This window comes from Streptomyces sp. NPDC028331 (genome assembly GCF_055565775.1).
The window spans coordinates 55865-112783 of record NZ_JBVHTR010000020.1 but is presented as its reverse complement, the minus strand read 5'-3'; the positions used below and the strand labels follow the sequence as shown (position 1 = coordinate 112783).

53 protein-coding genes and 3 tRNA genes (2 of these 56 only partly in view) are annotated in these 56919 nt (G+C 70.0%); 24 read left to right on the top strand and 32 right to left on the bottom strand.

The annotated features are described in order from the left end of the window. The 6 genes from recF to ACZ4SW_RS26805 form a co-directional block, all read left to right on the top strand. On the top strand, positions 1 to 626 hold the 3' portion of the coding sequence (gene recF, locus ACZ4SW_RS26830; RefSeq protein ID WP_468250727.1) for a DNA replication/repair protein RecF. The gene continues 496 nt to the left of window position 1, outside the view; only the last 626 of its 1122 coding nucleotides appear in the window; its start codon lies off the left edge, out of view; its stop codon occupies positions 624 to 626. Beyond that, the gene (locus tag ACZ4SW_RS26825) at positions 623 to 1156 is read left to right on the top strand and encodes a DciA family protein (RefSeq protein ID WP_468250725.1); all 534 of its coding nucleotides are present in this window, start codon (positions 623 to 625) and stop codon (positions 1154 to 1156) included. Before recF ends, ACZ4SW_RS26825 begins: the two co-directional genes overlap by 4 nt. A gap of 378 nt (positions 1157 to 1534) precedes the next feature. After that, positions 1535 to 3619, top strand: coding sequence for a DNA topoisomerase (ATP-hydrolyzing) subunit B (gene gyrB / locus ACZ4SW_RS26820; RefSeq protein WP_468250723.1), 2085 nt, complete (start codon positions 1535 to 1537; stop codon positions 3617 to 3619). A 42-nt stretch (positions 3620 to 3661) separates the two neighbouring features. Continuing rightward, a complete protein-coding gene (gene gyrA, locus ACZ4SW_RS26815) occupies positions 3662 to 6256 on the top strand; it encodes a DNA gyrase subunit A (protein WP_468250721.1) in 2595 nt (864 codons plus the stop codon). A gap of 18 nt (positions 6257 to 6274) precedes the next feature. Then, positions 6275 to 6970 (top strand): DUF3566 domain-containing protein, encoded by a 696-nt coding sequence (locus ACZ4SW_RS26810; protein ID WP_468250719.1) that lies wholly within the window; start codon positions 6275 to 6277, stop codon positions 6968 to 6970. A gap of 124 nt (positions 6971 to 7094) precedes the next feature. After that, positions 7095 to 7171: transfer RNA gene (locus ACZ4SW_RS26805), tRNA-Ile, on the top strand. Positions 7172 to 7240: 69 nt separating this feature from the next. Here the strand turns inward: ACZ4SW_RS26805 and ACZ4SW_RS26800 are convergent. The 11 genes from ACZ4SW_RS26800 to ACZ4SW_RS26750 form a co-directional block, all read right to left on the bottom strand. Continuing rightward, positions 7241 to 8398: a tyrosine-type recombinase/integrase gene (locus ACZ4SW_RS26800; RefSeq protein WP_468250717.1), complete on the bottom strand. Its 1158-nt coding sequence runs from the start codon at positions 8396 to 8398 to the stop codon at positions 7241 to 7243. Next, positions 8398 to 8586, bottom strand: a complete 189-nt coding sequence (locus ACZ4SW_RS26795) for a helix-turn-helix domain-containing protein (RefSeq protein WP_468250715.1) — start codon at positions 8584 to 8586, stop codon at positions 8398 to 8400. Before ACZ4SW_RS26795 ends, ACZ4SW_RS26800 begins: the two co-directional genes overlap by 1 nt. Next, positions 8583 to 9977 carry a replication initiator protein RepSA gene (gene repSA / locus ACZ4SW_RS26790; protein ID WP_468250713.1) on the bottom strand — a complete coding sequence of 465 codons (1395 nt, stop codon included), beginning with the start codon at positions 9975 to 9977 and terminating at the stop codon, positions 8583 to 8585. The genes ACZ4SW_RS26795 and repSA overlap by 4 nt, the downstream gene beginning before the upstream one ends. A 4-nt stretch (positions 9978 to 9981) precedes the next feature. Next, a complete protein-coding gene (locus ACZ4SW_RS26785) occupies positions 9982 to 10185 on the bottom strand; it encodes a hypothetical protein (protein WP_468250711.1) in 204 nt (67 codons plus the stop codon). Further along, positions 10185 to 10364, bottom strand: a complete 180-nt coding sequence (locus tag ACZ4SW_RS26780; protein WP_468250709.1) for a hypothetical protein — start codon at positions 10362 to 10364, stop codon at positions 10185 to 10187. The genes ACZ4SW_RS26785 and ACZ4SW_RS26780 overlap by 1 nt, the downstream gene beginning before the upstream one ends. A gap of 94 nt (positions 10365 to 10458) precedes the next feature. Beyond that, positions 10459 to 10770 (bottom strand): SpdD protein, encoded by a 312-nt coding sequence (locus ACZ4SW_RS26775; RefSeq protein ID WP_468250707.1) that lies wholly within the window; start codon positions 10768 to 10770, stop codon positions 10459 to 10461. 19 nt (positions 10771 to 10789) lie between these two features. Further along, positions 10790 to 10978 (bottom strand): mobile element transfer protein, encoded by a 189-nt coding sequence (locus tag ACZ4SW_RS26770; RefSeq protein WP_468250705.1) that lies wholly within the window; start codon positions 10976 to 10978, stop codon positions 10790 to 10792. A gap of 19 nt (positions 10979 to 10997) precedes the next feature. After that, positions 10998 to 11639, bottom strand: coding sequence for a DUF2637 domain-containing protein (locus ACZ4SW_RS26765; protein ID WP_468250703.1), 642 nt, complete (start codon positions 11637 to 11639; stop codon positions 10998 to 11000). 98 nt (positions 11640 to 11737) lie between these two features. Then, positions 11738 to 11944: a hypothetical protein gene (locus tag ACZ4SW_RS26760; protein WP_468250701.1), complete on the bottom strand. Its 207-nt coding sequence runs from the start codon at positions 11942 to 11944 to the stop codon at positions 11738 to 11740. Positions 11945 to 12028: 84 nt separating this feature from the next. Further along, positions 12029 to 13375 carry an FtsK/SpoIIIE domain-containing protein gene (locus tag ACZ4SW_RS26755; protein WP_468250699.1) on the bottom strand — a complete coding sequence of 449 codons (1347 nt, stop codon included), beginning with the start codon at positions 13373 to 13375 and terminating at the stop codon, positions 12029 to 12031. A gap of 2 nt (positions 13376 to 13377) precedes the next feature. Beyond that, positions 13378 to 13707: an SCO3933 family regulatory protein gene (locus ACZ4SW_RS26750; protein WP_468250697.1), complete on the bottom strand. Its 330-nt coding sequence runs from the start codon at positions 13705 to 13707 to the stop codon at positions 13378 to 13380. A 169-nt stretch (positions 13708 to 13876) separates the two neighbouring features. On the opposite strand from ACZ4SW_RS26750, the gene ACZ4SW_RS26745 reads away from it, so the two are divergent. Both ACZ4SW_RS26745 and ACZ4SW_RS26740 read left to right on the top strand, forming a co-directional pair. After that, positions 13877 to 14743: a GntR family transcriptional regulator gene (locus tag ACZ4SW_RS26745; RefSeq protein WP_468250695.1), complete on the top strand. Its 867-nt coding sequence runs from the start codon at positions 13877 to 13879 to the stop codon at positions 14741 to 14743. Between the two features lie 4 nt (positions 14744 to 14747). After that, positions 14748 to 15413 carry an HAD family hydrolase gene (locus ACZ4SW_RS26740; protein WP_468250693.1) on the top strand — a complete coding sequence of 222 codons (666 nt, stop codon included), beginning with the start codon at positions 14748 to 14750 and terminating at the stop codon, positions 15411 to 15413. A gap of 13 nt (positions 15414 to 15426) precedes the next feature. Here the strand turns inward: ACZ4SW_RS26740 and ACZ4SW_RS26735 are convergent, their stop codons facing one another. From ACZ4SW_RS26735 to ACZ4SW_RS26725, 3 genes are all read right to left on the bottom strand, one after another. Next, positions 15427 to 16341 carry a nuclease-related domain-containing protein gene (locus ACZ4SW_RS26735; RefSeq protein ID WP_468250689.1) on the bottom strand — a complete coding sequence of 305 codons (915 nt, stop codon included), beginning with the start codon at positions 16339 to 16341 and terminating at the stop codon, positions 15427 to 15429. Between the two features lie 2034 nt (positions 16342 to 18375). After that, entirely contained in the window at positions 18376 to 18948 is a 573-nt protein-coding gene (locus ACZ4SW_RS26730; RefSeq protein ID WP_468250687.1) for a GNAT family N-acetyltransferase, read from the bottom strand. A 242-nt stretch (positions 18949 to 19190) separates the two neighbouring features. Continuing rightward, positions 19191 to 23198 (bottom strand): nSTAND1 domain-containing NTPase, encoded by a 4008-nt coding sequence (locus ACZ4SW_RS26725; RefSeq protein ID WP_468250685.1) that lies wholly within the window; start codon positions 23196 to 23198, stop codon positions 19191 to 19193. 567 nt (positions 23199 to 23765) lie between these two features. Between ACZ4SW_RS26725 and ACZ4SW_RS26720 the strand changes: the two genes are divergently transcribed. Next, positions 23766 to 24176, top strand: a complete 411-nt coding sequence (locus ACZ4SW_RS26720; protein WP_468250683.1) for a hypothetical protein — start codon at positions 23766 to 23768, stop codon at positions 24174 to 24176. Between the two features lie 55 nt (positions 24177 to 24231). On the opposite strand, the gene ACZ4SW_RS26715 is transcribed toward ACZ4SW_RS26720, so the two are convergent. Together ACZ4SW_RS26715 and ACZ4SW_RS26710 are read right to left on the bottom strand one after the other, a co-directional pair. Beyond that, complete coding sequence (locus ACZ4SW_RS26715) at positions 24232 to 24999, bottom strand: glycosyltransferase family 2 protein (protein WP_468250681.1); 768 nt, start codon at positions 24997 to 24999, stop codon at positions 24232 to 24234. A 256-nt stretch (positions 25000 to 25255) separates the two neighbouring features. After that, positions 25256 to 25630 carry a DUF6344 domain-containing protein gene (locus tag ACZ4SW_RS26710; RefSeq protein WP_468250679.1) on the bottom strand — a complete coding sequence of 125 codons (375 nt, stop codon included), beginning with the start codon at positions 25628 to 25630 and terminating at the stop codon, positions 25256 to 25258. A gap of 357 nt (positions 25631 to 25987) precedes the next feature. Here ACZ4SW_RS26710 and ACZ4SW_RS26705 point away from each other — a divergent pair, with 357 nt between their 5' ends. Continuing rightward, positions 25988 to 26116, top strand: coding sequence for a DLW-39 family protein (locus ACZ4SW_RS26705; RefSeq protein ID WP_003999697.1), 129 nt, complete (start codon positions 25988 to 25990; stop codon positions 26114 to 26116). 239 nt (positions 26117 to 26355) lie between these two features. Continuing rightward, on the top strand, positions 26356 to 27765 hold the full coding sequence (locus tag ACZ4SW_RS26700) for a hypothetical protein (protein ID WP_468250677.1): 1410 nt from the start codon (positions 26356 to 26358) through the stop codon (positions 27763 to 27765). Between the two features lie 7 nt (positions 27766 to 27772). Here the strand turns inward: ACZ4SW_RS26700 and ACZ4SW_RS26695 are convergent, their stop codons facing one another. Together ACZ4SW_RS26695 and ACZ4SW_RS26690 are read right to left on the bottom strand one after the other, a co-directional pair. Next, on the bottom strand, positions 27773 to 29485 hold the full coding sequence (locus tag ACZ4SW_RS26695; RefSeq protein ID WP_468250675.1) for a serine/threonine-protein kinase: 1713 nt from the start codon (positions 29483 to 29485) through the stop codon (positions 27773 to 27775). An 87-nt stretch (positions 29486 to 29572) separates the two neighbouring features. After that, entirely contained in the window at positions 29573 to 30121 is a 549-nt protein-coding gene (locus ACZ4SW_RS26690; protein ID WP_468250673.1) for a DNA-binding protein, read from the bottom strand. 180 nt (positions 30122 to 30301) lie between these two features. Between ACZ4SW_RS26690 and ACZ4SW_RS26685 the strand changes: the two genes are divergently transcribed. Next, a tRNA-Ala gene (locus ACZ4SW_RS26685) sits at positions 30302 to 30374 on the top strand. Positions 30375 to 30782: 408 nt separating this feature from the next. On the opposite strand, the gene ACZ4SW_RS26680 is transcribed toward ACZ4SW_RS26685, so the two are convergent. Continuing rightward, positions 30783 to 31484 carry a DUF5324 family protein gene (locus ACZ4SW_RS26680; protein ID WP_468250671.1) on the bottom strand — a complete coding sequence of 234 codons (702 nt, stop codon included), beginning with the start codon at positions 31482 to 31484 and terminating at the stop codon, positions 30783 to 30785. A gap of 450 nt (positions 31485 to 31934) precedes the next feature. Here ACZ4SW_RS26680 and ACZ4SW_RS26675 point away from each other — a divergent pair, with 450 nt between their 5' ends. Continuing rightward, positions 31935 to 32468: a peptidylprolyl isomerase gene (locus ACZ4SW_RS26675; RefSeq protein ID WP_468250669.1), complete on the top strand. Its 534-nt coding sequence runs from the start codon at positions 31935 to 31937 to the stop codon at positions 32466 to 32468. A gap of 98 nt (positions 32469 to 32566) precedes the next feature. Next, on the top strand, positions 32567 to 33478 hold the full coding sequence (locus ACZ4SW_RS26670) for a rhomboid family intramembrane serine protease (RefSeq protein WP_468250667.1): 912 nt from the start codon (positions 32567 to 32569) through the stop codon (positions 33476 to 33478). 304 nt (positions 33479 to 33782) lie between these two features. Here the strand turns inward: ACZ4SW_RS26670 and crgA are convergent, their stop codons facing one another. Continuing rightward, positions 33783 to 34037 (bottom strand): cell division protein CrgA, encoded by a 255-nt coding sequence (gene crgA, locus ACZ4SW_RS26665; RefSeq protein ID WP_468250665.1) that lies wholly within the window; start codon positions 34035 to 34037, stop codon positions 33783 to 33785. Between the two features lie 142 nt (positions 34038 to 34179). On the opposite strand from crgA, the gene ACZ4SW_RS26660 reads away from it, so the two are divergent. The 5 genes from ACZ4SW_RS26660 to ACZ4SW_RS26640 all read left to right on the top strand — a co-directional run bounded on the left by ACZ4SW_RS26660 (position 34180) and on the right by ACZ4SW_RS26640 (position 38554). Next, positions 34180 to 34983, top strand: coding sequence for a DUF881 domain-containing protein (locus ACZ4SW_RS26660; protein ID WP_468250663.1), 804 nt, complete (start codon positions 34180 to 34182; stop codon positions 34981 to 34983). Between the two features lie 31 nt (positions 34984 to 35014). Further along, the gene (locus tag ACZ4SW_RS26655) at positions 35015 to 35701 is read left to right on the top strand and encodes a class E sortase (RefSeq protein ID WP_468250662.1); all 687 of its coding nucleotides are present in this window, start codon (positions 35015 to 35017) and stop codon (positions 35699 to 35701) included. Positions 35702 to 35911: 210 nt separating this feature from the next. Continuing rightward, the gene (locus ACZ4SW_RS26650) at positions 35912 to 36550 is read left to right on the top strand and encodes an aminodeoxychorismate/anthranilate synthase component II (protein WP_468250661.1); all 639 of its coding nucleotides are present in this window, start codon (positions 35912 to 35914) and stop codon (positions 36548 to 36550) included. Continuing rightward, on the top strand, positions 36547 to 37725 hold the full coding sequence (locus tag ACZ4SW_RS26645; protein WP_468250659.1) for a class E sortase: 1179 nt from the start codon (positions 36547 to 36549) through the stop codon (positions 37723 to 37725). Before ACZ4SW_RS26650 ends, ACZ4SW_RS26645 begins: the two co-directional genes overlap by 4 nt. A gap of 64 nt (positions 37726 to 37789) precedes the next feature. Beyond that, a complete protein-coding gene (locus ACZ4SW_RS26640; RefSeq protein ID WP_468250657.1) occupies positions 37790 to 38554 on the top strand; it encodes a class E sortase in 765 nt (254 codons plus the stop codon). An 88-nt stretch (positions 38555 to 38642) separates the two neighbouring features. Here the strand turns inward: ACZ4SW_RS26640 and pknB are convergent, their stop codons facing one another. The 6 genes from pknB to ACZ4SW_RS26610 form a co-directional block, all read right to left on the bottom strand. Beyond that, complete coding sequence (gene pknB / locus ACZ4SW_RS26635; protein ID WP_468250655.1) at positions 38643 to 40631, bottom strand: Stk1 family PASTA domain-containing Ser/Thr kinase; 1989 nt, start codon at positions 40629 to 40631, stop codon at positions 38643 to 38645. A gap of 192 nt (positions 40632 to 40823) precedes the next feature. Further along, a complete protein-coding gene (locus ACZ4SW_RS26630; RefSeq protein WP_468250653.1) occupies positions 40824 to 42311 on the bottom strand; it encodes a peptidoglycan D,D-transpeptidase FtsI family protein in 1488 nt (495 codons plus the stop codon). Next, positions 42308 to 43753, bottom strand: a complete 1446-nt coding sequence (locus tag ACZ4SW_RS26625; RefSeq protein ID WP_468250651.1) for an FtsW/RodA/SpoVE family cell cycle protein — start codon at positions 43751 to 43753, stop codon at positions 42308 to 42310. The genes ACZ4SW_RS26630 and ACZ4SW_RS26625 overlap by 4 nt, the downstream gene beginning before the upstream one ends. Positions 43754 to 43781: 28 nt before the next feature. Next, on the bottom strand, positions 43782 to 45290 hold the full coding sequence (locus tag ACZ4SW_RS26620; protein WP_468250650.1) for a Stp1/IreP family PP2C-type Ser/Thr phosphatase: 1509 nt from the start codon (positions 45288 to 45290) through the stop codon (positions 43782 to 43784). Positions 45291 to 45410: 120 nt separating this feature from the next. Further along, positions 45411 to 45923 (bottom strand): FHA domain-containing protein FhaB/FipA, encoded by a 513-nt coding sequence (locus tag ACZ4SW_RS26615; protein WP_403617157.1) that lies wholly within the window; start codon positions 45921 to 45923, stop codon positions 45411 to 45413. Between the two features lie 10 nt (positions 45924 to 45933). Then, on the bottom strand, positions 45934 to 46779 hold the full coding sequence (locus ACZ4SW_RS26610) for an FhaA domain-containing protein (protein WP_468250648.1): 846 nt from the start codon (positions 46777 to 46779) through the stop codon (positions 45934 to 45936). Positions 46780 to 47576: 797 nt separating this feature from the next. On the opposite strand from ACZ4SW_RS26610, the gene ACZ4SW_RS26605 reads away from it, so the two are divergent. From ACZ4SW_RS26605 to ACZ4SW_RS26590, 4 genes are all read left to right on the top strand, one after another. Next, positions 47577 to 47660 (top strand) — tRNA-Leu (locus ACZ4SW_RS26605). Between the two features lie 321 nt (positions 47661 to 47981). Next, positions 47982 to 49412: a DUF2252 domain-containing protein gene (locus ACZ4SW_RS26600; RefSeq protein ID WP_468250647.1), complete on the top strand. Its 1431-nt coding sequence runs from the start codon at positions 47982 to 47984 to the stop codon at positions 49410 to 49412. Positions 49413 to 49686: 274 nt separating this feature from the next. Beyond that, positions 49687 to 50556: a J domain-containing protein gene (locus ACZ4SW_RS26595; protein ID WP_468250646.1), complete on the top strand. Its 870-nt coding sequence runs from the start codon at positions 49687 to 49689 to the stop codon at positions 50554 to 50556. 74 nt (positions 50557 to 50630) lie between these two features. Then, on the top strand, positions 50631 to 50960 hold the full coding sequence (locus ACZ4SW_RS26590; protein ID WP_468250792.1) for a rhodanese-like domain-containing protein: 330 nt from the start codon (positions 50631 to 50633) through the stop codon (positions 50958 to 50960). 60 nt (positions 50961 to 51020) lie between these two features. Here the strand turns inward: ACZ4SW_RS26590 and ACZ4SW_RS26585 are convergent, their stop codons facing one another. From ACZ4SW_RS26585 to paaA, 6 genes are all read right to left on the bottom strand, one after another. Then, positions 51021 to 52157: an acyl-CoA dehydrogenase family protein gene (locus ACZ4SW_RS26585; protein WP_468250644.1), complete on the bottom strand. Its 1137-nt coding sequence runs from the start codon at positions 52155 to 52157 to the stop codon at positions 51021 to 51023. Between the two features lie 139 nt (positions 52158 to 52296). Next, a complete protein-coding gene (locus tag ACZ4SW_RS26580; protein WP_468250642.1) occupies positions 52297 to 53361 on the bottom strand; it encodes a 2Fe-2S iron-sulfur cluster-binding protein in 1065 nt (354 codons plus the stop codon). Further along, entirely contained in the window at positions 53361 to 53903 is a 543-nt protein-coding gene (gene paaD, locus ACZ4SW_RS26575) for a 1,2-phenylacetyl-CoA epoxidase subunit PaaD (protein ID WP_468250640.1), read from the bottom strand. Before paaD ends, ACZ4SW_RS26580 begins: the two co-directional genes overlap by 1 nt. Then, positions 53897 to 54616, bottom strand: coding sequence for a 1,2-phenylacetyl-CoA epoxidase subunit PaaC (gene paaC / locus ACZ4SW_RS26570; protein ID WP_468250638.1), 720 nt, complete (start codon positions 54614 to 54616; stop codon positions 53897 to 53899). The genes paaD and paaC overlap by 7 nt, the downstream gene beginning before the upstream one ends. Continuing rightward, on the bottom strand, positions 54613 to 54900 hold the full coding sequence (gene paaB / locus ACZ4SW_RS26565; protein WP_189706842.1) for a 1,2-phenylacetyl-CoA epoxidase subunit PaaB: 288 nt from the start codon (positions 54898 to 54900) through the stop codon (positions 54613 to 54615). The genes paaC and paaB overlap by 4 nt, the downstream gene beginning before the upstream one ends. Beyond that, on the bottom strand, positions 54897 to 55892 hold the full coding sequence (gene paaA, locus ACZ4SW_RS26560) for a 1,2-phenylacetyl-CoA epoxidase subunit PaaA (RefSeq protein WP_468250636.1): 996 nt from the start codon (positions 55890 to 55892) through the stop codon (positions 54897 to 54899). The genes paaB and paaA overlap by 4 nt, the downstream gene beginning before the upstream one ends. 297 nt (positions 55893 to 56189) lie before the next feature. Between paaA and ACZ4SW_RS26555 the strand changes: the two genes are divergently transcribed. Then, positions 56190 to 56919, top strand: the 5' portion of a protein-coding gene (locus ACZ4SW_RS26555; protein WP_468250634.1) for a DUF5819 family protein. 110 nt of this gene lie beyond the right edge of the window; 730 of the gene's 840 nt are visible here — the first part of the coding sequence; the start codon lies at positions 56190 to 56192; its stop codon lies off the right edge, out of view.

The following is a 56919-nucleotide window of genomic DNA, read 5'->3' as shown; positions in this document are numbered from 1 at the left end:
AGACGGCCGCGCTGGCCCGCCGTCACGGCGGCCGCTCCGTGGACCTGTCCACCCTGGACGTCTGGGACCAGCACCTCGCGCGCGCGGGCGCCGAGCTCCTGGCCCAGCGCCTCGACCTGGTCGCGGCCATCCAGCCGCTCGCCGACAAGGCGTACGAGCAACTGGCGCCCGGCGGCGGCCCGGTCGCCCTGGAGTACAAGCCGTCCGCGCCCGGCGAGGCCCACACGCGCGAGGCCCTGTACGAGCAGTTGATGGGGGCGCTCGCCGACGCCCGCAAACAGGAGATCGAGCGCGGCGTGACCCTGGTCGGACCGCACCGGGACGATCTGCTGCTCAAGCTCGGTCAACTGCCCGCGAAGGGGTACGCGTCCCACGGCGAGTCCTGGTCGTACGCCCTGTCGCTGCGCCTGGCGTCGTACGACCTGCTGCGCGCGGAGGGCAACGAGCCGGTGCTCGTCCTCGACGACGTCTTCGCCGAGCTGGACAGCCGCCGCCGCGAGCGGCTGGCGGAGCTGGTGGCGCCCGGGGAGCAGGTGCTGGTGACCGCGGCGGTCGACGACGACGTACCGGACGTACTGGCGGGGACGCGGTACTCCGTGTCCGACGGAACTGTGGAGCGCGCATGAGCACCGACGAGCCCGCACCCAAGAAGACGCCCGAGGTGTCGGGCGTGGACCTCGCGCGCGTGGCGCTGAGGGCCGCCAAGGAACAGGCACGCGCGCGGGGGGAGGCGGCGCAGCAGAAGAGGCAGGCGCGGCGCGGCGGTCTGCGCTCCGGCGCGCGCGGCGACCGGCGCGACCCCATGCCGCTCGGTGCGGCGATCAACCGGCTGATCACCGAGCGCGGCTGGGAGACCCCGGCCGCGGTGGGCGGGGTGATGGGCCGCTGGCCGCAGATCGTCGGTGAGGACCTCGCCCGGCACTGCGTTCCGCAGTCGTACGACGAGGACGAGCGGGTCCTGGTCGTACGGTGCGACTCCACGGCCTGGGCGACGCAGCTCAGGCTGCTGGCTCCGCAGCTCGTGGCGCGGCTCAACGAGGACCTGGGGCACGGCACGGTGCGGCTGATCAAGGTCCAGGGCCCCGGCGGTCCCGTCCGCCGCTTCGGCCCGTTGCGGGCCCCGGGGAGCACCGGGCCTGGGGACACCTACGGGTGACAGACATCACACACAGCCGTCGAGAGGGGTGGTCGGCGGCCCTTTCGGGGTGCCCGCACGCGGTCGCGGACACCGCTCCGACTCCCAGGTAGCCAAGGGTTGACAGCCGGAAGCGCTGAGTGCCGCTCAGAGCCCCTTGGAGCCCCGCTCCGTATATGGGGAGTCGGACGAGACCGGTTGAGGGCGGCACATGCGGACTCAGGTACCGGCAAACCCCCATCACTGTCGGCGCTACCGGTAGACTGGAGGACAATCCCGCCCCGAACGTGGGGACCGCCCGGGAAAAGCTGAGCAACGCTGAATCAAGGCTTACCAACGCAACATGCCGCAGCCGCTCCGGCAACCCTCTCCAGAGGGGTACCCCCAGGAGCCCGGCTCGTGCTGTGCCAGAAAGGGCGCTTCGTGGCCGATTCCGGCAACCCCAACGAGAACATCCAGTCCACCGACGCCGGCGTGAACGGCGCGGGGGCCGCCTCCAACGGCGAGGTCACCGCGTCGTACGACGCCAGCGCCATCACCGTCCTCGAGGGTCTGGACGCGGTCCGCAAGCGACCCGGCATGTACATCGGTTCGACCGGTGAGCGAGGACTGCACCACCTCGTGTACGAGGTCGTCGACAACTCGGTCGACGAGGCGCTGGCCGGGTACGCGGACACGATCGACGTCACGATCCTCGCCGACGGCGGCGTGCGCGTCGTCGACAACGGCCGCGGCATCCCGGTGGGCATCGTGCCCTCCGAGGGCAAGCCGGCCGTCGAGGTCGTGCTGACCGTGCTGCACGCGGGCGGCAAGTTCGGCGGTGGCGGTTACGCCGTCTCCGGCGGTCTGCACGGTGTCGGTGTGTCCGTGGTGAACGCCCTGTCGTCCAAGGTCTCCGTCGAGGTGAGGACCGACGGGTACCGCTGGACGCAGGACTACAAGATGGGCGTCCCCACGGCGCCGCTCGCCAAGCACGAGGCGACCGAGGAGACCGGCACGTCGGTCACCTTCTGGGCGGACCCGGACATCTTCGAGACCACCGAGTACTCCTTCGAGACGCTGTCGCGGCGTTTCCAGGAGATGGCGTTCCTCAACAAGGGCTTGACGATCAAGCTCACCGACGAGCGCGAGTCGGCGAAGGCCACCAGCGGTGCGGACGAGGCGGGCGCGGACGAGAAGGCCGAGGTCAAGTCGGTCACGTACCACTACGAGGGCGGCATCGTCGACTTCGTGAAGTACCTCAACTCCCGCAAGGGAGACGCGGTGCACCCCACCGTGATCGACCTCGAGGCCGAGGACAAGGACAAGAGCCTGTCCCTCGAGGTCGCGATGCAGTGGAACAGCGGCTACAGCGAGGGCGTGTACTCCTTCGCGAACATCATCCACACCCACGAGGGCGGTACGCACGAGGAGGGCTTCCGTGCCGCGCTGACCTCGCTGATCAACAAGTACGCGCGCGACAAGAAGCTGCTGCGCGAGAAGGACGACAACCTCACCGGTGACGACATCCGCGAGGGTCTGACCGCGATCATCTCGGTCAAGCTGAGCGAACCGCAGTTCGAGGGCCAGACGAAGACCAAGCTGGGCAACACCGAGGCGAAGACCTTCGTGCAGAAGGCGGTCTACGAGCACCTCAACGACTGGCTGGACCGCAACCCGGTGGAGGCCGCGGACATCATCCGCAAGGGCATCCAGGCGGCCACCGCGCGCGTGGCGGCCCGCAAGGCCCGCGACCTGACCCGCCGCAAGGGCCTGCTGGAGTCGGCGTCCCTGCCGGGCAAGCTCTCCGACTGCCAGTCGAACGACCCGACCAAGTGCGAGATCTTCATCGTCGAGGGTGACTCCGCCGGCGGCTCGGCCAAGTCCGGCCGCAACCCGGAGTACCAGGCGATCCTCCCGATCCGGGGCAAGATCCTCAACGTCGAGAAGGCCAGGATCGACAAGATCCTGCAGAACCAGGAGATCCAGGCGCTGATCTCCGCCTTCGGCACCGGCGTGCACGAGGACTTCGACATCGAGAAGCTCCGCTACCACAAGATCATCCTGATGGCGGACGCCGACGTCGACGGCCAGCACATCAGCACCCTGCTGCTCACCTTCCTGTTCCGCTTCATGCGCCCGCTGGTCGAGGCCGGGCACGTGTACCTCTCGCGCCCCCCGCTGTACAAGATCAAGTGGGGTCGGGACGACATCGAGTACGCCTACTCGGACCGCGAGCGCGACGCGCTGATCGAGATGGGCCGGCAGCGTGGCAAGCGCGTCCGCGAGGACTCGATCCAGCGCTTCAAGGGTCTCGGCGAGATGAACGCCGAGGAACTGCGCGTGACCACGATGGACCAGGAGCACCGCGTCCTCGGCCAGGTCACCCTCGACGACGCCGCCCAGGCCGACGACCTGTTCTCGGTCCTGATGGGCGAGGACGTGGAGGCCCGCCGCCAGTTCATCCAGCGCAACGCCAAGGACGTCCGCTTCCTCGACATCTGAGTCGGTCTCAGCTGACCGCACCAGGAAGGATCTTCACCAGCAATGGCCGACGAGAACACTCCCGTCACCCCCGAAGAGGGCGGCGAAGTCGCTATGCGCGTCGAGCCCGTCGGGCTCGAGACGGAGATGCAGCGCTCGTACCTGGACTACGCGATGTCCGTCATCGTGTCCCGTGCGCTGCCCGACGTCCGCGACGGTCTCAAGCCCGTCCACCGCCGCGTCCTGTACGCCATGTACGACGGCGGCTACCGCCCCGAGCGCGGCTTCTACAAGTGCGCCCGCGTCGTCGGCGACGTCATGGGCAACTACCACCCGCACGGCGACTCCTCGATCTACGACGCGCTGGTCCGCCTCGCGCAGCCGTGGTCGATGCGGATGCCGCTGGTGGACTCCAACGGCAACTTCGGCTCCCCGGGCAACGACCCCGCGGCCGCCATGCGCTACACCGAGTGCAAGATGGCGCCGCTGTCGATGGAGATGGTCCGTGACATCGACGAGGAGACCGTCGACTTCACGGACAACTACGACGGCCGCTCCCAGGAGCCGACGGTCCTTCCGGCCCGCTTCCCGAACCTGCTGATCAACGGTTCGGCGGGTATCGCGGTCGGCATGGCGACCAACATCCCGCCGCACAACCTGCGCGAGGTCGCGGCCGGCGCCCAGTGGTACCTGGACAACCCCGAGGCGTCGCACGAGGAGCTGCTGGACGCCCTCATCGAGCGCATCAAGGGCCCCGATTTCCCGACCGGCGCGCTCGTCGTGGGCCGCAAGGGCATCGAGGAGGCCTACCGCACCGGCCGCGGCTCGATCACCATGCGCGCGGTCGTGGAGGTCGAGGAGATCCAGAACCGCCAGTGCCTGGTGGTCACCGAGCTTCCGTACCAGGTCAACCCGGACAACCTGGCGCAGAAGATCGCCGACCTGGTGAAGGACGGCAAGATCGGCGGTATCGCGGACGTCCGTGACGAGACGTCGTCGCGCACCGGCCAGCGCCTGGTCATCGTGCTGAAGCGGGACGCGGTCGCCAAGGTCGTCCTGAACAACCTGTACAAGCACACCGACCTGCAGACGAACTTCGGCGCCAACATGCTGGCGCTCGTCGACGGCGTGCCGCGCACCCTGTCCCTGGACGCGTTCATCCGCCACTGGGTGACGCACCAGATCGAGGTCATCGTCCGCCGGACCCGCTTCCGGCTGCGCAAGGCCGAGGAGCGCGCGCACATCCTGCGCGGCCTGCTCAAGGCCCTGGACGCCATCGACGAGGTCATCGCGCTGATCCGGGGCAGCCAGACCGTCGAGATCGCGCGCGAGGGCCTGATGAGCCTGCTGGAGATCGACGACATCCAGGCCAACGCCATCCTGGAGATGCAGCTCCGGCGCCTGGCCGCCCTGGAGCGCCAGAAGATCGTCCAGGAGCACGACGAACTCCAGGCGAAGATCAACGAGTACAACGAGATCCTCGCCTCCCCCGTCCGCCAGCGCGGCATCGTCAGCGAGGAGCTGACCGCGATCGTCGAGAAGTACGGCGACGACCGGCAGACCAAGCTGATCCCGTACGAGGGCGACATGTCCATCGAGGACCTGATCGCCGAGGAGGACATCGTCGTCACGGTCACCCGCGGCGGCTACATCAAGCGCACCAAGACCGACGACTACCGCGCCCAGAAGCGCGGCGGCAAGGGCGTACGCGGCACGAAGCTCAAGGAAGACGACATCGTCGACCACTTCTTCGTGTCGACCACGCACCACTGGCTGCTGTTCTTCACCAACAAGGGCCGCGTCTACCGGGCCAAGGCCTACGAGCTGCCGGAGGCCGGCCGGGACGCGCGCGGCCAGCACGTGGCCAACCTGCTGGCCTTCCAGCCGGACGAGGCGATCGCCCAGATCCTTGCGATCCGCGACTACGAGGCGGCCCCGTACCTGGTGCTGGCCACCAAGTCCGGCCTGGTCAAGAAGACGCCTCTGAAGGATTACGATTCGCCCCGCTCCGGCGGTGTGATCGCGATCAACCTCCGTGAGACGGCGGACGGTTCCGGCGACGAACTGATCGGTGCCGAACTGGTCTCGCCCGAGGACGATCTGCTTCTGATCAGCAAGAAGGCACAGTCGATCCGGTTCACGGCGACCGACGAGTCGCTGCGCCCGATGGGCCGCGCCACCTCGGGTGTCAAGGGCATGAGTTTCCGTGAGGGAGACGAACTGCTCTCGATGAATGTTGTTCGACCCGGTACGTTCGTGTTCACTGCCACCGACGGTGGGTACGCGAAGCGGACCGCCGTCGACGAGTACCGCGTCCAGGGACGCGGCGGCCTCGGCATCAAGGCCGCCAAGATCGTGGAGGACCGCGGCTCGCTCGTCGGCGCGCTGGTGGTCGAGGAGACCGACGAGATCCTCGCCATCACACTGTCCGGCGGTGTGATTCGTACGCGAGTCAATGAGATCAGGGAGACGGGCCGTGACACCATGGGCGTCCAACTGATCAACCTGGGCAAGCGCGATGCCGTGGTCGGTATCGCACGTAACGCCGAGGCGGGACGCGAGGCGGAGGAAGTCGACGGCGACGTGGCCGTGGACGAGACCGCGGAGGGTGCCGCGACCACCGGCACGGACGAGGGTGAGGCGCCCTCGGCCGAGTAGCACGAGGAGTGAGTCAGCGTGAGCGGAGCCACGGGCGCCGGATCGACCGGTACGGACACGGACGGCGGCGGCCGTGGCTCCGCCGCGGAGGCGACGGATACGCACACCACGAATCTGAAAGCGATCAAGCCGCCCGCGGCCGACTCGCCCTCGTCCGACCCGCAGGCCACCCCCGGAGCCGCCCCGGCCGCTTCCGGTGCCGCACAGCCGCCCGCGTCCCCCCTGCCCGGAGAACGCCGGCCGCAGCAGCCCGCCGGGCCCTACCACCCGCCGCAGGCCTACCAGTCGCAGGCGCCGGCGGGTGCCGTACGCCGCCCGCGCACCGGGGCGAGCACGATGCCCCGCACCCGCAAGGCCCGCCTGCGCGTGGCCAAGGCCGACCCGTGGTCGGTGATGAAGGTCAGCTTCCTGCTCTCCGTCGCGCTCGGCATCTGCACGATCGTGGCCGCCGCGGTGCTGTGGATGGTCATGGACGCGATGGGCGTCTTCTCCACGGTCGGCGGCACGATTTCGGAGGCCACCGGCTCGAACGAGTCGAACGGCTTCGACCTGCAGTCGTACCTGTCCCTGCCGAACGTCCTGATGTTCACCACGATCATCGCGGTCATCGACGTCATCCTGGCGACCGCCCTGGCGACGCTCGGCGCCTTCATCTACAACCTGTCGGCCGGCTTCGTCGGCGGTATCGAACTGACGCTGGCGGAGGACGAGTAGACACCGCTCTTCGCGCCCTCGCGGAGCGTCGGAAGCCCGCCTCCGGGTATCGATTTTGGGACTTCCCACCTGGTGCGCTAATCTTCAGGGGTCAGCGCGCGGGAGACAAACCGCAGAGCGCGGCGGGGCTATAGCTCAGTTGGTTAGAGCGCATCCCTGATAAGGATGAGGCCACAGGTTCAAATCCTGTTAGCCCCACCAGCCAAAAGACCCCCGGTCCACTAGGGCCGGGGGTCTTTTGACACCCACGATTGACACCAACAGCGACGGTCAGCCGATCAGCGGATCTTCCAGCAGCTCAGCGAGCATCGCTACGGCTTCCCGCTCACTGTCGCCGACCACATGCGTGTAGACATCCATGGTCATGCTGATCTGGCTGTGCCGGAGGATCGCCTGAGCCACCTTGGGGTGCACCTTCAGGAAGGCGAGCAGCGTGCCGCAGGTGTGCCGGGCGAGCCGGACCGTGATGCGACGCACACCAGCCCGCTTCACGAGCCGATCGAAGGTCCGGGAGAAGCCCACCGGGTCGATCATGCCGCCACGCTCCGAGGAGAAGATCAGGTCATGGTCCGGCTCCTGCGACCAGTGCTCACCAGCGATCTTCCGCTCCAGCTCTTGCAGCTCCCGCCGCTCCTCCAGGGCACGAGCGCAAAACTCCGGCAGCGGGAGCACTGCCTGAGAGGACTCGGTCTTGAGGTCCTTGAGGACCAGGCCGACGCCCTTGACCCTCTGCACCTGCTTGACCGGGGTGAACTGGCGGGCCTCGAAGTCGACGTCCTGCCAGCGCAGGCCCAGGACCTCACTGCGGCGAAGGCCGAGGACCAGGACGAGCACGCAGGCCGCGTAGAGACGGTGAGCGCGGACCGAGCGAAGGAATGTGATCGCCTCCCGCGCGCTCCATGCCGCGCCCTTGTCCTTGGTGACCTTGGGCATGTCGACCAGCAGCGCGACGTTGCGCGTCAGCAGCTCCTCACGGATGGCCCGGTTGAGCGCGTTCCGGAGGACACGGAGCACCTCGAAGCGGGTAGCCGCGCCGATCTCCTCACGCTTTAGCGTGGCCATGAAGGCGCGGAGCTGGGCAGGCGTGAGCTTCACCAAGGGTTTCTTGCCGAGATGCGGCAGCAGGTACAGCCGGATCTTGGACTCGTACTTGGCGTAGGTGTTGTGCTCGCGCTCCGGCTCCACGATGTGCTCAAGCCAGTACGTCAGCCACTCGCCGACCGTCCAGGAGCGGGACGGCACTGGGACGCCGTTGCGCTCTTGGTCCTGGAGCTTGCCGAGCTTCTCGTTGGCTTCGTCCCAGGTGGCGCCGTAGACGGTCTTGCGGACACGGTTGCCATCCGTGTCGGTGACGTACGCACGTCCCATATAGCGACCGTCCGCCCGCCTTGAGATCGTGCCGCCACCGTTGGGGCGCTTCTTGGCCATCAGGCACCCCTCTCGATCTGCCGCCGGATGAAGTCCCCGACCGAGTCCGCAGGGATTCGGCGGCATCCGTCGACCTTGATCGAGGTCAGGCGGTGCGTGCGGATCAGGTCATAGACCTTGGTCCGGCCGACCTTGAGCCGCGCCATGACTTCCGGCACGGTCAGGAGTTCGGCGGTGGCGGTTGTCATGCGGCGGCTCCTTCCAAGGCGAGCTGAGCGGGCAGTTCTTCGCGGGCGATCTCGCGGTTGAGCTGGATGTCCCGGCGGATGTTGGCAGCGAGCCAGGATTCGCCGGGTGTGTGGCCGTGGCCGGCATAGGTCCAGTGGGCGAGCGTGAGCGTGGTCACCTCCGGGTCGTCATCGAGGTCGGGCAGGCCGAGGGCGGCGCGTTGCTGGGCTGCGCGGTAGTCAGCGCGTGCCTGGCGCAGTGCGCCGAGGGTGGTGGAGTAGCGGCGGGACTTGGTGGAGAAGTGGCCGCGGAAGCCGAGCATGTGAGCCCAGTCCCGCAGCTTCCGGTCCGGGTAGAGCGGGTGCAGGTCGAGGCACGCCTCGATCAGCCGACGAGGGTGGTCGGGCACGCCGAGCAGGGTGAGGGCTTCCTTGTTGCCGATGCGCCGGTCCACAGTGCCGGTGGTCTCGGCCGCTTTGGTTGCGTACTTGGCCACGTAGGAGGCCACGGCCTGTTCGGTGATCTCGTCGCCGTTGCCAAAGGCTCCGATGGGCTGGACGTCGAGCTGTGTGCCCCAGCGCAGGGTGCGTGCTGGCTGGTCACCGGCGGGCGGCACGTCGACCGTGACGCGGGCAGCGGCGGCGCGGATGGCGTCGGCGAGCAGGTCGAGCGTGGCCCAGGCCGGAGGCGGGGTGTCCGGCCCTTCCGGTCCGTCGAAGCGGATTACGGCGTGGAAGTGGACGGCTCCGCGCTTCTGGTACTCGGCCACCTTGCCGAAAGAGACGCGGGACTGTTCCCGGGCGGCCTTCTGGGTGAGCCCGGCACGACGGGCGATCTCACGGCGCAGGTAGATCGTGAAGTAGCGCCACAGCTCGGAGGCGTGGTTGTTCCACAGCACGGCGCCCGCGTAGTCGTACGTCGCCGGATCGAGCGGGGTGCCCAGCTCTGGTGCATCCTCGCCGTGGCGGATACCGCAGCGGCAGGGCCGGTTCCCGGGGCGGTTGTGGACGGGGCCGAACGAGGGGGCGGTGAGGGTGGCGAAGACTCGGGGGTGATCGCGCACGGTGTGCGGAGTGCCCTTGTCGGTGTCCCCGGTCAGTCCGGCGCGGATGAGGTGGTAGGTGTCTCCGGCGTAGGTCCAGGCGCAGGCGGGGCAGCGGGCGGCCCGCCGGTTGCCGCAGGCCACGCGGAGCATGCCGCCCGGCTCATGGTCGGTGGTGTAGTGGTGCAGGACCGTGCCGGTGGCCGGGTCGATCGTCTTGGTCGCTCCGACGAGCCGGATGGGGTCAGCGCAGCCGCCGGTGCGGCGGATCTGTTCTTGCCAGCGGTCGAAGTCGCCGGACCCGGCGACCCTCAGCACGTCGGCGAGGGTGGCCGGGTCCAGGCCCGCCATGGTGGCGGTGTCGGTCACGCGATCACCTCGTGTGTGCGGGGCCGTGGTTGTTGGTGTAGTCCTCGACTAGGCGCTTGACGTTGGCGTCACCGTTGGCGTGGTCCTCAGCGCCGCAGCCGCCGCATACGTAGTCGGCCTGGGAGCGGCTGTACTTCGTGCCGCCACGGACGCGCAGGCCCGGCTTGTCCTCAGTCGGGTAGAGATCGGCGGGCATCTTGCGGAACATCAGGCGGACACCTCCTGCTTGCGCACCAGGCGGGCGGTGCCGGTGCCCTTGCAGGCCGGGCAGGTGACGCGGAGGGTGGCGCGGGTGCCGTCGCGGTGGCGGGTGCCGGTGGTGATGGCGACGGCGGCGAAGCCGTCGCAGTCACGGCAGACGGGCGTGTTCTGGGCGTGCTGGGGCATGATGGGGTCTCCCTTTCGGGTCCGTTGGATCTGGAAGAGGTGCAGGCGCCCGGAGCGGCGGAAGTTTGGCGACCGAGGCCGCTCCGGGGGCCGTTCAGTGGTTGTGCAGATCCTTGACGAGCAGGCGGAGGACGACCGCGACCACGGCGACCGAGACTCCGGTGATGGCCACGGCGAGCAGCAGCGAGACCAGGACCGTGCCGACGACGAGCACCACGGCTCCGCCACCGACGGCGAGCGCGAGCGCGCTGCCGGGGGTGAGCTGGACGGTGGGCCGGTTGGAGGCCGGGGCGACCGGGGCCGGTGCCGTCTGCGGGGCGGGAACCGGGGCCGCCGCGGTGGACGGCTGCGGAGCGGTCGGGGTGGTGGGGGCGGTGTCCGGGGGCGGGTACTTCGGGGTGAACACGGGTGGGTCTCCTCTCGGGTCAGGGGTTGCAGCGGTGGGTGCGGGCGGCGAGTTCGGCGGCCGAGCGGTCGCGGTGCTCGGTAGAGAAGCCGCAACCGGGGGCGGTGCAGGCGGCGGTGTGCCGGGTCTGGCCACGGCCGTTGTGGTAGGTGCCGACCTGGACGGGGCCGATGCGGATCACGTCGTAGAAGCGGTTCGGGCGGGCCATGCGTGGACCTCCTTGTCTGTCAGGCGAGCTGGGCGACGATCGCCCCGGCGAGGTCTTCCGGGATGCCGAGCCGGGCGCGCAGCGTGGCCGTGTCGATCTCGGCACCGGTCCGGGAGCGGTGATCGGCGGCGACCTTCCGGGCGTGGTCGACCAGCGCCGGAGGCACCGACGGGGCCGGGGTGGCTTGAGGCAGAGCAGGAGCAGGCTCCGCAGTGGTGACGGGATCGCGCTCGACTTCCGGGGTGGGCCCGGGGGCCGGGGCTGCGGGCGCCGGCAGAACCGGCGCCGGGTCTTCGGCGTGGTCGGGGGTGTGGGCGAGCAGGGTGCCGCCAAGGAACGCCAGCGCGGGCCATCCGGCGACGAGGATGCGCAGCCAAGCCGGAACGTCGGCAAGGTCGAGGAGTCCGGCGGTGGCGATATTGGCGCCGAGCGAGGCGACCAGGGCCACCAGGAACCAGCACCAGGCAAGCCGAGACGGCCCGTCCGTGCGGAGCCGCCGCCACACGGCGACCAAGAGCAGGTCGACGCTGACCGGGTAAGCCCAGGCTTTCCAGCCGGACTGTCCCGCGGCTGCGGCGAGGTCGTGCAGGTGGGCGAAGGACAACGCACCAGCAATCACGGCCTGAACCAGGACGGCATCCAGGCGGATCGAGCGGGGCACGGGTCTTCACCTCCCTTCGTGGCAGAACAGGGGCAGTTGCGCGTGCGAGGCGGCCGGGCTTGTGGCCGCGGCGGCGCAGCGTGTGGCGGTGGCCACGGTCACCACCCCTCGCCGGGGTACTGGGGGCCGTCCTTGGGGTCGTAACCGGGCGGGAACAGGCCGGGTGGCGGCTCGGGCAGTGAGGCGGCCAGGGAAGGGCCGATGGCATCGATGAAGCTTTGGTCGGCGTCCGCCGTGTGGGCGTAGTGGCCGAGCTGGAGGAGCAGCAGCACCGTGCGGGCGAAGTCCTCACGCTGGGGGCACATGGCGGGGCTCTCCCTTCTTCAGGCATGGCAGGGCTAGGGGACCCGGCGCGAAGCGGTCGCGCCGACCGAAGAAGTGCAAGGGGGTTACTCAGTGACCGGGTGCGGCTTGACCAGCGGCACCGGCTCCATCTCCGGCTCGGGAAGGGGCCGGACGGTCGGCCGGAACGGGGCCAGGAACGGCAGTTCCGGGGTGAGATCGGCGAACTGGCGGCACACGGCCACCACCTCGTCCGAGGAGGTCTCGGGAGTGCGGATGCGGGACCAGCCGCCGGAGGTGTCACCGGCCACCGCCACGCCGGGGCGGTCCGGAGCGATCGTGGTCGCGGCCATCACGGCATCCGGGGCGATGTCGCCGAGGCCCATTTCCGCGGTCTGCTTGTCGTTGACCCGGTGCACCACACGGCCGGTGAGCTGCGCGCGCAGCGCGGTCGCGCCCTTGCCCAGGTCCGAGCCGAAGCGCTGCCCGCAGACCTCCAGGAAGATGCCGACCGCGCGGGCCATCTGGCCCAGCCGGACCATTTGCATGACCGAGCGGTCCCGGCGCTCCTCGTCCTTCCTGGAGGTCACCAGGAACAGCTCAGCCACCTCGTCGACGAGGACGACCAGGGGCACCGGCCGTACCTCATCGGGCAGTTCCCACAGGTCCGATGCGCCGTGTTCGGCCAGCAGGTCGAAGCGGTCTTCCATCTCGCCCACCAGCGCATCCAGCAGGCGCGAGGCGTCGTCCGGGGTGGTGACCAGGGCGGACAGGCGGGGCGCGTAGCGGTTCTGTTCGACACCGCGCTTGCAGTCGATGCCGACCAGGCCGACCGGCAGCGGGGCGAGCCCCTTGATCAGATTGCGCTGATACATGGACTTGCCGGACTGGTTCGCGCCCAGGGTCAGTGCCATGGGCACCTTGCGGTAGTCCCGCTCGAACACCGAGCCGTCCTCCCGCAGCGCCACCGGCACCACCAGGTCACGAGGCTGCGCCGAGCGCGGCAGACGGACCCGCTTGAGCACGTCATAGCCGGTCATCCGCAGCTCGACATACCCAGGCTTGGTCTCCACCACGGTCACCGACCGCACACCCCACGCATGGCGCAGACGCTCGGAGGACGCCACCACATCCGCGGGTTCCAGTCCTGCCGGAAGCCGGAGGGTGACCCGCAGACCGGTCGAGGTCGGGCGGACCCGGCGGACCTTTGGCGGCACCGGGCGAACCTCACGGCGGGCCACGTTGCGGGTCACGAAGGCCCGCAGGCCGGACGGCTGCACCGTCAGCCCGCACACGTCCATCGTGGACCGGTAGGTCCAGGTGAACCGGCCCCACGTGGCCGGGAGACCGACCAGCGACCAGTACACGCGCGGTGCGCGGACCTTCGCGTAGCCGAGCCCGCCAGCTCCCGCTAAGGCTCCCGTGGCTTCTAGCCACATCGTCACGTCGGTCATGGTCAGGCCGCCGGGGTGATCGCGACCGCGCGGAACGAGATCCCGTGCCGCTTCTGGCCGTTGAACTCGTTCTCCCAGTCACGGGCCTTGAGGCCGACCACCCGCACCGGCATACCCGGCGTAAGGCCCTCGGCGAGCCCCGTCTCGGGGATCGTCACCTGGTACAGGTTCCCCTCCCCCTCGTCGGAGACAAGCAGGCCCACGGTCGACAGGCCCGCACCGGTCTCCCGGTCCATCGCCCGCTCACCGGTCTTCGCGTTCGCCAGCTTCGGCGTCGGCGCGGTCGCCACGAAGACCACAGCGGTCGAAAGGTCGATCTTGAAGGACGGCATTTGAGTACTCCCTGTGTTGACGTCGGGGCAGCCCAAAGAAGGGCCTCCCGACCTGACCAACTTGGCTAGCCTGGTCGGGATGACCTCAACGTAGCCAGCCTGGCTAGTCATGTCAACACCTGACTGTCCTGGCTGCCTTGATGGGGAGGTGGGGCCGTAGCATTGGGGCATGACCTTCACGCCGGAACCCTTGGATCCAGACGACAGTCGGCCGCCGTATGAGCAGGTGGCGAGCAGCCTGAGCGCGGCCATCCGAACGAAGAAGCTGGCTCCCGGTGAAAAGCTGCCTTCGCATAACAAGCTGACTGAGCTGTACGGGTTTGCCCGAGCGACGATCCAGCGAGCGCTTCGTGACCTTGAGGATGAAGGTCTGGTCGTATCCCGAAAGGGGAGTGGGGTCTACGTCAGGAATCGGACCGAGCGACCCGCCGGCCTACGCCCCTACGTAGAGCAGGCGTTCACGAGTCGGAATGTCTCTATCGACTTCGCTGGCTTTTCGAGCGAGACCCTGCATGCTGCCCTACAGGACCCAATCGACAAGATTCGTGTAGGGCGGCTCACTCCGGCCAGCATCAAGATCCGCATTCTGGTACCGGACATGGCCGTGCCTCAGGCTGCCCCAGTGCGAAAGAGTGACGGGGCGGATGACCCACGTCTGCGCATGCGCATGCATGACTTGATGGTCGGTTTCACCCGGGGGATCTCCAACCAGGTGCATGAGTTGAGTCTCCTCGGATTGGTTCCTGAGACAAACGTCTCAGTCCGTGTGCATAGTGGGACACAGTTCTTCAAACTCTACGTGATCAACCAAGAAGACGTGTTCTTCGGCTATTACCCGATTCGACCTAACAAGGTGGTCGTGCAAGGGGAGGCCATCGAAATTTTCGACCTGATCGGGCCGGACGCAACCCTATTTCACTACTCGATAAACGAGGGTGAATCCTCCAGCGGGGCCCAACAAGTTGATCAGGCCAGGATGTGGTTCGATAGTGTGTGGACCACCATTGGAAGGGACTTCAATCCCGATGGCGAATAAGAGCGTGGCGGAGGTAATCTCGACTACCCGTAGCGTCCTCTTCGATTTCGACGGGCCCATCTGTAATGTATTCGCCGGGCTGCCCGCTCCGGAAGTCGCTAGAAGCCTTGCCAATACGATGCGTGGATTCGATAGGGATCTGGCGGAGAAGATGGACGGAATGGACTTCATGGATGCACTCCGTATTTCTCCTCAAGGGGGGGAAAGTGCTCTGCGGGCCGTGGAAGAGTGTCTAGTCGAGGCTGAACTTGCGGCAGTAAAAATGGCAGGAGAACCCACTCCTGGGGCCGTGGCCTCACTCGAAGCGGCCAGGGCGTCAGGCCGAGATGTAGCAATCGTGAGCAATAATTCCTCTGAGTGTGTGATGGAATTCCTTGCGCGCCACAATCTAACCTCTCTGGTGCAAGAGATTGTTGGGCGCCCCGCTCGCCAGCCAGACCGAATGAAACCGTCGCCCTACATGCTCCTGATGTCCGCCGCTCGCTTGGGTACCGCGCCGCAGGTCTGCACAATCGTGGGGGACTCAGTGACCGATATCGAGGCTGCGATTGCGGCAGGAGCCATGTCCATCGGCTATGCCAATCGGGTCGGCAAAGAACTTTCCCTGGCGGAGGCCGGGGCTGATGCGGTAATCGACTCCATGGGCGCCCTGGCTAACGCTCTCGTTTGAGCGGACGAGCAAGTCAAGCTTTGAGCCAGACACGGCGGTGACGGGCCACGGCGTACACACGCTCCACCTGTTCGGGGGTGAGCTTGCCGGTGATCGGCCCGAGGGCCGCCACTTCTCGATCCCGGTAGACCCGCACGGCGTACTGCGTAGCGGCGCGATCCAGGAATGCGACACCGACGAAGACCAGAACGGGTTCGACAGGAACGGCGAAGTTGCAGTGCCGCCCGAGTACGTATCGCACGTAGTCGGCCTCGGCCTTGCTTGCAGCGGCGTAGGGCTGCGGCTGTCCGCCGTTGACTTTGGCCATGGTGTCGCCAACCCAGACTGAGGCGCCTCGGTGAGTCTTGGTATTGATGGCGAACACGCCTCCGGGACCAATCAGTAAGTGATCGATGTCGCCACCATTGCTCTTTTCGATGCCGTGAAGGACTCGCCATCCGAAGGCGGTCAGGCGTTCCAGCTCTCGACCGACCTGGCGTTCTCCCTCAAGGCCGGTGTACCAGTTATCCCATTCCGAGGACTGTCGCAGCAGCTTCGCCCGTAGCCGCTGAGCAGTTGATGGACCCCGCTCAGCAATCGTTCCCAGGAGACGTGCGCCGGGACGGTTCCTCGCCAGATCGTCACCGGGAGAGAGGGATGGGAGGGGTGTCGGCCGTTCCGCACGGCGCCGCGTGGGCGGTTGGCCGGGCTGTTGAGTGGGTCGCTGAGGGTTCGATGTGCCAGTACGAGCAGGCGACGAGCCAACGATGATCCCGTCACCAAGGTGTCGTCGCAGCAGAGCTAACGCCTCATCCCGATACTTCTGAATCTTGATCGTCACGACCTTCGTCGCTCGATCCGCCCATGCGACCGCTGTACCGTCAGGCAGATTGACGTAAAGCCGATCCTTGCCGTGCCGCTTCCACGGATTCACCGTCAGATCGCTCACCAGCCGCCCCCCACACTGCGTGCTGTCCCCATCCATATGCCAGCAGCCGACGGCTAGGCCCACAAGACCGCAGGGGCAGAAGCGAGTTGTTACAGGTTTCTCTACCTCATCAAGGCACCCGGCTGCGCTCCGCTCCGCCGGGCGCGCTTCCCGGCTCCGCTCCGCGCTGCGCTCCTGCCTCCGGCCCGCTCCGCGCGCGCTGCGCCGACGCGCGCCCACATGTGGATAGGACCGGAGGCCATGAGTCGATCACCGCATAGAGCGGCCCGCGGTCAAGGCAATGCCTCCGGCGGGGGATCGGCCGGCACCGGGATGGAGGGGGCGCCGTCGCCGACTGCGGCTCCGTAGGGACGTGCGCGGGGAGCTCCCATCCCGTCCACCGCCGACCCAGGCAGAGCCGAGCAGACGTGGCCCATGGCGTCCAGGTCGTTCGTACAGTGGCGCGCTCCACCTGGACGCCATGGACCACGCCCGCTCCACGGTGTGTGGGTCGACGGCGGACGGGATGGGAGCTGGGGGGAGTGGTGGGCTGGTGAGCTCACCGAGGCGCTCGTAGACAGTCGCAGGGCTGGCAGCTCGACCACCTTGGATTCGAAGGAAGTGCGCCCTGGATCCGCGTCGAGATTTTTAAATCTAGGGTGGGAGTGTAGATATACCTTCGAAGTTGCGGGCGGAGGTCACCATGGGGCAGACTCTGCGCATGCGCAACTGCGGCCCGCGACGGGCAAGTTGCCGCAAACCCCGGCTGACCTGCATCTATTGCGAACTATGAACGATGGCGGGGCAGTTGAGGAGGCGGGCTGCTACAGTAGCGCTTCTACAACTGAACATCGGCACGCCAAAGGGACGCTTGCGCACTTCTCACGGATAGCAAGCGCCCGTTGGCTACACAACGATGGTCACCTCAATGGAAGTGAGGTTCTGTTGCCCCAGAAGGACAGGCCCACCGTAGCGTCGAACGCATTGCAGTGCAATGCGTTCGACGTGAACGGAGGCTACAGCGGCCACATGCACGCGTGCAAGTGCACTGTTCAGGTCCGTGCATCCCGAGTCACGGCCGCTACAGAAGTCATACAACTGATCGCGGCAGTCGTGAGCGTGATCACCGCAGTCCTGGGCGTGATCAAAGTGATCGAGCCCTGGATCACCCATCTGATGTAGGCGTGCCTCTCGCGGCCCGAAGGAGCGCGCAGCAGCAGGGAGCCAGAGCCATAGTGGCGCTGGCTCCCTGGTCGGCAAGTTGCCAGGTCGTCGCGTACGCGATCTTCCAACCTGGCGCCCAGGACCCCAACGCCGCCGTTTGACGAGGCATTCAGACTCCGCCGACGGCGTGGCTGAGCTAAGGTCACCTGGGAGCTGCGCTCAGCCCGGCACTGTTGCCGTGGCTCGCGCTGTCCCTCTCCGCAGCCGTCATCTGCAAGGTTCTGGCATCGAAGTTGAGCGACGAAGACCAGGACACGGAGACGAACGACGAGGAGAACCGTATGGCTGATGAACCGAAGTTGAGCAGGATGAAGCAGTGGGCTAGTGCCCTTTGTGACGTACTGGGAGACCTTGCAGTCGGCTTCGCGGGTGGGGCAGTGTCGAGCTGAGCGCAGCTCCCTCGGCGAACGGCACTCAAGCTTGTCAAGGCTGCCCCTGAATATCTGACACCAACTCCTGACACCAACAGGCGCGAACACTAGCGGTCAGCGGCAATCTTCAGCGCTCGCCCTCCCTGGACCCGTGGCCGGTTGGTCCCCGTCGGGGCGTACCGTGATTGACCTGATAAGGATGAGGCCACAGGTTCAAATCCTGTTAGCCCCACCAGCCAGAAGACCCCCGGTCCACTAGGGCCGGGGGTCTTCTGCATTTACGGCTGACACCAGCCGATGAGCGGATCTTCCAGCGGCTCGGCGACCCCGACTAGTGACCCTTCGCAGCCGGCCCGCTTCACGAGCCGATCGAAGGCCCGCGAGAAACCCACCGGGTCGATCATGCCGCCGTGCTCCGAGGAGACGGACGGGAGGGGAGCCGACGGTAGCGGTGGGTTGCTCAGGTGCCGGGCGTCGCTGCCGGTCGGATGGACGCACCCACGACACCGTAGGCACGATCACCGAGGGTGAACTCTCCCAGGGGGGTCATGCCGAAGCCGTCCACGTGGACTCTCCACGACGCCTGATTGGCCAGTTCGATGAAGGCGACCATCACCTCGGCTCGTCCCGAGGCTGCCCGAAGTGCCGCAGTGAACAGTCCCCGGGCCACTCCCTTCCCGCGGTAGGCGGCGGCGACCACCACGGGCCCGTAGAACAGGAAGGGTGTGGAGCGGAGCGGGCGTCCTTGCCACTCCAGCGAATCCTGCGCATCCAGCACTGCCTGGACGGGCGGGGGCGGACCGGGCATGTTCTCCGGGGAGGCCAGCCCGAGCAGGCCGGCCAGGCGCCCGTCGTCGTCCGCGACGAGCAGGCTCCCGTCCTCGGCCATCGAGCGCAGTGTGTCGGCATCGAAGGCCCCTTGCACGAAGCCCTGCTTCGCACGCTCCTGCTCCGTGAGCGCGTCATGGTGATTGGCCGCGAAAAGTTCAGCCATGGCCGGGGCATCGGCCGCAACGGCATATCGATAGTCCATGGCATTCATCCTGCCCGGGTGCCGCGGCCACTTCATGCCCCAGCGGCCGCCGGCCGCCACCGCTGCGCTGTCTCTCGCGAAAGGGCGGCGCCCTCGGCCCGGCGGGCCGATGTCAGGGCATGGAAAGGCCCGACCGCCGGCGACGGGGGATGCACCGGCGATCGGGCTATGGCCAAGGGTAACAAGGTGACCTGTGTCGCGGGGGAGGTCTGCCGGACGGTGGTGAGCGGTTGTGATCCGGATCACTGCCGGGTGCACGGAGGGTCGTACGAGAGCCGCGGCAGGTACTCGTGCCAGGTCCCCGGCGTCAGAACGCCCCGGGTGGTCGAGCAGATCCGGCGGATCGCCTCGCTGACGTCCAGATTCCACAGCCGGATGGTGTCGGCGCCGCTGGACACCCCGAGCAGGTGGCTCCGGGGGCTGAACGACAGGAAGCTGCCCGTCTTGGCGTGGGGACTCATCGACTCCCCGATGGGAGCCGCCTGGGACGGGACGGTGACGTTCCACAGGCGGACGGTGTTGTCGTCGCCGCCGCTCGCCAGGCCGTGGCCGTCCCGGCTGAACGTCAGCGACACCACCGCTTCCGAGTGGCCCGTGAGCGAGGAGCCGAGGGGCTTCGCCCTGAGGGGGTCGGTGATGTCCCACAGCCGGACCGTGTCGTCGTCGCTGCCGCTGGCCAGCGTGTGGCCGTCCGGGCCGTAGGCGAGCACGTTGACGGGCCCGGTGTGGCCCGTGAGCGGCCTGCCGAGCAGCGTCGTGCGGGACGGGTCGGTCACGTTCCACAGGCGGACGGTGCCGTCCGCGCTGCCGCTGGCCAGGGTGCGGCCGTCCGGGGTGAAGGCGAGAGCGTCGATGAAACCCCTGTGGCCGGTGAGCGGCCTGCCGAACGGGACGACGCGGGACGGGTCGGCGACGTTCCAGAGCTGGATCGTGCGGTCGTCGTAGGCGGTCGCCAGGGTGCGCCCGTCCGGGCTGTAGGCGAGGGCGTCCGGGCCCATGAACCGGGTCCGCAGGGCGACGGGCGGCCCGGAGGAGACCGGGTGGGCAGGGTCGGCGACGTTCCACAGGTAGACCCTCCGGCTGCCCGTCAGCACCGCGAGGGTGCGGCCGTCCGGGGAGAACACCAGCGAATGGTCGTCGCCGTCGGCGGGCATGAACGGCTTGCTCAGCGAGACGGGCCGGGCCGGATCGGCGACGTTCCACAGCCGGATCCGCCCGTCGCGCCCGGCCGTGGCGAGCACCCGGCCGTCCGGGCGGAACGTTCCGCTGCGGCCGATCATGTCCGAGGTCGGCACCGACCACAGACGGACCTTGCTGTCGCCGCTCCCGGTGGCGAGGGTGCGGCCGTCGGGGCTGAAGCCCAGGGCGTACATCTCGCCGCTGCTGCCCGCGAGGGGCTGGCCGACCTGCGACGGGTACGCCGGGTCGCCGACGTTCCACAGGCTCGCCGTGCTGTCCGCGCTGGCAGCGGCGAGTTTGCCGCCGTCGGGGCTGAAGGCCACCGACCAGACCGGGCCGGTGTGGCCGGTCAGCGGTGAGCCGAGAGACTGCGCGTGCCCGGGGTCGGTCACGTTCCACAGCCGTACGGTGTCGTCCGCGCTGCCGCTGGCCAGCGTGTCGCCGTCGGGGCTGAAGGCCACGGAGTGCACCGTGCCCGTGTGCCCGGTGAGCGTCGGACCGGTCCGCTCGGGGTGGCCCGGGTCGGCGATGTCCCACAGCATGACCGTGTTGTCGTCCCCGCCGGCGGCCAGGGTCCGGCCGTCCGGGCTGAACGCGACGGAGCGCACGGCGGCGGTGTGACCGGTCAGGGTGCCGAGGGACCTGGGCCGGCCGGGGGTGCTCGTGTTCCACAGGCGGACGGTGTGGTCCTCGTTGGCGGTGGCCAGCGTGCGGCCGTCCGGGCTGAAGGCGACCAGGTAGATCGTGCCGTCGTGGCCCGTCAGCGGCGCGCCCAGCGGCTTCGGCCTGCTGGGGTCGCGTACGTCCCACAACCGGACCGTCCCGTCGTCCGAGGCACTGGCGAGGGTGCGGCCGTCCGGGCTGAAGACCGCACTGCTCACCCAGCTCGTGTGACCGGTGAGGGGCTTGCCCAGGGCTTTCGGGCGGTTCGGATCGCCGACGTCCCACAGCCTCACGGTCCGGTCGTAGCTGGCGGTGGCCAGGATCCGGCCGTTCGGGCTGAACGTGGTGAGGTAGACGGCGCCGGTGTGGCCGAGCAGCGGCGTGGCCAGCGGCGAGTTCACGATGGAGATCAGCCGGCTGTTGGTGGCCTCGTCGCCCGGCCGCAGACGGTGGGCCACCAGGTCGAGCTGGGCGGACAACGACGGATCGGTGTACTGCACACGATCTGCTTCGGCGACCACCTGCTCGAACACCGCGTCGTCCCGCTGCTGCCAGGCGATCACCGACGAACCGATCGCCAGCAACGCCAGCACCACCACAGCCGCCACCGCGCCGCGCCGGAGCCGGACGCTGCGCCTGCGCAGCCTGACCGAGGCGGCCAGGAACTCCACCGCGCTGCGGGTCAGAAAGGTGTCACCGGAGGACTTCGCCCAGGTGTGGGCCTGCTCCAGCCGGGAGCCCCGGTACAGCAGTGACGGATCGCGGTGCGAGGCCTCCCAGGCCCTGCCGTCCTCCTCCAGCCGCTGCCGCAGCAGGTTGCCGTTCCGGTCCTCGTCGATCCAGTCGCGCAGGCGCGGCCAGGCGTGGAGCAGCGCCTCATGAGTGATCTCCACGGTGTCCGCGTCGAGCGTCACCAGGCGGGCGCGGACCAGCGCTTCGAGCGATTCCTCCGTCTTCCCGGGATCCGCCGACTCCTGGGCCAGTTGGCGCCGCGTCCCCCGCCTGCGGGTGGCCTGGGTGTCCTCGCCCAGCCTGACCAGCCTGAGCAGGAGCAGCCGCGCCGCCGTACGGGCCGCCGGATCGAGGCCGGACCAGGCCCGCTCGGCGGTCGCCGCCACGGCTCCCTGGATCCCGCCCGCCGCGCGATAGCCGGCCAGCGTCAGCCTCCCCGCCTTCCGCCGCTGCCAGGTGGCCAGCAGGGCGTGGGAGAGCAGCGGCAGCACGCCCGCGTCGTGCGCCCCGCGAGGCCCGTCGGCGCTCACCTCCCGGACGATCAGCTCCGCCAGCCCCGGTTCGAGTTCCAGCCCCACGGCCTTGGCCGGGCCGGACACCGCCTCGCGCAGCTCCGCGGTGGTCAGCGGCCCGAGCACCATGTGCCGGTGCTGCAGCGCGTCGGACAGTTCGGGATACCCGAGGCACTGCTCGTAGAAGTCGGCGCGTATGCCGAGGACCACGAGGACGGGTGCCGGCTCTTCGGGGGCGTCGGGCGAGCACGCGGCGTGCAGCAGCCGGACGAACGTGCGCCGGTCCGCCTCGTCGGAGCAGAGGGTGAACGCCTCCTCGAACTGGTCCACGATGACCACCGGGCGGGCGGCGCAGGACGTCTCGCGCCGCGCCCAGCCCGTGACGGCCTCCCGCACCGCGTCCGCGAAGCGCGTCGTGCCGGGCGCGTCCGTCTCCCTCTCCCGGGCGGCGGCCAGGACGGGGGCGAGCTCGGGTATCCGGCGGGTCAGCTCGGCGAGGGGATCGCCGCCCGGCACGAGCTGCAGCACGTCCCTTGCCCGACCGCCGCGCAGGGCGGGCACCAGTCCGGCGTTCAGCAGGGAGGACTTCCCCGCTCCGGAGGCGCCGACGAGCATGACCAGGCCGCCGGTGCTCTCGGCCGCTTCGAGCTGTGCGAGAAGGGCGGCCGTGCACCGCTCCCGGCCGAAGAACCACCGGGCGTCCTCCTGGCGGTAGGCGGACAGCCCCCGGTACGGGCACACGCCACCGGGGACGGGCGGGGCGCCGGCGGCCGGCCGCTCGTCCGCGTCCGTCTCCTCCGCGGGTGCCGGGGGGCGGTCGCCGGCCGGGTCGGCGACCGCGCGCTCCCACAGGCGCTGCCACTGGGCCAGGTCGTACAGGCCCGTGGACACGGGCGCGGGGCGCGAGCGCCGTGCCTCAGGGATCAGGACGTGCAACACCGCCGCCAGGGCGGCGAACTGGGCGGGCACGTTCCTGGCCCGCCGCCAGTCGCTGATGCGCTGTGCGGACACCCGCACGGGCCGCCCTCGTTCGTCGACCCGCTGCAGCCGTACGACCGCCTCGGCCACGCGTTTGAGGGGAGGGTTGCCGGCCTCCCTGTACAGCAGCGCGAGACGTTCCGCGAAGGCCGTGCGTGCCCCTGAGTCGGAACTCAAGGCCCCCACCCCTTACTTCCCCCGCACCTGGACGTCCGGACCGGAAAACTCACTCTATATGGCTGACCTGCGGCTAAGTCGTCCGGTCGGTACCGGAATCTCCTCGGTGCGGCCCTGAGCTGGCAGGATCGCGGCGCGGGCGCGGATCGACCGCGCGGCGCCCGGACCGGCACCCGGACCGGCGTCCGCGCAGGCGCTTCATGACGCCGCAGGTCCTCGACGCGCCCGGACTTCCCTCGACCGCGCCGTACGGCTCGGGTCGACGCCACCACCGGGTTCGGCACCGGTCTCCACGTGGGGAGGGACCGGTGCCGAACCCGGTGGGGCGCGCGGAACGCGGCGTGCGGACATCCCGGCGTGGAACCGGATGGCCGCACCCGTCTTCGGGGACTGGACGGAACTGCACGGACGCCCGCTCCCCCCGGAGTCCGGAACCGCCCTCGGTGCGGCACATCCCTGGATAGCTGACGATCCGTCAGTTATGGTCGGCCTGCCGTGCCGTCTTCCGAAAGGGTGGGTGCCGTGCAGACACGTCCTCGGACTCCTCAGCCGCCGGGTACCCCACGGTGGGTCGCGATGGTCCACCAACCGTCCACGGCCTCCTGGCGGGTGGCGGCCGAGTCGCCCCAACGCTCTCCCGTGCTGTACGCGGTCGGTGAGATGACCCGGGCCGTGCGGGCGCGCGGAGACGACGTGACGATGGTGCTGTGGGGCCCGAAGGACGGCGCCTGGCATCTGTTCGGCACGCCGGAGAACAAGGCCGCCACGGCATCGCCGCAGGGGCCTGTGGAGAGCCCCGAGGAGCCGAGCAAGCTCACCGAACGCATGGCCGGGCGCCGCCACCAGGTGCTCATGGCCGGTCTGAGCAAGGCGGGCCTGTACGACCTCGCACCGGAGGACACCGCGGCTGTCCAGGCACTGGTCGAGCGGCTCGAGGAGCCCACGGTCCGCCGCGTGGCCCACTGGCTCGCCGCCGCCGGTGGTTAGGGGCGCGCCCCCCTGGAAGACATGACGCGGTGCGCTACCCGGTCGGGGCCAGGGGTCAGGCGGTGCTCGTGCCGCTCGGGTAGCGCCAGCCGCACGACGCCAGCGCCCTGGCCCTCGCCTCCACGACCGCCATGCGCCGCTCCCGCTCCGCGGGATCGACATGCGCGGACTGCCCCGTGGCCTGCCCCTCCCACTTCCGGTACAGCAGGCCCACCTCCTGCGTGAACCAGCCCCGGCTCACGGCGTTCAGCGCGAGCAGCAGGCCCGTGTCCTCCGACGCCGGCAGTGCCATCCAGCCTCCCAGCGCCATCAGGAGGTCGCGCCGCACGCACAGCGTCGCGGGGTGGACCTGGGCGCGGAAGCCGTTCGCCTTCCAGAAGTCGAGGACCGCGCCGCGTTCGACCGGCCCGTCCGCCGGATCGCCGGGGAAGCCGGCCGTCGATCCGTCGGGAAGGAGGTCCAGCGCGCGGGACGTGGTCCAGCCGAGGGCGGGATCCGCCTCAAGGACGGCCAGGTCGCGGGCCAGGGTGCCCGGCGGGAGCTGGTCGTCGGCGTCCAGCACCTTCACGTACGGCCCGTCGGTGTGCGCCAGGGCGATCGTGCGGGCCACGCCGGGCCCGCCGGACCGGCCCTGACGGAAGGTCACCCGCTCGTCGTCCGGCACATACGGGCGGACGGCGTCCGTCTCCCCGTCCTCCTGGATCACCCAGTGCCACTCCCAGCCCTCCGGAAGCCACTGTTCGCACAGGGACTTGTACGCCTCCGGCAGGAACCGGGCCGACGGGGCGTGGACCGCGGTGACGACGATGACGCGCCGGCTCACGGCAGCGCTCACCACCTTTCCAGGGGGAGTGACGAAGACCGGCTCCGCGCGGTCGCCGGGCCGTCCCGCCGGTCCGCCGGGGCCGTCGGCCCAGCCTAGTGCCGCGGAGGCCCCGGGGACTCGGGGGAAGGGCGCCGGCCCCGGAGGCGACCGCACGGCGGACGGCCCGGCACCTGGGAGCAGGTGCCGGGCCGTCCGCCGTCGGCTCGTACGCAAAGTCGCCGGTGATGTGTCCCGAGTGTGTCCGGAGGGTCCGTCAGCTGCGCAGCCGCACGGTGGGCTCGTGGAAGGGTCCCGAGGCCTCGTGGGAGCGGAGCGCGTGGCGGGCGAGGGGCGGGGTGCCGGCGGTGCCCGCGGACGGTCGGTGACGGCAGGACGGGGCGGAGCCGTGGGCCTCGGCCCTGATGCGTTGCTTCATGGTGGGGGGCAGGGACTGATGGCCGGCCCAGTGCCCGTGTGCCGGTCCCGGCAGCGTCACGTGCGCGCCGGAGTTGCGCGCGGGCTGCGGCTGCGGTACGGACACGGCGGGGGCCGCGGTGGCGGTCGTGGTGGCGAATCCGAGCGCGGCGCACAGTGCCAGGAAGGCCGTGACGACGGCGGTCCACAGCTTCATGACCTTGTTCCGGGCCATGACCCCTCACTTTCGGGTTGGGCGATTTGCGTACTTTCCTCATGATGTGTATGGGGGCTGCGAAGTGGTGGACCGACGCCCGTGCCGCATCGATCTTCGGATGAACACCACCCGGATGGGCGCACGGGGCCGCACGGGACCGCACGGGGCCGAGAAGGCCGGAAAGCGACGGCGGAGGGCGGTGAACGTCACACACGGTGAGGTCCGATCACCCGCAGATCGGAGTGGCGGGGGCCGGTCGTACTGCGGTGTGCCGGGCCCGAGTTGAGCGTCGGCTCAGGTCACCGATCGATATCGATCGGTGTGTATAGTCGGGCGCCAGAGGTCCCCTACGTCAAGGAAAGACGAGGTCGCGCGGTGAAGAAGCTTCTCCTGGTCGCACTGGCCGCCATCGGCGGGCTCCTCGTGTACCGCCAGATCCAGGCGGATCGCGCCGAGCAGGATCTGTGGACGGAGGCGACTGACTCCGTGCCCACGGGTTCGTGAGTTCCGACAGACACACAGTTCAGAGCAGACCCCGACCGCCGGCGCGGTCGGGGTTTCGTGTTCTCCGGGACAGCGGGGCCCCCCGGCGGATTGCCGTCCGCCGAGGAAGCGGGTGCCGTGGCGAACGAACCGGGGGCAGGAGTTTCAGCCGCTCCCGCGTGATCCGCGAGTGCTTCTGTGGCCTGCGGGGCAGGATGGGCGACGGTCCGGGGCGGCATACGGCCAGAGGGGGACGCGGGATGCGGTGGCGCACGGAAGCGCGGTCCGGAGCGCGCAGGCGCGGGCTCACGCGGGCGCACTCGGTGGTGACGCTGTGCACGGTGGCGGCGCTCGGTGTCATCCCGGCCCTCCCGGCGCGAGCCGCGCCCGCCAACCCGGCCGCCGACGGCACACCCCCTCCGTACGCCTTCGCGCCCGACGCGAGAACGGTCCGGGGCGCCACCGGCACCACCGACGCCGCACGCCTCGATCCCGGACACACCTACCGGGCCGCCCTGCCCGCAGCCGGCCGGCTCTACTACCGTCTGGACCTCGACGCCTCCACCGACGCCTACGTCTCCGCGACCGCCGTCCCCCGGGCCGGGGCCCAGGTCTCCGCCTCCGACGGTCTCAGGGTCTCCGTCCAGGACGCCGACGGCACCACCTGCTCCTCCGGCACCACACACTTCGGCCCCACCCAGAGCCCGCACCCCATCGCGGCATGGGCCGCGCGCGAGACCGGGCCCGGTGGCTACGGCTGCAAGGACGCCGGGGTGTACTACGCGGTCGTCGAGCGGCGCGACCTGTCCGGCTCCGCCACCGGCGCCTGGGACCTGGAGCTGGACTACGTGTCCGAATCCTCCGTGCGGGGCGCGGACGCCACGGCCACCGCTCCACCCGGCGCCTGGAACTCCGCGACCCCCGACCCCCTGCTGGGCGACCCCACCCGGCGCGCGGGCGGAGCCGGCTTCGCCACGGCGAGCGCCCTCGCGCAGGGCGTCTGGCAGGACGCGATCAGACCGGGGCAGACCCTCTTCTACAAGGTGCCCGTCGACTGGGGCCAGCAGCTCTCCGCCACCGCCGAGTTGGGCAGCTCCCCCGGCGGCTCCTTCGGCGGCGGCTACGTCGGCACCGCCCTGGCGATGGCCCTGTACAACCCCGTCCGCGCCCACGTCGACGACGCCACCACCGGTTACGGCGGCACCCAGACCTCGGCGGCCCTCACCCCCCTGCCGCCCGTCGCCTACGCCAACCGCCATGCCGTCGGCGACCGCACGAGCGGGATGCGGTTCGCGGGCTGGTACTACCTCGTCGTGCACCTCGCGGCACCCGTGGCGCAACGGTTCGGGGACGGCCCGTTCGGGCTGACGCTGCGCGTCCGGGTGAGCGGGACGGCGACGCCCCCTCCGGCGTACGCGGGGTGGTCCGCGCCGCGCGACGTGTTCCGGGTGACGGCGGCCGACCGGCTGGACGCCGCCGCCGGAACAGGAGGGGGCGGAAGCGGCGGGGGAGAGGGAACGGCCGCGCCCGGAGGCGGCGGGTACGGGGAACCTCGCACGATGACACTGGTCGCGGTCGGCGGAATCGGCACGGGGACCGCGCTGGTCCTCGTGCTCGTGGGGTGGACGGTGGCCGCCCGGCGGCGGGCGCGGAGCCGATGGGCCGGTTGACCGCCGCTCAGATCCGCGTCAGCGCCCAGAATCCGACCGCGTAGCACAGGAGCGCGAGGAGCAGGACCGGCACGGCGACCTTCGCGGGCGGTCCGGGGCGCGGGGCGGCCGCTCGCCTGCTGTGCCGCGCGGCCCGCTGCGGCTGTGTGGGGGCGTGCGGGGACGGTACGGCATGAGCGGGCGGGGGCTGCCGGACGGCGACCGCCGGGGCCGCCGCGGGCGCCCTGGCCGAGGGCACATGCGACGGGTCGTGGCGCGGGGCAGGCGCCGGGGCCACGGCCCCCTCGGGCGGTGACGGCGGCCGGGCGGGCGGGCGTGGCACCGCGGGGACCGCCTCGCGCGGCAGTGGCGGCGGCAGATGGAAACTCCCGGTGTCCGACATGGTGGACGGCCGCGGAAGCGGCACGGGACCGGCCGTGGGCGTGGGCGTGGGCGTGGGCGTGGGCATGGGCATGGGCGTCGGCGTCGGACCGGCCGTCGCTGTGGAGTCGTACGTGGGCGTGGAGTCGTACGCCGGTGCCGGGCCGGCCGTCTGCGTGGGCGTCGGTGTGGGACCGGCCGTCGGTGTGGGACCGGCCGTCGGTGCCGGAGGGGGCGACGGCGTGGGATCCACCGTGGGTCTGGGCGGTACGACGAGGGGAGCGGCCGCAGGCCGTACGGCAGGGGGAGGCGGCGGTGCGGGCGTTCCGGTGCCCGCACCCGCGGGCCCGCCACCGGTCGAGCCCGCACCGGTCGTCGGGGGCGCCGTGCTCGGCCGCGGCGGTATCGAACCGTACGCCGGCCGTGACGCCGAGACCCCCCGCGCCGGCCCCCCGCCGACCGCTGCGCCCGCCCCCGCACGCTCCGGCCCCATGGCACCGAACCCCGCCGGAAGCGGCCCGAGTTGGTCGAAGATCTCCACCTGCTCCTCGTCGGGCCCCGGCTCCGGCAGCAGCTCCACGGCCGCGGCGAGCGCCTTGCGCGCCCCGGTCGCCGTACGGAACCGCGCGGCCGGATCCGGCTGCAGCAGGTTCGCGACGACCTCCCAGAGCGGCCCGGGTATGCCCTGTGGCGCCCCCGGCGTCCCGTTGGCCGCGAAGTACTCGACCAGCGCCCTCGCGTCGGGCTTGGCGCCCTGCAGCAGGTACAGCGCCACCAGGCCCACGGCGAACAGGTCGGCCGGGAAGTCCGGCTCCGCGCCGAGCAACTGCTCCGGGGCGAGATAACCGGGGGTGCCCACCACGTAGTCGGTCTCCGTCAGCCGCGGCTCGCCCAGCCGCATGGCGATGCCGAAGTCCGACAGCCGCAACCGGGGCCGGGCCGTACCGGTGGCCTCCAGAAGGATGTTGGCGGGCTTGATGTCCCGGTGCACGACCCCCTCCGCGTGCACGGCCGCGAGCCCGGACAGCAACTGGCCCAGAAGGGTGCAGACGAAGACCGGGGGCAGCGGGCCGTAGTCCCCGACGAGATGGACCAGCGAGCCACCGGCGACCAGGTCCATGGTGAACAGCACCTTGTCGTCGTCCGCGGCCCAGCTCGCGGGCGCCAGCACATGGGGATGGTCGATGCGCAGCGCCTGCTCGCGCACGAACCTCAGCAGGGAGTGGGCGTCGCTCTGCTGGAGCACCTTCGCGGCCACGTAACGGCGCCTGCGATGGTCCCAGGCGCGCCAGACCGCACCGACTCCCCCGCGCCCGATGGGATCGACCAGTTCGTACCGCCCGGCGAAGACCTCACCCATGGTCGTACGTCGCTCCCCCTTCCGGACGGAGACGAGGACCCCCGCGCACCCCCCGGCGCGAGAGTCCCCGGCGGCAAAGGCCTCGGCTCAGCTCTGGTGTGACTGGTAGTGGGCGACCGCGTCGGACGTGCGGCCGGCGCCGTACACCCGGAGGAACTCTGCCAGTTCGGGATGGCTCGGGGCGAGGGTGTCCGCAGCCTCGATGATGTCCCCCGCCGCCGCCACCGAGCGCAGCAGCGACTGGATCTCACGCACCACCCGCTTCACCGTGGGCGCACCCGAACTGTTCGTCGTCTGCGTGGTGTTGCTCAGCACCGAGCCCCCCTGGGACTTCTTGATCTCCTCCATGCGCTCGGTCGCCTCGGCCGCGCTGACACTGCCGTCCGACACCTGCGCCGCCAACTCCTGCAGCAGTTGCACCCGCTGGACCACCGCCGGGTTGCCGATCTTGGCCCGCTGACCGCTCATCAGCTGCGACAGCATCGGAGCGGACAGACCGAGTATCCCCGCCAGACGGGCCTGGTTGAGCCCGAGATCCTCGATGAGCCTACGGAAGAGCGCCCCCAACGGCTCCCCGTACCAGTTCCGCTGCAGCTCCCGCGCTCTTGCGGTGGCTTCCTGCTGTGCGGCGTCCATTGCGTCTCCCCATCGCTTCCCCAAAAACCGCGGTTCGCTGTAGCGAACCACGACGAGCATCTTACGGAGAGTGGTCGTCCACGGGGACCCCCCATCTTTTTGTGAGATACCGGCCCGGACCCGGTACGCTGGTCCGCAGCGCCCGCCGGTCCTCGTCCGACCGGCCGGACGTCTCTTCTCGGGGCCTTAGCTCAGTTGGTAGAGCGCTGTCTTTGCATGGCAGATGTCAGGGGTTCGACTCCCCTAGGCTCCACACTCGAAACCGGTCGGACGCCGCTTCGCGGCGGTCGGCCGGTTTTTGCGCGCCCCGTGACTCCGGTCACAGAGAGAATTTGCAGCCGTTGCGATCCGTAGCGCGAACAACCGGCGAAGGCCGGGTACCGCGAGATCCCCTCCGGGATCCGACGGCGTACGGCGGCGCACCGGGGCGGGCGAGGTGCCCCGGTGCGACCTGGTCCGCCCCGGCGTGCGTGAGCGAGAGCGTGCTCTGAGTGAACGAAGTCTCCACGGAACCCGCACACCGGAGACATTGCAAACGTCATCACGGCGGGGAGACGTGAACGCCCTCCCTGGTTCCACGTGAAAGCGCCGTGGGGCAGGGGAACCCTCACCTCCCCCTGCCCCACGGCGTGATGGCGGCCCTGACGCCGACCGGGCGGACTCAGTGGCGGTCGTCGCCGTCCGTGGAGTCCTCCTCGGCCTGCTTCGCCTCCACCTCCGGGTCCAGCACACTCGGACCGCTGCCGTCCACCGACGACAGCCGCTCGCTCTGCGGAACCTCGGTCGCGGCAGGCGGCTCGACCAGCCAGTCGGGGTTCGCCTGCTTGTCCCACCACTTCCAGGCGGCGAAGGCGCCGCCCGCCGCGAGGCCCAGCAGGGCCAGACCCTTCGCGACACGGCCGGCCCTCGCCCGCCGCCGCTGCCGGCGGACCAGCTTCTCGATCTGCCGCGGCGAGATCTGACCGCGCAGCGCGGCCAGCGCCGCCGCCCCGCGGGCCGCCGCCTCGTCCCGCACCGGGGCGGCCGCGGCGACCGCCTGCTCGATCTTCGGACGGGAGTAGTCGGCCGCCTGCCGGGCCGCCTGCCGGGCCGCCTTACGGGTGCGGACCGCCGCCTGGTCCACGGCCGGCGGCACATGGGCGCGGGCCTGTTCCAGACGCGGGGCCAGATGGGCGTCGTACTGGACGCGAGCCTGCTCGGCGGCCTGCGACACCTTGGGCGCGAGACGGACACGCGCCTCGTGTGCGTAGTGCGCTGCCTTGTCCTTGGCCGTGTCGGCGTAGGGCGCCACCACTTCCGCGGCATGCAGCACGCTGTCCTTCGCCGAACCGGTCGCGGCGCGCACGCTGTCGATGCGGGTCACGGGGTTCCTCCTCCTCGGTGGCGTACGGTAATTCGACTTTCCAGCCTTTTACGGATCATGCCTGTCGAACACCACCCGGGCATGCGACGAAGGGCATCCGGGTCATGCGGCCTCAAGCGGGCCATCGCGGTCCCCGCCCGGGCGGACGACGAGAGACGATCACGCACATCGGCCGATCACGTGCAAGAGCGGATGAATACGGAGTAACAGGAGCTTGTCCTCGACAATGCCACGGATCGACCCGCCGCGCCCTTGAGACGGCAGGACTCGACCGGTTTTCCACACGCCCGCGGCCGCCACCGGCCCGCATGCCGTCCGCCGCCGGGCCCCGCACCGGCCGCCATCACGGGAACCACCGACCGATGTTCGCCCGGACGTGGTCGCCGGACGACGCGGAGGGCGTAGCGTGCGAGGATCGGGGGGTCACAAAGGACAACCGGAAGGCAGATCGTGGCTGAGCAGCTCTACGCCACCCTGAAGACCAACCACGGCGACATCCATGTCCGGCTCTTCCCGGACCACGCCCCCAAAACGGTCAAGAACTTCGTCGAACTCGCCAAGGGCGAGCGTGAGTGGACCCACCCCGCCACCGGCGAGAAGTCCGCCAAGAAGCTCTACGACGGCACGGTCTTCCACCGGGTGATCAGCGGCTTCATGATCCAGGGCGGTGACCCGCTGGGCAACGGCACCGGCGGACCCGGCTACCAGTTCGAGGACGAGTTCCACCCGGACCTCCGCTTCGACAAGCCCTACCTGCTGGCCATGGCCAACGCCGGCCCGGGCACCAACGGCTCGCAGTTCTTCATCACGGTCTCCCCGACGGCCTGGCTGAACCGCAAGCACACGATCTTCGGCGAGGTCACCGACGCGGCCAGCCAGAAGGTCGTGGACTCCATCGCCACCACCCAGACGAACCCGCGCACCGACCGCCCGGTCAACGACGTCGTCATCGAGTCCGTCGTCGTCGAGACCCGCGAGGGCTGACCCCCACGGGGCACCCCGCACGAGGGAACAAAAGCGCCCCGCCCATCCGTACAAGGAGGGGCGGGGCACCCCCGTCGTACGGAGAAGTGAGGGACCCCATGGACCAGGCGCCAGGCAGCCCGCAGGGCCCGCAGAACCAGAGGCCGTCCGAGGCCCGGGAGCTGCCGGTCTGCTACCGGCACCCGGACCGCGAGACCGGCATCCGCTGCACCCGCTGCGAGCGCCCCATCTGCCCGGAGTGCATGGTCGACGCCTCAGTGGGCTTCCAGTGCCCCGAGTGCGTCCGCACCGGTTCCGGCACGGGCCACGCCCCGGCCGCCTCCCGGCCGCGCACACTCGCGGGCGGCACGGTCACGGCCGACCCCCGGCTGCTCACGAAGGTCCTCATCGGGATCAACCTGCTCGTCTTCCTGCTCCAGCTCTCGCTGGGCGACACCTTCACCAACCACTTCGACCTCGTCGGACAGGCCCGCTTCTCGATCTCCGGCCCGATCGAGGGAGTGGCGGAAGGCCAGTGGTACCGACTGCTGACCGCGATGTTCCTGCACGGCGGCTACATCCACATCCTGTTCAACATGCTCAGCCTGTGGTGGATCGGCGGCCCGCTGGAGGCGGCCCTCGGCCGCGCCCGCTACCTCGCCCTCTACTTCGTCTCCGGGCTCGCCGGCAGCGCCCTCACCTATCTGATCGCCGCGCCCACCCAGCCCTCGCTCGGCGCCTCCGGCGCCATCTTCGGCCTGTTCGGCGCCACCGCCGTGCTCATGCGCCGGCTCCGCTACGACATGCGGCCCGTCATCGCCCTGCTGGTGATCAACCTGATCTTCACCTTCGGGTGGAGCAACATCGCATGGCAGGCCCACATCGGGGGACTCGTCGGCGGCGTCGTGGTCGGCTACGCCATGGTCCACGCCCCGCGCGAGCGGCGCGCCCTCGTGCAGTACGGGGTGTGCGCGCTGGTGCTGGCCGCCGTGGTCGTCATGACACTGGTGAGAACGGCCCAGCTCACCTGAGTGGCGGATGTGCACAGGCCGTAGCCCGGGCTTGTACCCAGAGTTGTCCACAGACCGACCCGGGATCTTGTGCATGGCGGTGGGAACGTGCGTGCCCCCTGTCACCGACCGGAGTTTTCCCAGGTGAGACAGGGGGCGAACAGGTTTACGGAGGCCGGTGATTCCGTCATACCGGCGTCAATGTCCGACGGGTTATCCACAGATCGTCTTTCTTTTTCCACTGACCGGAAGATCTGTGGACAGGGCTGTGGATAACTCGGTGTGCAGCTGTGGGCAGAGCCGGCCGCCGACGGGCGTCAGGCCCCTACTTCCACTGGGTGGAGACGCCGAACCCGGCGGCGATGAACCCGAAGCCCACCACGATGTTCCAGTTGCGCAGCGCGTGGATCGGCAGCGACCCGTCGGTCACGTAGAAGACGACGATCCAGGCGAGCCCGATGAGGAACATCGCCAGCATGACCGGTGCGACCCACCCGCGGTTCTCCAGCCTGATGGCCTGGGCCTGCTTGGACGGCGGCGGCGTGTAGTCGGCCTTCTTGCGGATACGTGACTTCGGCACGAGGGTCTCTCCTGTCGATGCGCTGCGTCGCCGCGCAGGGAACTGGGGCTGGCTCCGGGGGCAGCGTACAAGGGGACGATGAGCGCTCCCCCGGGCGTCCGTTAGCGTAGTGCTTCCGCGGCGCCGAAGGAGATAAGGGTACGTGAGCGATACGGCCGACTCACCCCGGGCGGGTTCCGGTTCCCCGGATGCGGGATCCCCGGCCAGCCGCACGCGCCGATTCCGGCCCGTGCGGCTGCTCACCGTGGGCGTCTTCGCTCTCGCCGGCCTTCTGTTCATGACGAGCTTCAACACGGCCAAGGGCACCAACATCCGCACGGACACCTCGCTGCTGAAGCTGTCCGACCTGATCCATGAGCGCAGCCGCAAGAACGCCCGGCTCGACGAGTCCGACGCCGCCCTGCGCTCCTCCGTGGAGGCCCTGGCCAAGAGCAACGGCGGCAGCACCAGCAAGGCCGAGCAGGACCGGCTCGCGGCGCTGGAGAAGAACGCCGGCACCCAGAAGCTCACCGGCAGGGCCGTCACGGTCACCCTCAACGACGCCCCGCCGAACGCGACCGCCAAGCTCCCCGGTTACCCCGAGCCCCAGCCGGACTACCTGGTGATCCACCAGCAGGACCTGCAGGCCGTGGTGAACGCGCTGTGGCAGGGCGGCGCCCAGGGCATCAGGGTCATGGACCAGCGGCTGATCTCCACCAGCGCCGTGCGCTGCGTCGGGAACACCCTGATCCTCCAGGGCCGCGTGTACTCGCCCCCCTACAAGATCACCGCGGTCGGCGACCCGGAGAAGCTGCAGAAGGCGCTCGCCGACTCACCGGCGATCCAGAACTACATGGTGTACGTCAACGTCTACGGCCTCGGCTGGAAAGTCACCGAGGACGGCACGGTGACTCTTCCGGGCTACTCGGGCACAGTGGACCTGCACTACGCCAAGCCCGTGGAGTAGGGACCCGCTGCCGCTGGGGGGATCCGAGCCGGTGCGCGTGATCGTGAGGACCGTCAGCGAACTGTGCGTCACCGTGGGTGCCCTGATCGTGCTGTTCGTGGTCTACGTGCTGTTCTGGACCGGGGTGAAGGCGGACAGCGCGATGAACGACCAGATCGGCCGGCTGCAGAGGCAGTGGGCGAAGGAGACGGTGCGCACGACCGCCGCGCCGACGGGCGCCGCGAGCCCCGGCTCCCCGGGGCCGTACGCCGCGGGCAGGGCGTTCGCCGTCATGTACATCCCGCGGTTCGGTTTCACGTGGAACAAGCCCGTGCTCGAGGACACCGCCGTGAACACCCTGAAGAACGGGCTCGGCCACTACACGGGCACCGCCCGGCTCGGTCAGGTGGGCAACTTCGCGGTCGCCGGCCACCGCCGCACCTACGGCGATCCCTTCAAGGACTTCCCCCGGCTGCGGACCGGCGACGCGGTGGTCCTCACCGACGGGACCACCTGGTTCACGTATCGGATCGACAAAGGCCCTTACAAAACCGTGCCGACGGACGTTGAAGTGATCGACCCTGTGCCACGTACGTCCGGGTACACGCGTCCGGGTCGCTATCTGACGCTGACCACGTGCGATCCCGAGTGGGGGCACAGTCACCGGCTGATCGTCTGGGCGCACCTGGATTCCACACAGCCTGTGGACGCAGGGAAACCGGCGGCTCTGCGCCAGTAGTCTGGTGGCGTACGGCGTGAGTCTGGTGCCGTGGCGAGACGGAAGGGACGGCATGTACGGCTGGATCTGGCGGCATCTGCCGGGGAACGCATGGGTGAGGGCACTGATTTCCGTCGTGCTGGTCCTGGCCGTGGTGTACGTCCTGTTCCAGTACGTCTTCCCGTGGGCCGAACCGCTGCTGCCCTTCAACGATGTGACGGTGGACAACCAGTGAGTGCGCGCATTCTCGTCGTCGACAACTACGACAGCTTCGTCTTCAACCTGGTGCAGTACCTGTACCAGCTGGGCGCCGAGTGCGAGGTGCTGCGCAACGACGAGGTCTCGACGGCGCACGCGCAGGACGGTTTCGACGGCGTCCTGCTGTCCCCCGGGCCGGGCACGCCGGAGGAGGCGGGCGTGTGCGTCGACATGGTCCGCCACTGCGCCGCGACGGGCGTCCCGGTCTTCGGGGTCTGTCTGGGCATGCAGTCGATGCAGGTGGCGTACGGCGGTGTCGTCGACCGGGCGCCGGAGCTGCTGCACGGCAAGACGTCGCTGGTGGAGCACGAGGGCAGGGGTGTCTTCGCGGGCCTGCCGTCCCCCTTCACGGCGACCCGCTACCACTCGCTGGCCGCGGAACCGGCGACCGTCCCGGCCGAGCTGGAGGTGACGGCGCGTACGCGCGACGGGATCATCATGGGCCTCAGGCACCGGGAGCTGCCGGTGGAGGGTGTGCAGTTCCACCCCGAGTCGGTGCTGACGGAGCACGGGCACCGGATGCTGGCCAACTGGCTGGTCGAGTGCGGTGACCGGGAGGCCGTGGCGAGGTCGGCGGGGCTCGCCCCGGTGGTGGGCAGGGCCACGGCGTGACCGCGCTGCGCCCCGAGCGCGAGACCGGCGCCGCCTACGGGGGCGCCGCGGAGCAAGGGTCCTCGTACGGGCAGGAGCCGTACGGGGACTTCGGCGTGTGGCAGGGGCAGGAGCCGGGTCCTCAGTGGCAGGGCGCCGGGGGATACGGGCAGCAGGCGCCGCAGCAGGCGTACGAGCCCCAGCAGGGGTACGACGCGACGGCGGTGCTTCCCTCGTACGAGGAACCGCGGCCCGCGTCGGCCCCGGCGTACGGCGAGTCGTTGCCGGTGGACGACGAGACCGTCGCGTTGCGTGTCGCGGACGTGGAGGAGGCGCGGCGGGCCACGGACCGGGGTGCCGGGGCCGCTCCGGCGCCCGGGGGCCGTGCCGAGCGGCGCAAGGCGGCACGCAGGCACGGGGGGCGGCACGGAAGCGGGTCGCAGGCGCCCGAGAAGGCCGCTGGGGCGCCTGTTCAGGCGCCGCGCTCGCGGGTGGAGGCCCGGCGGGCGGCGCGGGCGCAGAAGCCCGGTGCGGCGGTCGTGGTGAGCCGGGTGGTGGGCGAGCTGTTCATCACGACCGGGGTGGTGATGCTGCTGTTCGTGACGTACCAGCTGTGGTGGTCGAACGTGCGGGCGCACCAGGAGGCGGGCAGCGCCGCGCAGCATCTCCAGCAGGACTGGGCGAACGGCAAGCGGGAGCCCGGGGTGTTCGCGCCGGGGCAGGGCTTCGCGATTCTGCACATCCCGAAGCTGGACGTGGTGGCACCGATCGCGGAGGGCACCAGCAAGACGCAGGTGCTCGACAAGGGCATGGTCGGTCACTACGGGGAGGGCACCCTGAAGACGGCGATGCCGAGCGACAAGACGGGCAACTTCGGGCTCGCCGGGCACCGGAACACGCACGGCGAGCCGTTCCGGTACATCAACCGTCTCCAGCCGGGTGACGCGATCGTCGTGGAGACGCAGGACGAGTACTACGTCTACAAGATGACGTCGATGCTGCCGGTGACGTCCCCGGCGAACACGAGCGTTCTTGACCCGATCCCGAAGGGTTCGGGTTTCACCGCACCTGGCCGTTACATCACGCTGACCACCTGCACGCCGGAGTTCACCAGCAAGTACCGGCTGATCGTGTGGGGCAAGATGGTCGAGGAACGGCCGCGCAGCGAGGGCAAGCCGGACGCGCTCATTTCTTAGGACACGTGCCCTTGTGGTGGCGCACGTGGATGCACAGGCACGTGGAACAGACGGAGCGGATGCAGTGGGAGTGACCACCGACCAGGACGAGCAGACCGACGCGCCGTCACCCGGCCCCGACGCCTCCTCGTCCGCACGGCGACGTCGCGGGCGTGGCCGGATCGCGCTGGCGGTCAGCGTCTTCGGCGAGCTGCTGATCACGGCGGGCCTGGTGCTGGGCCTGTTCGTCGTCTACTCCCTGTGGTGGACGAACGTGATAGCGGACCGCAAGGCCGACCGGCAGGGCGACGAGGTGCGCGACCACTGGGCGGCGGAGAAGGACAGCGGTCCGGGCGCCCTGGACACGAAGGACGGCATCGGCTTCCTGCACGTGCCGGCGATGAAGAACGGCGAGGTGCTGGTCGAGAAGGGCACGTCGACGGACGTCCTCAACGACGGCGTCGCCGGCTACTACACGGACCCGGTCAAGGCGACGCTGCCGATGACGGGCAAGGCGGGCAACTTCGCGCTGGCCGCGCACCGGGACGGGCACGGGGCGAAGTTCCACAACATCGACAAGCTGAAGAAGGGCGACCCGATCGTCTTCGAGACGAAGGACGACTGGTACGTCTACAAGGTCTTCGCGATCCTCCCCGAGACGTCGAAGTACAACGTCAAGGTGCTCTCGGCGGTCCCGAAGGAGGCGGGCGTGAAGAAGCCGGGCCACTACATCACCCTGACGACGTGCACGCCGGTCTACACGTCGGAGTACCGGTACATCGTGTGGGGCGAGCTGGTGCGGGTCGACAAGGTGGACAGCGAGCGGACGCCGCCGAAGGAGCTGGGCTGAGACATCTCCCGGTGCACGACCGAGCCCCGGCACCCCTTCTCGGGGGCCGGGGCTCGGTCGTCGTGGGGCCGGTGCGGCCCGGCCGGGTTCAGCCGCCGGTCAGGCCGCTGAAGAAGCCGCCGCCGTTGTTACCGCCGTTGTTGCCGTTGTTCGGGCCTGCGGTGAACAGGTTCACCACGGTGCCCTTGTTGACCTGCTGACCCTGTCCCGGGTTGGAGCCCACCACGATGGCGTTGTCGTCCTGGGAGCCGGTGATGTTACCGACCTGAAGGCCTACCTGCGCCAGTGCGTTCTTGACGTCCTTCAGCTTCTGGCCCTGGATGTTCGGGACCTGAACCTGGGTGTTCTGTGCCTTGCCTATCTGGATCTGGACCGTGGAGCCCTTCGTGACCTGCTGGCCGATCCCTGGCACGGTCTGAATGACCTTGCCGTCCTGGTTCGGGTCGTTGGTGGGAACGTCGGTGCAGTTGCCCGTCAGGCCGCTGGCCTGCATCTGCTGCTTGGCGGCGTCACAGCTCTGGTTGCTCACATCCGGCACGGGGACCTTCTGCGGGGCCGCGGCCACCGTGAGGGTTATCGTCGAGCCCTTTTCCTTCTCCGTGCCGCCGGCGGGGTCCTGGCTGATGACGACGCCCGGAGTCCGGTCGGACTCCTCCGTCTTCTGGTTGACGACGAAGCCCTTGCCCTCGAGCTGGGACTTCGCGTCGTCGAACTGCAGCCCGCTCACGTCGGGCACCGCCACCTTCGGCGCCCCCGTCGACACCACGACACTGATCGTGCTGCCCTTTTTGACCTCGGTGTTCGCCGTGGGGTTCTGGGAGCAGACGTTGCCCTTCTGCTGATCGGCGCAGGGCTTTTTGGAGATGGACAGCTTCAGGTCCGAGTTGTCCGCGAGTGTCTGCGCGTCCTTCTGGGACTGGCCGACGAGGCTCGGGGCCGGCACGGTGTCGTTGCCGACGCCGCCGTGGCCGCTGAAGATCCACTTGCCGATGAGGATCGCGCCGACCAGGACCAGGATGCCCGCGACGACCAGCAGGATCGTGGAGGTGTTGGACTTCTTCTGCTGGCGGCGGCGGTCCGGGCGGTCGTCGTAGCCGAAGCCCCCCTCGTCCGGGCTCATCGGCGGCATCATCGTCGTCACGCCGGCGCCCGGGTCGGAACGCAGGGCCGTCGTCGGCTGGTCGTCGGGGTAGCCGCCGTATCCGACGGAGCCCAGGGCCGCAGTCGCGGCGACCGGCTGGCCGTCGAGGCACGCCTCGATGTCGGCGCGCATCTCGTCGGCGCTCTGGTAGCGGTAGTCGGGGTCCTTGACCAGCGCCTTCAGCACGATCGCGTCCATTTCGGGCGTGATCTCGGGGTCGAAGACGCTCGGCGGCTGGGGCTCTTCGCGGACGTGCTGGTAGGCCACCGCGACCGGGGAGTCGCCGACGAAGGGCGGGCGGACCGTCAGCAGCTCGTAGAGCAGGCAGCCCGTCGAGTACAGGTCCGAACGGGAGTCGACCTGCTCGCCCTTCGCCTGCTCCGGCGAGAGGTACTGGGCGGTGCCGATGACCGCCGCGGTCTGCGTCATCGTCATGCCGGCGTCGCCCATGGCGCGGGCGATGCCGAAGTCCATCACCTTGACCTGGCCGTTGCGCGTCAGCATGACGTTCGCGGGCTTGATGTCGCGGTGGACGATGCCGTTGCGGTGGGCGTACTCCAGGCCCTGGAGGATGCCGATGGTCATCTCCATGGCGCGCTCCGGCAGCAGCTTGCGGCCGCTGTGAAGAAGCTCACGCAGCGTGGAGCCGTCGACGTACTCCATGACGATGTACGGGATCGAGACCCCGTCGATGTAGTCCTCGCCCGTGTCGTACACCGCGACGATCGCGGGATGGTTGAGCGAGGCGGCCGACTGGGCCTCCCGGCGGAACCGGGCCTGGAAGGAAGGGTCGCGCGCCAGGTCGGCGCGCAGCGTCTTCACCGCCACGGTGCGGCCCAGGCGGGTGTCGTGCGCGAGGTAGACCTCGGCCATGCCACCACGGCCGAGCACCTGGCCCAGCTCGTACCGGCCGCCGAGGCGACGCGGCTCTTCCATAGCTTCCTACCAGCCCTCTCCGTCGGTCTCGGCCGCACAGTGGTGTGCGGCCGGAGGCTGCCGTCCGGGCCTACGGTACCCGGCTCGCTTTGTATGACCTGGCCAAGCCCGGAACCCGATACAGGACCGGTATCCCAACGTGCGGCTATGTGAAGGCGACGTGAGCGGCGTCACTTCCTGCTGGAGGCGAGGTCACTTCTTGCTGTTGATGACCGCCTCCATGACGTTCTTCGCGATGGGGGCGGCGAGGCCGCCACCGGAGATGTCCTCACGGTTGGCCTTGTCGTCCTCGACCACCACGGCCACGGCGACCGGCGAGCTGCCGTCCTTGAGCTTGGCGAACGAGATGAACCAGGCGTACGGCTTCTCGCTGTTGTTCAGGCCGTGCTGGGCGGTACCGGTCTTGCCGCCCACGGTGACACCGGGGATCTGCGCGTTGGTGCCGGTGCCCTTCTCGACGACGGTCTGCATCATCGACTGCAGGATCTGGGCGTTCTTCTCCGACAGCGGCTGGCTGAGCTCTTGCGGCTGGGTCTGGCTGATCACGTCCAGGCTGGGTGCCTGCAGCTTGTCCACCATGTACGGCTTCATCAGCTTGCCGTCGTTGGCGACGGCGGAGGCGACCATGGCCATCTGCAGCGGGGTCGCGGCGGTCTCGAACTGGCCGATGGAGCTGAGCGCGGTCTGCGGCCGGTCCATCTTCTCGGGGAAGTTGGAGGCGGCCGAGCGCACCGGCGTGAACTGCTCGGAGTCGAAGCCGAACTTCTTCGCCTCCTCGAGCATCTTGTCCTTGCCGAGGTCGGCGCCGATCTTGCCGAAGACGGTGTTGCAGGAGTATTGCAGCGCGGTCCGCAGGGTCGCGTTCTCGCAGGGGATGTTCCCCTCGTTCTTCAGCGGTGTCCTGGTGTCCGGGAGGGTGTAGGGCAGCGGGGACCTGGTCGGGTCGTCCGCGCTGGTGTACAGCCCGTTCTCCAGCGCCGCCGCCGCGGTGACCACCTTGAACGTGGAGCCCGGCGGGTAGGTCTCGCGCAGCGCCCGGTTGAGCATCGGGTCGCTCGGGTTGTTCTTCTTCAGCAGCGCCGACCAGGCCTTGGTGTCGGTCGAGGTGGAGTTGCCCGCGAACGTCGACGGGTCGTACGACGGGTAGGAGGCCAGCGCCAGGATCGCGCCGGTCTGCGGGTCGAGCGCCACGGCCGCGCCCTTGCCGCCGACCTGCTTCAGCCCGTTGTACGCCGCCTTCTGCGCGGCCGCGTTCAGCGTGGTGACGACGTTGCCGCCCTGCTGCTGCTTGCCGGTCAGCATGTTCAGCGTGTTGCGGAAGAACAGCCGGTCGTCGGTGCCGGTGAGGATGCCGTCCTCGATGGACTCGAGTTGCGTGGCGCCGAAGGCCTGGGAGGCGTAGCCGGTGACCGGCGCCCACATCGCGCCGTCCTTGTAGACGCGCTTGTACTTGAAGTCGTTGAGGCCGTTGCTGGACGTCTCCTTGGACCCCGTGATCGGGCTGCCGTCGACGATGATGTCGCCGCGCGGTGTGGAGTACCGGGCGATCAGCACACGGCGGTTGTCCGCATTGGTGCGCAGGCTGTCGGCCTGTACGTACTGGAGCCAGTTGTCGCGGATGAGCAGCGCGAGGACGAGGAGCCCGCAGAAGATCGCGATCCGGCGCAGGGGCTTGTTCACGGTCGGACCACCTGGGTCATTTCGGCGTCGGGGTTGGCGGCGGGGGTGGGGGCCGGGCGGCGCGCGGTGTCGCTGATGCGCAGCAGGACGCCGATGAGCGCCCAGTTGGCGATCACGGAGGAGCCGCCGTAGGCCAGGAAGGGCATCGTCATACCGGTCAGCGGGATCAGGCCCATGACGCCGCCTGCGACCACGAAGACCTGGAGGGCGAAGCCGCCGGACAGGCCTATGGCGAGCAGCTTGCCGAACGGGTCGCGAGCGGCCAGAGCGGTGCGTACGCCCCGTTCCACGATCAGGCCGTACACCAGCAGGATCGCCATGACACCGGCCAGGCCGAGTTCCTCGCCGAAGGTGGCGAAGATGAAGTCGGAGTTGGCGGCGAACTTGATGAGGTCGGAGTGTCCCTGGCCGAGGCCGGTGCCGAGGGTGCCGCCGGAGCCGAAGGCCCACAGGGCCTGCTGCAACTGGTCGGAATGGATGATGCCGTCGTGGGTGACGGTGCGGCTGAGCTGGTACTCGTGGTACGGGTTCAGCCAGGCCTGCACGCGCGTCTGGATGTGCGGCTCGAAGCTCGCCACGCCGACGGCGCCGACCGCGGACATCAGCAGACCGAAGACGATCCAGCTGGTCCGCTCGGTGGCGACGTACAGCATGATCACGAACATTCCGAAGAACAGCAGCGACGTACCGAGGTCGGTCTCGAAGACCAGGATGAGGATCGAGATCGCCCAGACGACCAGGATCGGTCCGAGGTCGCGGCCGCGCGGCAGGTACAGGCCCATGAAGCGGCGGCTGGCCAGGGCGAGCGCGTCACGCTTGACCATCAGGTAGCCGGCGAAGAACACCGCGAGGACGATCTTCGCGAACTCACCGGGCTGGATGGAGAAGCTGCCGACGTGGATCCAGATCTTCGCGCCGTAGATGTTGGCGCCCAGTCCCGGGACGAGGGGCAGGATCAGCAGGACCAGCGCGGCGACCATGGAGATGTACGTGTAGCGCTGCAGGACCCGGTGGTCCTTGAGGAAGATCAGCACGGCGACGAACAGGCCGATGCCGAGTGCCGTGTACAGCAGTTGCTTCGGCGCCGCGCTGCCGGCCTGGTGGATCGCCTGCAGCAGCTTCGACTGGTCGAGCCGCCAGATCACCACCAGACCCAGGCCGTTGAGCAGGGTCGCCAGCGGCAGCAGCAACGGGTCGGCGTACGGGGCGAACTTCCGTACGACGAGATGGCCGACGCCGGCCAGCAGGCCGAGGCCGACGCCGTAGCTCAGCAGGCCGGGCGGCACCTTGTTGTTGATGGCGAGACCCACGTTGGCGTAGGCGAACACCGGGATGACGACGGCGAACACCAGCAGTGCCAGCTCGGTGTTGCGGCGACTCGGTGTACCGATCGCGCCGATCGTGGACGTGTGATGCGTCGACGTGTTCGTACTGCTGCTCATGGTGTGACAGGGCCCCTCACGGCTTGGCTTACTGCTTACCGCACAGTGAGACGACCTTCTGCTCTTCCTCCGAGAGGGTGGGGCCGGGTGTGGGAGTGGGTGCGGTCTGGTTCTTGGACGCCGACGCCGAGGGGTTCGGTGTCGGCGAGGCCTTGGACGTCGGCGAGTTGCCCGCGGTTCCCGTGGTGCCACCGGGCTTGGCGGGGTTCTTGGACTCCGCGGTGCGGCGCTCGGCGTCCTTCCTGCACGCGGACGCCTGCACGGCCAGCTCGGAGATCTTCGACTGGGCCGCCTTGAGACCGCCCTCGGCGATCGTCGCCTGGACCTGCTTCTGCTGGTAGGGCGGCAGGTACTTGAGTTCGATCTCCGGGTGGTCCTTCTCCACCTTGGACAGCGACACCCAGGCCAGGTTCTGGCTGATGCCGCGGTACAGCGCGACGTGCTCGTCGTTCGCACCGACGTAGTACTGCGTCTGCGTCCACCGGTAGGCGCCGTAGCAGCCGCCGCCGATGACGGCGAGCACGAGGACGATGTAGAAGGATCTCTTCAGCCACCGGCGGCTCTTCCTCGGCTTGACGAAGTCCTCGTCGGTGTAATCGCCGAAGCTGCCCGCCGGGATGTACCCGGTGGTGTCGCCGCTGCCGGGCGGGCCGAACCCGCCGCCGCCCGGCCCGGCCGCGTGCCGGCCCAGGCCGGAGGCGCGGCCCGCGGGCGTCTGCATGATGCCGTTGTCGTGCAGATGGTGCTGGTTCTCGGCAACCGCGCCCACCACCACCGGCGTGTCGGACAGGTGCCCGGCGAGGGTGTCCCCGGTGTCCAGGTCCAGCACGTCGGCCACGATCACGGTGATGTTGTCGGGGCCGCCGCCGCGCAGCGCCAGCTCGATCAGCGCCTGCACGGTCTCCTCGGGGCCGTGGTAGCTGGCGAGGGTCTCCTCCAGCGTCTGGTGGGAGACCACCCCGGACAGCCCGTCCGAGCAGATCAGATACCGGTCGCCGGCCCGCACCTCGCGGATGGACAGGTCGGGCTCGACATGGTCGCCGCTGCCCAGCGCACGCATCAGCAGAGAGCGCTGCGGATGGGTGGTGGCCTCCTCCTCGGTGATGCGGCCCTCGTCGACGAGCCGCTGCACCCAGGTGTGGTCCTGGGTGATCTGCGTGAGGACGCCGTCACGCAGCAGGTAGGCGCGAGAGTCGCCGACGTGCACCAGACCGAGCCGCTGACCCGTCCACAGCAGCGCGGTCAGGGTGGTCCCCATGCCCTCGAGCTGGGGGTCCTCCTCGACCATGGCGCGGAGCTGGTCGTTGGCGCGCTGCACCGCGGTGCCGAGCGAGGTGAGGACGTCGGAGCCGGGAATGTCGTCGTCGAGCGCGACGATGGTGGAGATCACCTCGGAGGAGGCGACCTCGCCGGCGGCCTGCCCGCCCATCCCGTCGGCGATCGCGAGCAGGCGCGGACCGGCGTAACCGGAGTCCTCGTTGCCCTCGCGGATCATGCCTTTGTGCGATCCGGCGGCGAAACGCAGTGACAGACTCATGCGCACCTCGCCCGTCGGCTCCGGGTACATCCGCACGGTGCCCACCCTCCGGTCGGGAGCGCGCCGGGGCCCTGGGTGGGGGCCACCACTGCGTGCTCGCTCCGCTCGCTCATTTTCGTACTACTTCCGCAGCTCGATGACGGTCTTGCCGATGCGGATCGGCGCGCCCAGCGGAATCGGTGTGGGGGACGTCAGCCGGGTCCGGTCGAGGTACGTGCCGTTGGTGGACCCGAGGTCCTCGACGATCCACTGGCCGTCGCGGTCGGGGTAGATCCTGGCGTGCCGACTGGAGGCGTAGTCGTCGTCCAGCACGATGGTGCTGTCGTGGGCACGGCCGAGCGTGATGGTCTGGCCCTGCAGCGCGACCGTGGTCCCGGTCAGCGAGCCCTCGGAGACGACCAGCTTGGTGGGGGCCCCGCGGCGCTGGCGGCCGCCGCTCGGCTGCTGGCGCTGCGGCGGGGGCGCCGCCTGGCGGGCGGTCTGCTGCGGCCGTGCGGCCTCGCGGCGCGCGCCGCGCTGGGTGACACGCGTACCGAACAGGTCGCTCCGGATGACCTGCACGGCCACGATCACGAACAGCCACAGTACGGCCAGGAAACCCAGCCGCATGACCGTGAGGGTCAGCTCTGACATTGCCCCCGCTTCACCCTTCGGCTTGCCTATAGATAACGGTGGTGCTGCCCACGACGATCCGCGAGCCGTCGCGGAGCGTAGCGCGGGTGGTGTGCTGCCCGTCCACCACGATGCCGTTGGTGGACCCGAGATCCTGGATCGTCGAGGGCGTTCCGGTCCGGATCTCGCAGTGCCGGCGGGAGACGCCGGGGTCGTCGATCCGCACGTCGGCGTCGGTGCTGCGGCCCAGCACCAGCGTCGGGCGGGAGATCTGGTGGCGGGTGCCGTTGATCTCGATCCAGTAGCGGGTGCGGCCGCCGGGCACCGGGGCGCCGCCGGGCCGCTGGCCTGCGGGCTGCGGATAGCCGTATCCGCCGGGGCGCGCTCCGGGCGGCGGCGCGGACGGCATCGGAGGAGCGCCCGCGGGCGCGGCGGAGGGCGGGTAGCCGTAACCGCCGGGGCGTGAGGAGGAGCCGCCCTGCGCGGGAGCCTGCTGATCGGTGGAGGAGGCGAGCGTACGGCTGCGCACCCGGTACAGGCCGGTGTCGAGGTCGTCGGCCTTCTCCAGATGGACCTTGATGGGGCCCATGAACGTGTAGCGCTGCTGCTTGGCGTAGTCGCGCACCATGCCGGCGAGCTCGTCGCCGAGCTGGCCGGAGTAGGGGCTGAGGCGCTCGTAGTCCGGTGCGCTCAGCTCCACGATGAAGTCGTTGGGGACGACGGTACGGTCGCGGTTCCAGATGGTCGCGTTGTTGTCGCACTCGCGCTGCAGCGCGCCGGCGATCTCCACGGGCTGGACCTCGGACTTGAAGACCTTGGCGAAGGTGCCGTTGACCAGACCTTCGAGGCGTTGCTCGAACTTCTTCAGGACTCCCATGGGGCACCTCCTCCGTCGTTGCCGTCCTGTGTACTGCTTACCTGGTACTGCTTACTGATCGTATCCACGCGCCGGAAAATCGGCTGGTTCCCCCCATCGGCCCTGTCGACGGTTGTCGACGCCTCCGGATTTCCCTTCGGACGGCCTCTTCGAACACCTCCCGGGCGTACTCCTTGACGTAGTCCTCGATGCGCTCCTGCGAGCACTCCGCGGTGGTACTCCCGGCATGGATCGTAGAGGCGGCCGAAGACCAGTGTCCCGCACCCGACTGTGGACCCCGCCCGCCTCCTGGAGAGATGGGCGGGACCGGTACGAGGTTGATACGTGAACAGACACACCCTGAGACGTTGGCGGGGCGGTGGGGCCTGGGGGCGGGGTGGGCTGTGGGAGGGGCGCGGGCGGGGCCGGGGAGGGGGGTCGCCTGCTTGGGGCTGGGCCGGGAGTGGGGCTGGCGGTGGGGTGGGGTGGGGCGTGTCGGCTGTCGTCGGGGCGTGGCTCATGGGTGACCTGTGACCTCTCACCCGTGATCCGTGATCCGTGACCGGTGACGGGGTGAGAGGTGGCGGTGGGAGCTGGTGGGGGTGCTTGGTGGGGTGCTCGGTGAGGGGCGGGTCGTGGGTGCGCGGGGAGGGGCCGGGGCTGGGGGTTCGGTGTAGTCGCTGGTCGGGGCGTGGTTTTCGCGGCGGGGCCGGGGCCCCGGGGGAAAGGGATGTGAACCCACCCTCTCCTGCGTGCTAATGTTCTGGGTGTCGGAAGGCGCCGGGCCGAAAGGGCCGGAGCCGGAGGACACACCCAATGCGCGGGTGGCGGAATAGGCAGACGCGCTGGATTCAGGTTCCAGTGCCCGCAAGGGCGTGGGGGTTCAACTCCCCCCTCGCGCACAGACAGAGAAACCGACGAACGGGTCTCTGCCAAGGACGGAAGTCCTGGCGAGACCCGTTCGTCGTTGTATGCGCCGGATGTGACGTATCGCACAGCCGAGGTGGGAGACGCGGAGCTTGGGCGCGTGAGGTATCTCACGGCGCGTGAGCGCGGCGGGCGGCGCGGCTCACTGGCCATCCCCCGGCGCGGTTCTCGGCACCGCGAGGTTTTCCACAGCCGCGGAGTTGTCCACAGGCCCTGACACCCCTCGACGCCCGACCTGTACGGTCGTCGCAGTTGATGTTCACACGGCTGCAGGGACAGCGGGGGAGACGATCGGTGTGACCGAGGTCGAGGCTGGAGTGGGGACGGCGGAGCCGCGGCAGGCGGCCAGGATCTCCGCGGTGCGGGGCTTTGCGCGGTGGCCGGTCGAGGGCTCACCGAAGGAAGAAGGCAAGGCACTGCGCACACGGGTGCGCCGCCGCGCCCACGCCGAACTGGTGCCGGACGGTGACCGCCCGGACGCGGTCACCGCGGTCGAGGAGTCCAACCGCGGCCGCCTGCCCGAACTCACGCCGATACGCGTCGGCAGAATGGCGGCCACACCCTTCGCGTTCCTGCGCGGCTCGGCTGGCCTCATGGCCCACGACCTCGCACGCACCCCGATGACCGGCATCCGCGCCCAGATCTGCGGCGACGCGCACGCGGCGAACTTCGGCCTGTACGGGGACGCCCGCGGCGGCCTGGTCATCGACCTGAACGACTTCGACGAGACGGTGCACGGCCCCTGGGAGTGGGACCTCAAGCGCCTCGCCGCCTCCCTGGTGCTCGCCGGCCGCGAGGCGGGGGCCGACGAGGAACGGTGCCGTCAGGCGGCACACGACGCGGCCGGCTCATACCGTCGCACGATGCGCCTGCTGGCCAGACTCCCGGTCCTCGACGCCTGGAACGCCATCGCGGACGAGGAACTCGTCTCCCACACGGACGCCCACGATCTGCTCGGCACGCTCGAACGGGTCTCGGAGAAAGCACGGGCCAACACGAGCGGACGGTTCGCGGCGAAGGCGACGGAGCCGGTCGAGGGCGGCGGCCGACGCTTCGTGGACGCGCCACCGGTGCTGCGCCGCATACCGGACGCGGAGGCGGAGGCAGTCGCAGCAGCACTGGAGGATTATCTGACGACGCTGCCCGAGGACCGGCTGCCGCTCCTCGCCCGGTACGCGGTGCACGACGTGGCGTTCCGCGTGGTCGGCACGGGCAGCGTGGGCACCCGTTCCTATGTGGTGTTGCTTCTCGACCACCGGGGCGAACCGCTGATCCTCCAGGTCAAGGAGGCCCGTCCGTCGGCGCTGCTGCCCCACCTGGCCACGGCCGGCCACCCGGTGCCGGAGGTGGGGCACGAGGGACGCCGGGTCGTCCAGGGGCAGAAGCGCATGCAGGTCGTCAGCGACATCCTGCTGGGCTGGACGACGGTCGACGGACGCCCCTACCAGGTGCGGCAGTTCCGCAACCGCAAGGGCAGCGTCGACCCGGCCGCCCTGGCCGCCGACCAGATCGACGACTACTCCCGCATGACCGGAGCCCTCCTGGCCCGTGCCCACAGCCACAGCGCCGACCCGCGCCTGATAGCGGGCTACTGCGGCAAGAGCGAGGAACTGGACGATGCGATAGCCACGTTCGCCGTGGCCTACGCGGACCGCACGGAGGCGGACCACGAGGAGCTGGTGGCGGCGGTGCGGAGCGGGCGGATCGCGGCGGAGCCGGGCGTCTGAGGGAGGTATGGCCGCGGCTCGCTGACCGGTGACTTCGGCCGTGTGAGCAGGAGGGAGGGGCGGGGTGGGGGGGAGGGGGGAGGGGCCCCCAGGATGCCCGCGTTCCGTCACCGAGCATGGCGAAGAGGAACATCGCCCCGGCGCCGAGTGCCCCATCACAGGGCCCCAAGACGGTGACGGGTGAGGACCAGGGGACCTCGAGTGCCGTCCGTTGCCGGCTGCGCCTTCGGTCGCCCGGCCGGGCGCCCTTCCGCCCGTGTCTTACGCTGGTGCGGTGACGACGCCCGATGCCGAGCAGAGCGAGTCCCTGTCCGCTGCCGAGGAGCCGGTCGCCGAGGGCGGCGGCTCGGGTGAGGGCGCGGGTGCCGGGGCGCGGCCCGAGGAGCGGCTGGAGCGGGCCGTGCGGGCCGCCGAGCAGGCGTTGATCGAGTACGAGATCGCCGTGGAGACCTTCCGTGTGGAGGTCGAGAACTTCTCCCGGCTGCACCACCAGAAGCTCGGCCCCGTGTATGCGCGTCTGGAGGAACTGGACGCGGAGATCGCTGAGGCGCGGGCCGCCCGCACGCAGGACCCGGAGGACATACGCCTTGCTCACGAGGCACGTGCCCGGGTTCTGCCGATGCCGGGGGTGGAGGAGCTGTTCCACGGCTGGATGGACTCCGACGGACTGTTCCCGGAGGCGCAGGCGATGCTGACGGATCAGCCCGTACGGCCCCCGCAGCGCGTCCGTCCCAGTGAGGAGGCCCGCAAGCTCTACCGCGAGCTGGCCCGCAAGGCCCACCCGGACCTCGCCCAGGACGAGGCCGAACGCAAACGGCGGGACGAGTTCATCGCCCGGGTCAATGTCGCCTATGCCCGAGGTGACGAGGCCTTGCTGCGGGAGTTGTTGGAGGAGTGGGCCGCCGGCCCGGTGCCGCAGGAGCGCCGACCGAGCCGCAGCGAGGAGCTGTACGCCCGTCTCGAGTGGCTTTCCCAGCGGAAGGAGCTGCTCACGTTGGTGGCCCGGGAGCTCGAGGAGGGCGCGATCGGCTCGATGCTCCGGCTCGCCCCCGACGACCCCGACGCTCTGCTGGAGGAGATCGCCGAGCAGTTGCTCGCGCAGGTGGCGCAGAAGGAAGCCGAGCTGGCGGCGCTGCGCGGCTGAGCAGGTCGTGGCCGTCCCACGGTGGCAGGCACGTCGGCGTCGGGTAGCGTCGGGGTATGCATTTCGGAGCTGGTGTGCCCACGGTCGGGGTCTCAGACCTCAAGGACGGCGACTTCCTGCTGGACGTCCGTGAGGACGACGAGTGGCAGGCGGGTCACGCCGAGGGGGCGCTGCACATTCCCCTCAGCGAGTTCGTCGCTCGCTATGGAGAGTTCACGCAGGCGGCGCCGCAGGACGGTCGGGTCCATGTGATCTGTCGCTCCGGTGGCCGTTCGGCCCAGGTGGCGATGTACCTGGTCCAGCAGGGCGTCGATGCGGTGAACGTGGACGGCGGCATGCAGGTCTGGGCCGCCGAGGGCCGTCCTGTCGTGGACGTGAACGGTCGGCCCGGCGTCGTGCTGTAGCCCGGGCCGGGGACGATGTGGCGTAGTCCGGCCGGGAGTGTTCCCGGCGGGCTGCCCGGTTCAGCCCAGTGGGTGTGCCGCCAGCAGGTCGCCCAGTGTCTCTTCGTGTGCCGCCGCGGGGCCGAGTGAGAGCTCCAGGTGTTTGGCCCAGGCGTGGTAGCGGTGCAGGGGGTATTCGGTGTCGGCGCCGAAGCCGCCGTGCAGATGCTGCGCGGTCTGCACGATGCGTCGTACGCCTTCCGAGGCCCAGATCTTCGCCACGGCCACGTCGCCGGCCGCCGGCAGTGCTCCCGCGGTGCCGGCGGTGATCCGCCACGCGGCCTGCCAGAGTGTGGCCTCCATGGCGCGCAGGTCCATGTACCGGTCGGCGGCCTGTACGGCGACGGCCTGGAATGTGGCGATGGGGTGGCCGAACTGTTCCCGCTTGCCGGCGTACTCGCTCGTCATCCTCAGTGCGGCCTCGCCGAGGCCGAGCGCGAGGGCGCATGTCCCGGTGGTGAGCAGCAGGCGCAGCCACTCCCAGGCCCCCTCGGCGTCGAGCAGGTGCCGCCCGGCGATTCGTGCCGACTCCAGTCGCAGCTCGGCGAGACGTTCTCCGGTCGTCGAGAGCTGTTCGGCCAGTACGACCCCCTCGTGCGTCCGCGGGACCAGGGCGAGGACGGTGCGGCCGGAGTCGTGGGTGTGGGCCGGTACGAGGACGGCGTCGGCGTTGTACGCCCAGGGCACGGCCGTCTGTGTTCCGTCGAGCACCCAGGTGTCGCCCTCCCGGCGGGCCACCACGGCGAGTTCGGCGGGGTCGTGTCCGGTCCGGCCGTGTGCGGCGACGGTGAGGACGGTCTCTCCCCGGCCGGTCCGTGCGAGCACCTCCTCCTTCAGTTCCGCGGTGCCGTAGGTCTGCAGGGCGGCTGCCGCGGCCGTGTTCTCCAGCAGCGGTACCCGTGCGAGTACCTTGGCCGACTCCCGTAGGACCAGGCAGAGGGCGATCGCGTCGAGACCCGCGCCGCCGTACTTTTCGTCCAGCAGCAGGCTCAGCAGGTCCGCGTCCGCGAGTCGCGCCCACAGCGCCCGGTCGAAGTCGTCGGCGACGGCGCCGGTGGTGAGCGCGGGGCTGGGCACCGTGTCCGGTGCGGTCCCGGTGAACACGGCCCTCGCGGCCTCGACCGCCGCCTGCTGCTCCTCGCTGAAGGTGAAGTCCACGGCCTGTCCTCCTGGCGGATCCGCTGATCTGACGGAGCGTCAAGATAGAACAGGTTCTAGAAGAAGGGAACGGTCCGCGGAACCGTCCGCGGGCAGGCCCTCCCCCGGGAGTGCTCGGTGAGCAGCCCCCGGGGGCTGCTCACCGGTCGAAGTCCAGCTCGACCGTCTCCGTGACCGGGTGCGACTGGCAGGCCAGCACATATCCGGCATCCGTCTCCTCCGGTTCGAGCGCGAAGTTGCGGTCCATCCGCACCTTGCCCGAGACCAGGAAGGCCCGGCAGGTGCCGCACACCCCGCCCTTGCAGGCGTAGGGGGCGTCGGGCCGGTTGCGCAGCACTGTCTCCAGCAGTGATTCACCGTCGTGCACGGGCCAGGTCCCGCCGCGTCCGTCGAGGCGCGCGGTCACCGTGCTGTGCGCGGGGGTGGCGGCCGCCGAGGTGGTCACGGTCACGTCGTCCACATGGAAGATCTCCTCGTGGATCCGCGTCCGCGGCACACCCAGCTCGCGCAGTGCCCGTTCCGCCGACTGCACCAGCCCGAACGGTCCGCACAGGAACCAGCCGGCGACGTCGTCCACCGGCAGCAGCGCCGGCAGCAGCCGGGTGAGCCGTTCCCGGTCGAGCCGCCCGGACGGCAGTCCCGCCTGCTGTTCCTCCCGGGAGAGCACCGTGACGAGCTGGAACCGCTGGGGGTAGCGGTCCTTGAGGTCGGCGACCTCCTCGAGGAACATCGTCGAGGCCGTCGTGCGGTCGCTGCGTATGAGGCAGAACCGTGCTCCGGGTTCCCGCTCCAGGAGCGTCGTCACGATCGACAGCACGGGGGTGATGCCGCTGCCGCCGACCACCGCCGCGTACACCCCGGGTGCCGGCTCCAGCGTGAAGCGTCCCGCCGGTGTCATCACTTCCAGCTCGTCCCCGGGGGCGATCTCCTTGAGCGCGTAGGTGGAGAAGGCTCCGCCCTCGACCAGCCGCACTCCGACCCGCAGCGTGTGCGGCCCCTCTTCGTCCGGTGCCGGAGCCGGGGAGCAGATCGAGTACGTGCGCCGTATCTCCCTGCCGTCGACGGTGCGGCGCAGCGCGAGGTGCTGTCCGGGCGCGTGCCGGTACTCCTCGCGCAGTGCGGGCGGCACGGTGAAGGTCAGAGCCACGGAGTCGTCGGTGAGCGGCTCGACCGAGGCCACGGGGAGCGGGTGGAACCGGGCCATCACAACTCCTTGAAGTGGTCGAACGGCTCACGGCAGGCGAGGCAGCGGCGCAGCGCCTTGCACGCGGTGGACGAGAAACGGCTCAGCAGCTCGGTCTCGGCGGAGCCGCAGAACGGGCAGCGCACGGGGGCATCGGCCGCGAAGACCTCCGCGGCCGTCCGTGTGGGGCCGAGCTGCAACGGGACCGGGCCGGACTGCTCCCGTCCGCGGGTGCGAGGGGGCGCTATCCCGAACTCCTTCAGCTTCCGGCGGCCCTCCTCGGAGATGTCGTCCGTCGACCAGGCGGGGCTGAGGACCGTGCGGACCACGACCTCCCGCACGCCGTGTTCGCGCAGCACCCGCTCTATGTCCACGGACATCGCTTCCAGCGCGGGGCAACCCGTGTACGTCGGGGTCAGCTCGACTTCCACCGCGTCCGTGCCGCGCAGGTGGACGGCCCGCAGAACGCCCAGCTCCTCAAGGGTGAGCACGGGCAGCTCGGGGTCGGGGACGGAGCCGGCGAGCCGGCGCAGTTCCGCTTCGAGGGCCGTGGCCGTCACCATGACGCCCCCGGGTGACTGCGGTGCAGGTGCTGCATCTCGGCGAGCATCCGCCCGAAGGGTTCGGTGTGCAGGCCCTGCCGTCCCGCGCCCGCGGTCCACGCTCCGGTATGCGGTCCCTGGGGGACCTCGAGGGTGGCCCGGCGCAGGACGTCGCCGACCGAGTCGAGCCAGGCCTGCTCGATGCCGGTCCAGTCGATGTCCACACCGTCCACCGGCTGGAACATCTCTCCCGTGAACCGCCACAGCGCCTCGCACGCGCGACGCATCCGTTCGTGGCTCACGTCGGTGCCGTCGCCGAGTCGCAGCGTCCACTGCTCGGCGTGGTCCTGGTGGTAGGCGACCTCCTTGACCGCCTTGGCGGCCAGTCCCGCGAACTGGCCGTCTCCTGCGGCGAGTTCGGTGTAGAGGAGCCGCTGGTAGGTGGAGAAGTACAGCTGGCGGGCGATGGTGTGCGCGAAGTCGCCGTTCGGCTGTTCCACCAGTTGCAGGTTGCGGAAGGCGCGCTCCTCGCGCAGGTAGGCCAGCTCGTCCTCGTCGCCCACCATGGACAGCAGCACCCGGGCCTGGCCCAGCAGGTCGAGGGCGATGTTGGCGAGGGCGACCTCCTCCTCCAGTACCGGTGCGTGGCCTGCCCACTCCCCCAGGCGGTGCGAGAGCACCAGGGCGTCGTCGCCGAGGGACAGGGCGGCCGCGGTGTGCGTGGTGACGGTCACAGGTGCTTCACCCCTTCCGGGATCTCGTAGAACGTCGGGTGCCGGTACGGCTTGTCGGCGGCCGGCTCGAAGAACGGGTCCTTCTCGTCCGGTGAGGACGCGGTGATCGCGGTGGAGGGCACCACCCAGATCGAGACGCCCTCGCCGCGCCGGGTGTACAGGTCGCGCGCGTTGCGCAGGGCCAGCTCGGCGTCCGGGGCGTGCAGGCTGCCGGCGTGGGTGTGCGAGAGGCCGCGGCGTGAGCGCACGAAGACCTCCCACAGGGGCCAGTCGGTGTTCGTCATGCGTGCTGCGCTCCCGTTCCGCCGTTGTGCTTGGCCGCGTGTGCCGCGGCCGCTTCCCGTACCCAGGCGCCTTCCTGGTGTGCCTGCCTGCGCTGGGTCAGCCGCTGCTCGTTGCAGGGGCCGTTGCCCTTGAGGACCTCCCGGAACTCCGTCCAGTCGATGGGGCCGAAGTCGTAGTGCCCGCGCTCCTCGTTCCACTTCAGGTCCGGGTCGGGGAGGGTGAGGCCCAGGGACTCGGCCTGGGGGACGCAGATGTCGACGAAGCGCTGGCGCAGTTCGTCGTTCGAGTGCCGCTTGATCTTCCATGCCATCGACTGTGCGGAGTGCGCCGACTCGTCGTCGGGCGGGCCGAACATCATCAGGGACGGCCACCACCAGCGGTCCACGGCGTCCTGCGCCATCGCGTGCTGTTCCGGTGTGCCCCGGCTGAGGGTGAGCAGGAGTTCGTAGCCCTGGCGCTGGTGGAAGGACTCCTCCTTGCAGATGCGGACCATCGCGCGCGCGTACGGCCCGTAGGAGCAGCGGCACAGGGGGACCTGGTTGGTGATCGCGGCGCCGTCCACCAGCCAGCCGATGGCGCCGACGTCCGCCCAGGTCAGCGTCGGGTAGTTGAAGATCGATGAATACTTCTGGCGGCCCGAGTGCAGCTTGTCGAGCAGCTCGTCGCGGCTGGTGCCGAGGGTTTCCGCGGCGCTGTACAGGTACAGTCCGTGGCCCGCCTCGTCCTGGACCTTGGCCATCAGGATCGCCTTGCGGCGCAGTGAGGGAGCGCGCGTGATCCAGTTGGCCTCCGGCTGCATGCCGATGATCTCGGAGTGCGCGTGCTGGGCGATCTGCCGGACGAGGGTGGCCCGGTAGGCGTCGGGCATCCAGTCGCGTGGCTCGATGCGCTCGTCGGCGGCCACGGCGGCGTCGAAGGCCACCTCGTACGCCGTCGCGTCCGTCTCTGTGCCGTCCGCGCGGGTCGTCCGGTGCTCTGCTGCTGTCGCCATGGGGTCCCCCTGACCACTCGCCTTCTCCCGACCGATCGTTCGGTTCGGCCGATTCAATGGTGGGGCGGGGCGCCGTAGGGTGTCAACCGCTGTGGACAACCCGCGGCGACCGTCCGGCGGCTGTGCCGATTGGGCTGTGCGGGACGGGCGGGGCTGAGTACCGTTCCGGGTGCGCGTGCCGGGCGTGCTGCGAACGGGTGAGGAGACCCGCGGGCCCGCGGCGGACACGGCGGCTGGTGGCCCGGTCGGTGGCACGGGGACCGCACCACGGCAGGAAGGCTCGGGAGACGGGGCGGCATGGACGCGTACGACGAGGGACCGGACGGCCGGCGGGATGGGCCGGGCGACTGTGCCGACCCGGTGTCCGCCCTGCCCGAGGACGCCGCGGCGGACCTACCCGGGGAGTGGGAGGAACAGGGGCACACGGCGCACCCCCCTCCCGCCGAGCCCGCAGCCTCCCGGGAACCCGCGTCCCGGGCACCTGCGCCCCGCACCGGCATAGCCGCCCTCTCGCTGCGCTACCAGATCGCCGCCGCGCTGGCGCTCGCGGTCGTCGCCGTCACCGCCTGTGTGCATCTGGGCATGGTGTTCCTGCACGTCGCGCCCCCGAACACGCTCACGAAGGAGCACGGCAAGGCGATCGACGACTGGATCTACCCGGAGTTCGAACAGAACTGGAAGCTGTTCGCGCCCAACCCGCTGCAGCAGAACATCGACATCCAGGTCCGCGCCGAGGTGCGCACCGGGGACGGCGGAGAGCGGACGACCGGCTGGTACGACCTGTCGGCGCTCGACGGCGCCGCCATCCACGGCGATCTGCTGCCGAGCCACACGCAGCAGAACGAACTCCGTCGCGCCTGGGACTTCTACGTCGCCTCGCACGACGGCGACAACCGGCCCGCGGGTCTGCGCGGCGCCCTGTCCGAGGCCTATCTGCGCCGCGTGGCCGTGGTGCGCCTGGACCGCGAGCACGCGGCGGGCCGCGGCGAGACCCTCGACAGCGTCCAGATCCGCTCCCGCACCACGA

Coding starts and splice junctions, on each gene's coding strand:
- ACZ4SW_RS26825 (WP_468250725.1), top strand. CDS start 623: ATGAGCACCGACGAGCCCGCACCCAAGAAGACGCCCGAGGTGTCGGGC.
- gyrA (WP_468250721.1), top strand. CDS start 3,662: ATGGCCGACGAGAACACTCCCGTCACCCCCGAAGAGGGCGGCGAAGTC.
- ACZ4SW_RS26800 (WP_468250717.1), bottom strand. CDS start 8,398: ATGGCCAAGAAGCGCCCCAACGGTGGCGGCACGATCTCAAGGCGGGCG.
- ACZ4SW_RS26795 (WP_468250715.1), bottom strand. CDS start 8,586: ATGACAACCGCCACCGCCGAACTCCTGACCGTGCCGGAAGTCATGGCG.
- ACZ4SW_RS26785 (WP_468250711.1), bottom strand. CDS start 10,185: ATGTTCCGCAAGATGCCCGCCGATCTCTACCCGACTGAGGACAAGCCG.
- ACZ4SW_RS26780 (WP_468250709.1), bottom strand. CDS start 10,364: ATGCCCCAGCACGCCCAGAACACGCCCGTCTGCCGTGACTGCGACGGC.
- ACZ4SW_RS26770 (WP_468250705.1), bottom strand. CDS start 10,978: ATGGCCCGCCCGAACCGCTTCTACGACGTGATCCGCATCGGCCCCGTC.
- ACZ4SW_RS26760 (WP_468250701.1), bottom strand. CDS start 11,944: ATGTGCCCCCAGCGTGAGGACTTCGCCCGCACGGTGCTGCTGCTCCTC.
- ACZ4SW_RS26755 (WP_468250699.1), bottom strand. CDS start 13,375: ATGACCGACGTGACGATGTGGCTAGAAGCCACGGGAGCCTTAGCGGGA.
- ACZ4SW_RS26750 (WP_468250697.1), bottom strand. CDS start 13,707: ATGCCGTCCTTCAAGATCGACCTTTCGACCGCTGTGGTCTTCGTGGCG.
- ACZ4SW_RS26745 (WP_468250695.1), top strand. CDS start 13,877: ATGACCTTCACGCCGGAACCCTTGGATCCAGACGACAGTCGGCCGCCG.
- ACZ4SW_RS26730 (WP_468250687.1), bottom strand. CDS start 18,948: ATGGACTATCGATATGCCGTTGCGGCCGATGCCCCGGCCATGGCTGAA.
- ACZ4SW_RS26720 (WP_468250683.1), top strand. CDS start 23,766: ATGGTCCACCAACCGTCCACGGCCTCCTGGCGGGTGGCGGCCGAGTCG.
- ACZ4SW_RS26710 (WP_468250679.1), bottom strand. CDS start 25,630: ATGGCCCGGAACAAGGTCATGAAGCTGTGGACCGCCGTCGTCACGGCC.
- ACZ4SW_RS26700 (WP_468250677.1), top strand. CDS start 26,356: ATGCGGTGGCGCACGGAAGCGCGGTCCGGAGCGCGCAGGCGCGGGCTC.
- ACZ4SW_RS26695 (WP_468250675.1), bottom strand. CDS start 29,485: ATGGGTGAGGTCTTCGCCGGGCGGTACGAACTGGTCGATCCCATCGGG.
- ACZ4SW_RS26690 (WP_468250673.1), bottom strand. CDS start 30,121: ATGGACGCCGCACAGCAGGAAGCCACCGCAAGAGCGCGGGAGCTGCAG.
- ACZ4SW_RS26670 (WP_468250667.1), top strand. CDS start 32,567: ATGGACCAGGCGCCAGGCAGCCCGCAGGGCCCGCAGAACCAGAGGCCG.
- pknB (WP_468250655.1), bottom strand. CDS start 40,631: ATGGAAGAGCCGCGTCGCCTCGGCGGCCGGTACGAGCTGGGCCAGGTG.
- ACZ4SW_RS26625 (WP_468250651.1), bottom strand. CDS start 43,753: ATGAGCAGCAGTACGAACACGTCGACGCATCACACGTCCACGATCGGC.
- ACZ4SW_RS26620 (WP_468250650.1), bottom strand. CDS start 45,290: ATGAGTCTGTCACTGCGTTTCGCCGCCGGATCGCACAAAGGCATGATC.
- ACZ4SW_RS26615 (WP_403617157.1), bottom strand. CDS start 45,923: ATGTCAGAGCTGACCCTCACGGTCATGCGGCTGGGTTTCCTGGCCGTA.
- ACZ4SW_RS26610 (WP_468250648.1), bottom strand. CDS start 46,779: ATGGGAGTCCTGAAGAAGTTCGAGCAACGCCTCGAAGGTCTGGTCAAC.
- ACZ4SW_RS26580 (WP_468250642.1), bottom strand. CDS start 53,361: ATGGCCCGGTTCCACCCGCTCCCCGTGGCCTCGGTCGAGCCGCTCACC.
- paaD (WP_468250640.1), bottom strand. CDS start 53,903: ATGGTGACGGCCACGGCCCTCGAAGCGGAACTGCGCCGGCTCGCCGGC.
- paaB (WP_189706842.1), bottom strand. CDS start 54,900: ATGACGAACACCGACTGGCCCCTGTGGGAGGTCTTCGTGCGCTCACGC.
- paaA (WP_468250636.1), bottom strand. CDS start 55,892: ATGGCGACAGCAGCAGAGCACCGGACGACCCGCGCGGACGGCACAGAG.